Here is a 55,853-nt window from a genome sequence, read left to right on the forward strand (position 1 = left end):
TCGTTACCGCCCCCAGCACACACGCTTCGACATCTGGGCGCAGGTCATGGTGCGCGAGGGCAAGGTCGTCGTACACGCCCCTAATCACCCCAAGCGATTGAAGCCCTTGCCCGTCGAAGAAACCCAGTTACGCCTTGGCGTCATCTCGCCTCCCGTGTACCACAGGCGCATCGTGGTCGATCCATCGCCTGAACTACGCTTTGGCTTGCCTGCGGACATGCCGATCGAGCAAGTCAGGCAAATTACCGACCACTGCCCTCCCGTGCGCCTGGGCGGGCTGGCGCGGACCATCCCCGACCGCCGTATCCTGCGCGGCGCATTGATCGACTGGCGCGGTGAGCAGTGGTTGATCGTCGAGGCCGATCTGGGGATTTTTTATGGCGCCCCCCATCAGCCCTGGGCGTGGCAGACAAGGCTGCTGGATGCCCCGGCACTGCCAGCTTCGCTGCCACATCCGCCCAGAGGGCTGCGTCGCAAGTTCGAGAGAATCACCGACCACGAGGCCATCGAGCGGTACCTGGAAATCAGCGAAACCTACCGCATCGTCGCCGAGCGCCCCAACCTGCAGCGCGATGTCGATAACGTGGTCAGATTGCTGCGCGACTGGATCGAACAAGGGCGAACATGGCAGCTCCGCCACCCCTCGCGATTCCTGCAGTTCATCGAAGCCATGGAGTCGCGCCTGCTCCCGGAATACGCGCGCAACATCCTCACGCAGAGCACAGCCCAGGACGCTTTGGCGGGCCCCGCCAGTCGCGGCATCACAGCATTGAACCGGGAGATAATCCCGATCTGGAGGCAATTCCACGGCACCAGCGCCGCAGACCGCCAACACATCCTTGGCGTATTGGACGATCTGCTACCTGCGCGCGGCGCCACTACCCCCTACACACCGGCAGCAGGGGCGCAGTCGCTCGACGACAACGCAATGGCCGCCTTGCGTCAGCACCTCTACCCAGTCAACCTGGCCTTTGCCAGCGTCACGCTGAAGGACCATAGCCGCGTGGTGTTCTTCGCCCTGTCAGGCAGCCCTGGCCGACGCGCATTGCATATCATCCCGACGCCCCGCCTCACACCGGCAGTGGACTACGTCGATGCACGTCAGGTTAACCAGTTTTTCCCGCCAGACCCGCGGTTTACCGAGCTGCCAACCCTGCGGCGCGCAGATTTCCTGTGGACGCGCGTCCATAAGCGACATCTGGATGCCGAACGACACATCGCCAGTGCGCTGAACCGCAGACTGCTTCACCGCCACACCGAGGTCGAGCGTATCGATGTCTTCACAATGCTCGACGCCTGTCGCTCCTGTGGCGGCTTCGTCCTGCCGCGCTTGCGGCTGGATTACCCGAAAGCCGAGTTCAGTGTAACCTGGATGCTCGATTACACCAACTGACTACAGCCTGACAGCTTCGCCCGCAAACACCCTTGCTGTGGTTAAGATGGCGGCGCACACCGCCATCCTTACCACAGCAACGGATCCCCAATGCCACCACGCAGTCCCACGTCCCTTGCCGTCACTGGGCAAGTCGTCTCCATCGTCCTGTTCACCTTCATCGGCTACCTGAACATCGGCATCCCCTTGGCCGTGTTGCCCGGCTATGTGCACAACGATCTGGGTTTCAGTGCCGTGGTCGCCGGCCTGGTGATCAGCGTGCAGTACCTCGCGACGCTGCTCAGCCGCCCTGGCGCCAGCCGCATCATCGACAACCACGGCAGCAAGAAGGCGGTCATGTATGGACTGGCTGGCTGCGGGCTCAGCGGGGTATTCATGCTGGCCTGCGCCTTCCTCACTCACCTGCCCTGGCTGAGCCTGGCTTGCCTGCTGGTCGGTCGCCTGGTGCTGGGCAGCGCCGAAAGCCTGGTAGGCTCGGGTGCGATCGGCTGGGGCATTGGCCGAGTGGGTGCCGCAAACACGGCCAAGGTCATCTCCTGGAACGGCATCGCCAGCTATGGTGCGCTGGCCATCGGCGCCCCACTGGGCGTGCTGATGGTTAAAGGCCTCGGGCTGTGGAGCATGGGTGTGAGCATCATCCTGCTGTGCATACTTGGTTTGCTACTGGCCTGGCCCAAGCAAGCCGCCCCCATCGTCAGCGGTGTACGCCTGCCGTTCCTGCGGGTGCTGGGCAAGGTATTCCCCCATGGCTCGGGGCTTGCCCTGGGCTCGATCGGCTTTGGCACCATCGCCACCTTCATCACCCTTTACTACGCAAGCCGTGGCTGGGCCAATGCGGCGCTGACCCTGAGCCTGTTCGGCGCCAGTTTCATCAGCGCACGGCTGCTCTTTGGCAACCTGATCAATCGCATCGGTGGCTTCAGGGTGGCGATCGCCTGCCTGTCGGTGGAAACGCTCGGGCTGTTGATGCTGTGGCTGGCACCCAACGCCGAACTGGCCTTGGCGGGGGCTGCATTGAGCGGGTTTGGTTTCTCGCTGGTGTTTCCGGCATTGGGCGTGGAGGCGGTGAACCAGGTGTCGGCAGCTAACCGCGGGGCAGCGGTGGGGGCGTATTCGCTGTTCATCGACTTGTCACTGGGGGTGACCGGGCCATTGGTCGGTGCGGTGGCGGCGGGGTTCGGCTTCGCTTCGATGTTTCTGTTCGCGGCGGCTGCGGCAGCGTGTGGGTTGGTATTGAGCCTCTATTTGTACCGCCAGGGGCGCCGGGACAGGGACCGTACAACAGCAGCCTGAAAGCCGGTGCCGGCCTCTTCGCGGCCCACCCCGCCCCTGCAGGGTTGACGCGCCAGCCTGGCGTGCACGATCCCCCCGTAGGAGCGGGTTCACCCGCGAAGGGCTGCAAAGCAGCCCCAAAAGGCCTCAAACTTAGCGCTGAGCGTACTGCAACACCACCTCAAGCGGGTGACGCATCTTCCGCTCGGTCATGCGCTTGACCTGGCTACGGCACGAGTAACCGGTCGCCAGCGGCTCCCCTTCCTTGTCCAGCTTGGTCGCCCAGCTCTGCTCGAATATGGCCCGCGAGGTTTCCTGGTTGCGGGCTTCGTGCCCATAGGTACCGGACATACCGCAGCAACCCGTGGCCTCGGTCACCAGCTTCAGCCCCAGACGGGCGAACACCTGCTCCCACTGCCGGGTGCTGGCCGGCACGTTGGTCTTCTCGGTGCAGTGCGCCATCAGGCGGAAGCTGCCCGGTGCGGTAGGCGCCTGCTCGGGCAGTACATCCATCAACCATTCCTGCGGCAGCAGCACCTGCGGACAACCCTCCAGGCCTGGCACCTTCTGGTACTCCTGGCGATACACCAGCGTCATCGCCGGGTCCAGCCCCACCAGCGGCACACCGCAATCGGCCAGGGCCTTGAGCTGCGTGGCGTTGCGGATCGCTGCCTTGGCAAACGCGCCAAGGAAACCCTGTACGTGCAACGGCTTGCCGTTGGCGCTGTACGGCGCCAGGAATACCCGGTGACCCAGGCGGTGGGCAAGGTCGATGAAGGCCGACAGCAGCGGTGTTTCGAAGTAGCGGGTGAAGGCGTCCTGCACCAGCACGATGCTGCGCTCGCGCTGGGCCGGGGTCAGCTCGCGCAGGGCCGGCACCGTGGCCATGCCAACGCGGCAACGGGTCAGGGTAGCCTGGAAGTTGAAGCGGCTGATCAGCGGGCTGTCGACCATGCCCACCTTGTCGGCCAGCAGTTGGCTCACCCACTTCGAACCCATCACCGCGTTGTACAGCCCCGGTGCGTGCGCCAGGTAGGGGATGGTGAACTCGAGCGAGCCGATCAGGTAGTCACGCAGCGGGCGCTGGTAGCGACCGTGGTACAGCTCGAGGAAGCGCGAGCGGAAGTCCGGCACATTGACCTTGATCGGGCACTGCCCGGCGCACGACTTGCACGCCAGGCAGCCGGCCATGGCGTCATACACTTCATGGGAGAAGTCCTCCTGGCCCTGGTTGCGCGCGCGGTTGTTGCGCAGACGCGCCGGCAGGCCCTTGAGCCACGACACCTTGTTGCGCGCCGCAGCCAGCACATCGATATTCGCCTCGCCCTGCAGGCGCAGCCACTCGCGCATCAGCGAGGCGCGGCCCTTGGGCGAATGCTGGCGTTCGCGGGTAGCCTTCCACGACGGGCACATGGCGTCGTTGGGGTCATAGTTGTAACAGGCGCCATTGCCGTTGCAGTGCACGGCGCTGGGGAAGTCCTGCCATACGCGCTCGTCAATGGTACGGTCAAGGTCGCCGCGCAGGGTCACGCCATCGACCGGGGTAAGGCCCTCGGCGCTGCCCAGTGGCGTGCAGATCTTGCCCGGGTTGAGCTGGTTGTGCGGGTCAAAGGCGCCCTTCAGGCGCTGCAACGCCGGGTACAGCTCGCCGAAGTACTCAGGCACGTATTCCGAGCGCAGGCCCTTGCCGTGCTCACCCCACAGCAGGCCGCCATAACGCTTGGTCAGCGCGGCAACGGCGTCGGAAATCGGCTTCACCAGCGCAGCCTGCGCCGGGTCCTTCATGTCCAGTGCCGGGCGCACATGCAGCACGCCGGCATCGACGTGGCCAAACATGCCGTAGGCCAGGCCGTAGCCGTCGAGCAGTGCGCGGAAGTCGGCGATGTAGTCGGCCAACTGCTCTGGCGGTACTGCGGTGTCCTCCACGAACGGCTGCGGGCGCACTTCGCCTTCGACGTTGCCCAGCAGGCCCACCGAACGCTTGCGCATGGTATAGACGCGGCTGACTGCCTCGGCGCCTTCGGCCAAGGTGTGGCCCAGGCGCTCGACGCTGGTGTCGCTTTGCAGGTGCTGGATGAATGCCTGCACCTTGGCGTTGACCTCGGCCGGTTCGTCGCCGCAGAACTCCACCAGGTTGATGCCCAGCGTGGGACGCTCGGGGTCCGCCGGGAAGTACTCGGCCACGCTGTGCCAGACGATGTCTTTCATCGCCAGCATCAGCACCTTGGAGTCGACGGTCTCGATCGACAGCGGCTTGTGCGCCATCAGCGCGTTGGCATCACGCAGCGCATCCATGAAGCTGGTGTAGCGTACGTTGACCAGCACCGCATATTTGGGAATCGGCAGCACGTTGAGCTTGGCTTCGACCACGTAGCCCAGCGAGCCCTCGGCGCCGCACAGCACGCTGTTGAGGTTGAAGCGACCCTGCTCGTCGCGCAGGTGCGCCAGGTCGTAGCCGGTCAGGCAACGGTTGAGCTTGGGAAAGGTGGTTTCAATCAGTTCGGCCTGGGTTTCCTGAATTTCCCGGGCCATGCGGTACACCTCGCCGACCCGGCCCGGCGCGGCGCAGGCCTGCTCCAGCGCAGCATCGTCGATCGGCAGGCTGTGCAGGCGTTCGCCACCGAGCAGCACACTGTGCAGCTCCAGCACGTGGTCGCGGGTTTTGCCGTAGGTGCAACTGCCCTGGCCACTGGCATCCGTGTTGATCATGCCGCCGACCGTGGCGCGGTTGGAGGTGGACAGCTCAGGGGCGAAGAACAGCCCGTGCGGCTTGAGCGCAGCATTGAGCTGGTCCTTGACCGTGCCGGCCTGTACCCGCACCCAGCGCTCTTGCACGTTGATTTCAAGAATGTTGTTCATGTGCCGCGACAGGTCGACGACGATACCGTCGGTCAGCGACTGGCCGTTGGTGCCGGTGCCACCACCGCGGGGGGTCAGCTTGACCTGCTGGAAGCGCGGTTCACCCATTAGCGTGGCGACCCGCGCCACATCGTCGGCATCCAGCGGGAACACCGCCGCCTGCGGCAAGCGCTGGTAGATCGAGTTGTCGGTGGCCAGTACCGTGCGGGTTGCGTAGTCGGCACTGATCTGGCCGCGGAAGCCGCTGTTGCGCAGGGCTTCGAGGAATTCGGGGTAATTGGCGCTCGGTGCAACGGTGGACAGCTGGGCGATCATCGAAGGATGGCCTCTTGATATTGGCTAAATCACGGGATCCTTGTCGCCCCGGCATGGGTTGAAGCATGCAGGGATGACGTATAGGCCAATGTTCCTGTAGTTTCGCGTCAGGGGCAAACGGATAATCCTGCCGCTATCAATGACTTTTATGAATGAATTACCGCCACCTGACCCCATCCATGTCACTGCTGCTGGCTTTCGAGGCCGCCGCCCGGCATGAAAGCTACACCCGCGCCGCCGCCGAACTGTCGCTGACCCAAAGCGCGGTCAGCCGCCAGGTGCAAGCCCTGGAGCAGCAGTTGGGCCTGACCCTGTTCCGCCGCGAAGGGCGCCAGGTGCAGCTGACCGATGTCGGCCGCCTGTACCAGCGCGAGCTGAGCGAGGCACTGGGGCGCATCCGCAGCGCCACCTTGCAGGCACTGGCCTATCAGTCGGGGGTAGGCACCTTGCGCCTGGCTACCCTGCCAACCTTCGGCTCGAAATGGCTGTTGCCGAGGCTGCATGCGTTCTACAGCGCTCACCCAGGCATGCTGGTGCACATTCATTCACGCATTGAAACCATCAACTTCGACACCAGCGAAATCGATGCCGCCATCGGCGTGGCCAGCCACGACTTGCCGGGGCTTGTCTGCCATCGCCTGCATGCCGAGGAGCTGGTGGTGATCTTGCCGCCGGAGGCCGGCGTCGGCAGCCAAGGCTGGAGCCCGGCGCGGATCAGTGAAGAGGTGCTGCTGAATGTGGCCAACAACCCGCATGCGTGGGGCGAGTGGTTTTCCCATCATGGCTTGCCGCATCGGGCGATGCGGCTGGGACCGAGTTTCGAGCTGACCTCGCACCTGATCCAGGCGGTACGTGCCGGGATCGGGATCGGGCTGGTGCCGCGCATATTGGTGGAGGAGGAACTGGCCAAGGGCGAGCTGTACAGCCCGGGAGTGGCGTTTGCCAGCCAGCGTAGTTATTACCTGATCTACCCGCCGAGGAATGAGGCGCTGCCGTCGCTGCGGGCATTCAGGGGGTGGTTGCTGGAGCAGATCTGATTGTTGGCGGGATCACCTGACCTGAGGGCAACGCTGTACCTGTAGGAGCGGGTTCACCCGCGAAGAGGCCCGCACAGGCAACAAAAAACCCGAAGCCAGCCACCTGACTCCGGGTTTTCGCATACCGCTTATGGCGCCTTACTTGGCCACAGTCTCAACAGCACCGCCCGCATTCACCTGGCGACGCGACTTGACCATGTACACCGCCAACATCGCAAGCAGCCACACCGGGATCGCATACACCGACACCTGGATGCCCGGGATCATCAGCATGATGCCCAGAATCAGCACCACGAAAGCCAGCACCACATAGTTGCCGTACGGGTACCACAGCGCCTTGAACAGCGGCTTCTGGCCGGTACGGTCGAGGTGCTGACGGAACTTCAGGTGCGAGTAGCTGATCATCGCCCAGTTGATCACCAGGGTGGCCACGACCAGCGACATCAGCAGCTCCAGCGCGTTTTGCGGCATCAGGTAGTTCAGCAGCACGGCGACGAAGGTCACGGCAGCCGACACCAGGATCGAACGCACTGGCACGCCCCGCTTGTCGACCTTGGCCAGCGACGCCGGGGCATCGCCCTGCTCGGCCATACCCAACAGCATGCGGGCGTTGCAGTAGGTGCCACTGTTGTACACCGACAGCGCCGCAGTCAGCACCACGAAGTTCAGCAGATTGGCAGCCACGTCACTGCCCAGCAGCGAGAACACTTGCACGAACGGGCTGCTGCCGTAGCTGCCTCCCGAGGCGTCGATGCTGGCGACCAGGTTGTCCCACGGGGTCAGCGACAGCAGCACCACCAGGGCACCGACATAGAAGATCAGGATGCGGTAGATGACCTGGTTGATCGCTTTGGGGATCACGGTCTTTGGCTTGTCGGCCTCGGCGGCGGTGAAACCGAGCATTTCCAGGCCACCAAAGGAAAACATGATGAAAGCCAAGGCCATTACCAGCCCGCTGACGCCGTTGGGGAAGAAACCGCCATGTGACCACAGGTTGGCCACGGTGGCTTCAGGGCCGCCGCTGCCGCTGGTCAGCAGGTAGGCACCCAGGCCGATCATGCTGACGATGGCGACCACTTTGATGATGGCGAACCAGAATTCGGCTTCACCGAAGAACTTCACGTTCATCAGGTTGATGGCGTTGATCAGCACGAAGAAGGCTGCCGCCGTGACCCAGGTGGGGATCTCCGGCCACCAGTAGTGAACATACTTGCCGACCGCCGAAAGCTCCGACATACCCACCAGGATATACAGCACCCAGCAGTTCCAGCCCGACAGGAAGCCGGCGAAACCGCCCCAGTAGGTGTGGGCGAAATGACTGAACGAGCCGGCCACCGGCTCTTCGACGATCATTTCACCCAGCTGGCGCATGATCATGAAGGCGATGAAGCCGCAGATGGCGTAGCCAAGAATCATCGACGGGCCGGCGGATTTCATCACGCCAGCCGAGCCGAGGAACAGGCCGGTACCAATCGCACCGCCGAGGGCGATCAACTGGATATGGCGGTTCTTCAGGCCCCGCTTTAGCTCGCCTGAATGCATGTTTTGTCCACTCATGAACGAAGTCACCTGCATTGTTTTTATCTGTGACGGAATCGGACCCACCGCGCTCGTGGCGCAGCGGAATGGGCAAGGTGGTTACCTTGGGTTTCTTGACCTCAGGTGCCGCCGGAGCAGGTCAACCAGGCGTGATCAAGAGTGCGCGGTACGCAAGAGGGTCACAGGTAAAACGCGGCGCACTGTATACCCCTGCAAACGCGCAGGCGTCAACGCGTTGCATCGTTTCCTCGGGAAAAAACGCAGCGTTCCTGTGGTTCAGGCCTTCAAAGGCGAAGTGATCGGCGTACATGGCGCCTCCATTTGTTGTTTTGTCAGCCCGGCTCTTTGGACGGGCTCCTGCACAAGGCAATGGCGGCTATAACACCGTGGGGACGGGGGTTTGGGCAAGGGTGGCTGGCGCCATGGCGACGGCTTTGGGACAGGGGCGCCGGCAAGGTTTGTTTACACGATCGGGCTTGATCTGAAATGCGGACTGAAAACGGCCACATTCGTACAGATTTCTTTACAAGGCGGTTCAAGAACTTGCCAGTCGTCCGAAAAATTCTTTTTGTTCAATATCTTGGGTTTGGTCCACATTCCCGCAGGCATAAAAAAACCAGCCCGAAGGCTGGTTCCTTGATGACCACACTGGCTTATCAGCCACGCGGCTTGCCGCGACCACGGCCTGCCGGCTTGTCGCCATCAGGTTTGCCCGGACGCTTGCGCATCTCGCTCGGGCGCTCAGCCACCGTGCTGCCACGGGTGGGTTTACGCGGCGCTTCTTCACGCGGCTGACGCGCAGGGCGTTCGCCAGTAGCGGCACCTTCGTGGGCCGGGCGCAGGTTGCGCACGCGCTCGCCACGGCCCAGCGGGCGGGTCGACTTGCGCTGCAGGCGCTCCATCTTGTCCTTGGCCTTGAGCTTCATGGCTGGCAGCGCGACCGGCTGCAAGCCCACTTCGGCGGCGAGGATGTCGATTTCGCCCTGGGTCATTTCGCGCCAGCGGCCCATCGGCAGGTCCGAATTGAGGAACACCGGGCCGAAACGCACACGCTTCAGGCGGCTGACCACCATGCCCTGGGATTCCCACAGGCGACGCACCTCACGGTTACGACCTTCCATCACCACGCAGTGGTACCAGTGGTTGAAGCCTTCGCCACCCGGTGCCTTCTGGATATCGGTGAACTTGGCCGGGCCGTCTTCCAGCATTACGCCGGCTTTCAGGCGCTCGATCATCTCGTCGTCGACTTCACCACGCACACGTACCGCGTACTCACGGTCCATCTCGTAGGACGGGTGCATCAGGCGGTTGGCCAGCTCACCGTCGGTGGTGAACAGCAGCAAGCCAGTGGTGTTGATGTCGAGGCGGCCGATGTTGATCCAGCGGCCTTCTTTTGGCCGTGGCAAACGGTCGAACACGGTCGGGCGCCCTTCCGGGTCGTCACGGGTGCAGATTTCGCCGTCGGGCTTGTTGTACATGATCACCCGGCGGGTGGCCTCGGCGGCCTCCTCGCGCTTGATCAGCTTGCCGTCCACGGCGATGGCGTCGTGCAGGTCTACGCGCTGGCCAAGGGTGGCCTCGACGCCGTTGACCTTGATGCGCCCCTGGCTGATCCAGGCCTCGACATCACGCCGCGAGCCCACGCCAATGCGCGCCAGCACTTTCTGCAGCTTTTCGCCGGATGGAGGGGTGATTTCGGTTTCTTTCAGGTCTTGCTCACTCATCTGGGCACCTCCCGGTGTAGGAATGAAAACAGGTTTCTGGCGACGAACGCGCCAAAAGGCCGCGCATCATACGCGGTTCATCAGGGGAACGCACTGGAGGGTAGAGGGTTTTGTGGGGCTGGGCATGATTTTCTGCCCAATGGGCTTTGTGCTGGCCGCTTCGCGGGCAGCACAGGCAGCAGATCAATCAGGGCTGCGCCTTGTTCTCTTCCTCCACCGAAGGCTCAGGCTCTTCTCCCCGCAAATCATCAAAATCGGTTTTCAAACCGTCTTCCATGGCATCCAGCTCCACCAACAGGCTACGGAAACTGGTCTCCTCTCTCGGTTCACCAACCTCCTCTTCCCCAAGGCTGGCATCCGCCAACGCCTGCAGGTGCGCAGGCACCGGCGCATCATCCGGGTCAAGTTGCGGCGCTGGTTCCATTTCGCGCAGCTCGGCCAAGGCCGGCAGGTCCTCAAGGCTCTTGAGGTTGAAATGATCGAGAAACGCCTTGGTGGTGGCGAACATCGCCGGCCGCCCGGGCACTTCGCGGTAGCCGACCACGCGAATCCACTCGCGCTCCATCATGGTCTTGATGATATTGCTGTTCACCGCAACGCCGCGCACGTCCTCGATTTCACCACGGGTGATCGGCTGGCGGTAGGCAATCAGGGCCAGTGTCTCAAGCAGCGCTCGCGAATAGCGCTGCGGGCGCTCTTCCCACAGGCGCCCGACCCACGGGGCATAATCCTCGCGAATCTGCAGGCGATAGCCGCTGCCCACCTCCTTGAGCTCGAAGGCACGCCCATTGCACGACTTGCCCAGCACCTCCAGGGCCTGCCTGAACACCTTGGGCTCGGGGCGCTCGGCCTCCTCGAACAGCTCGTACAGGCGCTCAAGGGATTGCGGCTTGCCCGAAGCGAGCAAGAAGGCTTCGATCAGCGACGCCAGGTCGCGGGGTTCATTCAGGTTCATTGGGTTCTTCAGCTGGCGCCGGGCGAAGCCGCACGTGAATGGCGGCGAAAGGTTCATTCTGCACAAGTTCGATCAGCGATTCCTTCACCAGTTCGAGAACGGCCATGAAGGTCACCACCACGCCCAGCTTGCCCTCCTCGGCAGCAAACAACGCGATGAACGGCACAAAGGCACCGCCCTTGAGACGCTCCAGCACCTGGCTCATGCGCTCGCGGGTGGACAAGGTCTCACGGGTGATCTGATGGCTTTCGAACAGGTCGTTGCGGCGCATCACCTCGGCCATGGACATCAGCAGCTCTTCCAGGCTGACCTGAGGCAACAGCTTGCGCACCTTGGCCTGCGGCGCTTCCAGGCGCGGCACCACCACCTCGCGCCCGACCCGTGGCAATTCGTCGATGCCCTCGGCGGCGGCCTTGAAGCGCTCGTACTCCTGCAGGCGGCGGATCAGCTCGGCGCGAGGGTCACCCTCCTCCTCCTCGACGTCGGCGGCACGCGGCAGCAGCATGCGTGACTTGATCTCGGCAAGCATGGCAGCCATCACCAGGTATTCGGCAGCCAGTTCAAGGCGCACGCTTTTCATCAGCTCCACATAGCCCATGTACTGCCGGGTGATCTCGGCCACAGGAATGTCGAGGATGTCGATATTCTGCTTGCGGATCAGGTACAGCAACAGGTCCAGCGGGCCTTCGAACGCTTCGAGGATGACTTCAAGGGCGTCCGGCGGGATGTACAGGTCCAGCGGCAGCTCGGTCAGGGCTTCGCCATAGACCAGCGCCAACTGCAGTTGCCTAGGCGCCTCGACCCGTTCGGCCGGCGCCTCAGGCGCTTCCAGCTGGCTCACGCGTTGACCAGGAACGGCGTGGGGTCGCCACAACCTTCGCGGATCAGTTCCGGCTCGTCGCCGGACAGGTCGATGATGGTCGACGCCTTGAGGTCGCCGAACCCGCCATCGATCACCAGATCGACATGGTGCTCCAGCCGTTCACGGATCTCGTAAGGGTCGGTCATCGGCTCGCTGTCGCCCGGCAGGATCAGGCTGACGCTCATCAGTGGCTCGCCCAACTCGGCCAGCAAGGCCAGGGTGATGGCGTGATCCGGTACACGCAGCCCGATGGTGCGACGCTTATCGTGCAACAGCAGACGCGGCACTTCACGCGTGCCGTTGAGGATGAAGGTGTAAGGCCCCGGCACATGCGCCTTCAGCAAGCGGAAGGTGCCGGTGTCGACCTTGGCGTACAACCCCAATTGCGACATGTCGCAGCACATCAGGGTGAAGTTGTGCGTCTTGTCCAGCCCGCGCAGGCGCCGCACCCGCTCGATTGCCGACTTGTCGCCTATCTGGCAACCCAGCGCATAGGCCGAATCCGTCGGATACACCACCACGCCCCCCTTGCGGATGATCTCGACGGCCTGTTTTATCAGGCGCGCTTGTGGGTTCTCCGGATGAATCTGGAAAAATTGGCTCACGTAATCGTCCTGTTCATAGCGCCAAAGGCTGTTCATGGCTGAATCGACGCCACAAAGGTGGCAGATCCTCGGGCAAAGGCCGATAGGCACCGATCTCGCCCCAGGTGCCGGGGCCGTGGAAGTCACTGCCAGCGCTTGCCAGCAGGCCGAACTCACGGGCAAGAATGGACATGGTGCCCACTTGCTCGGCAGGCATCATCCCGTTGACCACTTCAAGCGCCTGCCCTCCTGCCTGAATATAGTCGGCAATCAGCCGCCTGCGCTTGCTGCGGGTCAGGTCGTAGTGCATGGGATGCGCCAGGCTCACCCAGGCGTTGGACTGCCTCAGCGTGGCAACGGTTTCGTCGAGCGTCGGCCAATGCTGCTTGACGTCGCCCAGCTTGCCGGCGCCCAGCCACTTGCGAAACGCTTCACCACGGTCCTTGACGTGCCCGGCCCGCACCAGATACTCGGCAAAATGCGGCCGCGCCGGGGCATTGCCGCTGTCACCCAGCTCGTGCTGCACGGCGCGCGCGCCTTCAAGCGTACCGGGCATGCCCTTGGCCGCCAGCCGTTTGTCGATTTCTTCGGCACGCAGCCAGCGGCCGTGGTGCAACGCTTGAATCGCCGCCAGCAATGGCGGTGCGTCGAGTGGGAAGTCATAACCCAGCACATGGATGGTCGCGCCGCCCCACGTGCAGGACAGCTCCACCCCGCTGACCCAGCGCATACCCAGGTCAACGCAGGCCTGGCGCGCTTCGGGCAGGCCTTCGAGGGTGTCATGGTCGGTCAGCGCCAGCGCTTGCACCCCGTGTTCATGGGCCCGGGCAACCAGTACCGAAGGCGACAGGGCGCCGTCGGAGGCCGTGCTGTGACAGTGCAGATCAACATTCATGGAGGAGCGCTTTCGCTGGAATCGATGTTTGTTATTATGCCGTCACATCCCGATTCTGGCTGCCATTGTGAAACAATTCATCGATTTCATCCCGCTGCTGCTGTTTTTCATCGTCTACAAGCTCGACCCGCGCCCCATGGAAGTCGCCGGCCATCACTTCGAATTTGGCGGCATCTACAGCGCCACGGCCATGCTGATCATCAGCTCGCTGGTCGTGTACGGCGCACTGTTCCTGCGCCAGCGCAAGCTGGAAAAGGGCCAGTGGCTGACACTGATCGCCTGCCTGGTGTTCGGTGGCCTGACCCTGACCTTTCACAGCGAAACCTTCCTCAAGTGGAAGGCTCCTGTCGTGAACTGGCTGTTCGCCCTGGGTTTTGCCGGCAGCCACTTCATCGGCGATCGGGTGCTGATCAAGCGCATCATGGGCCACGCCCTGACCCTGCCTGATGCCATCTGGACGCGCCTGAACCTGGCCTGGATCGCTTTCTTCCTGTTCTGCGGCGCGGCCAACCTGTTCGTCGCCTTCACCTTCCAGGACTTCTGGGTGGACTTCAAGGTGTTCGGCAGCCTGGGCATGACCGTGATCTTCCTAGTGGCGCAAGGCGTGTACCTGTCGCGCCACCTGCACGATGACCCTTCTACCTCCAAACCCAAGGATTGACATGCTTTACGCCATTATCGCCAGCGACGTCGCAAACTCCCTGGAAAAGCGCCTGGCTGCCCGCCCGGCGCACATCGAACGCCTGCAGCAGCTCAAGGCCGAAGGCCGCGTGGTGTTGGCCGGCCCGCACCCGGCCATCGACAGCAACGACCCGGGCGAAGCGGGTTTCAGCGGTAGCCTGATCGTTGCCGAATTCGAGTCGCTGGCAGCCGCGCAGGCCTGGGCCGATGCCGACCCGTACATCGCAGCCGGCGTGTACGACAAGGTTGTGGTCAAGCCGTTCAAGCAAGTACTGCCTTGACCTGAGACGGCACGGCCTTCTTCGCTACACAAACCTTCGGATCTGTGCCATCGCCCGTAGGAGCGGGTTCACCCGCGAAGAGGCCGGGCCTGCCGGCCAATCTCCACCCGCCGTTCACCGTTGCCGCCGCTACCGTATTCGCGGGTAAACCCGCTCCTACACAGATTTGGTGGTGGACAGACGTCGGTGGTCGGGCACAGCCCGCTGTAGGAGCGGGTTTACCCGCGAAGAGGGCCACGCGGTACCAGCAGTTATACTCAGGCCATCAGTCTGCGGTATCTTTGCCACTGGCGGACCGAATCACCGCCGTCAATGGTTGAATTGAGTGAGTCATGAGCGAGCTGTTACTGATTGATGATGACCAGGAACTGTGCGAGCTGCTCGGCAGCTGGCTGACCCAGGAAGGGTTTTCCGTGCGTGCCTGCCACGATGGGCAGAGCGCACGCCTGGCCCTGGCTGAGCATGCCCCTGCTGCCGTGGTACTGGATGTGATGTTGCCCGACGGCAGTGGCCTGGAGCTTCTCAAGCAGCTGCGCAGCGAGCATGCCGAGCTGCCGGTGCTGATGCTTTCAGCCCGCGGCGAGCCGCTGGACCGGATTCTCGGCCTGGAACTGGGCGCCGACGACTACCTGGCCAAACCCTGCGACCCGCGTGAGCTCACCGCCCGACTGCGCGCAGTACTGCGCCGCAGCCACCCCACCGCCACAACCAGCCAGATGGAGCTGGGTGACCTGGTCTACAGCCCTGCGCGGGGCGTGGCCAGCATCGATGGCCGGGAAATGACCCTGACCCTGTCCGAAAGCCGTATTCTTGAAGCGCTGCTGCGTCAGCCCGGCGAACCGCTGGACAAACAGGAACTGGCGCAGATCGGCCTGGGCCGCAAGCTGACCCTGTACGACCGCAGCCTGGACATGCATGTCAGCAACCTGCGCAAGAAGATCGGCCCCCACGCCGATGGCCGGCCACGCATTGTGGCGTTGCGTAGCCGTGGCTACTACTACTGCCTGTAAAAACGCCGGGGCCGCTGCGCGCCCCATTGGCGGCACAAGGCGGGGCCTGCACGGGCCAATCATCTTTACTTTGCCTTTACCATCCCCTGACTGCGCTTGACGGTGATCTCCCTAGACTGTGCTCATCCGGTAATCACCGGCCTATGAAAGGAGAGACACCATGCGCAAGACCCTTATCGCCCTGATGTTCGCTGCCGCTTTGCCGACCGTAGCCTTGGCCATGCCTGACGGCGGCCCGCGCCACGACGGCCCGCATCATCGCGGTGATGCGCCTTTCCACCAACTGGACCTGAGTCGCGATCAGCGCCAGCAGATCGGCAAGCTGATGGGCGAGCAAATGCAGCAGCGCCGCGACATTACCCAACGCTACCTGTCCAAGCTGCCGGCCGCCGACCAGAAAGCCATGAAGGATGAACTGCAAGCCAACCGCGACAAGACCGACAGCGCAGTGCGCAAGTTGCTCACGGCTGACCAGCAGAAGAAGTTCGATGAACTGCAAAAAGAACGCGCCGCCAAGAAAGCCGAGTGGCAGGAGTTCCAGGCCTGGAAAGCTGAAAAAGGCGCCAAGGCCCAGTAAGCTGTCCGCCCCGTGCCCGGCCCGCATCACTGCGGGCCGGGCTTTTCCCGTTTAGGAGGTGCACTTGCGTTCACTGTTCTGGCGCATCCTGGCCAGTTTCTGGCTGGCCATCACCCTGGTCGCAGGCCTGTCGATCCTGCTGGGGCACATGCTCAACCAGGACGCCTGGATCCTCAGCCGCCACCCGGGCCTGAACACCCTGGCCAGCAAGTGGACCAAGCACTATGAGCAGGAAGGCCTGGAGGCGGCCCAGCACTTTCTGGAACGACGCAAGGACCGCTACAAGATCGACGTGCAGGTGCTCGACGATAGCGGTGAGGCCGTGGTGCCCGGTACCTTCCCTCGCCGTGCGGCAGCCTTCGAAGCGCGCCAGCACAATGACCAGCGGCGCTTGCCATGGCGCCGGCTGACCGAGGAATACACCAGCCCCGACACCGGCGAAACCTACTTGCTGATCTACCGCATCCCCCACCCGGCGCTGGATGCCTGGCACCGTGAAAGCCTGCTGTGGCCACTCAGCGCCCTGGGCATTGCCTTGGTCGTGCTGACCCTGTTCAGCCTGCTGGTGACGCTGTCCATCACCCGCCCGTTAAGCCGTCTGCGCAGCGCCGTACACGATCTGGGCCAGACCACCTATCAGCAGAACAGCCTGGCACGGCTGGCAGCGCGGCGCGACGAGTTTGGCGTGCTGGCCAAGGACTTCAATAAGATGGGCGCGCGCCTGCAAAGCACCATTGGCAGCCAGCGCCAGCTGCTACGCGATGTGTCCCACGAACTGCGCTCGCCGCTGGCCAGGCTGCGTATCGCCCTGGCCCTGGCCGAGCGCGCCGAGCCTGAGCAGCGGCAAGCGCTGTGGCCACGCCTGACCCGCGAGTGCGACCGCCTGGAAGACCTGATCAGCGAAATCCTCGCCCTGGCCCGAGTGGATGCCGAACAGGCTCATGCCGAACCCGTCGACATCAATGCCTTGCTCGGCAGCGTACGCAAGGACGCCCTGCTGAGCGCGCCGGAGCAGGACGTGCGCCTGGAGGCGCAGCCGGGGTTGAGCTTGCAGGGTTGGCCAACGCTGATCGAGCGTGCCGTGGACAACCTGCTGCGCAATGCCCTGCGCTTCAACCCGGCGGGCCAGCCGGTCGAGGTCAGCGCCGCACGCGAGCAGGACCGCATCGTAATCAGCGTGCGTGACCATGGGCCTGGGGCGGCAGCGGAGCACCTGGCGCAACTGGGTGAGCCGTTCTTCCGCGCGCCGGGGCAAGAAGCACCGGGGCATGGCCTGGGCCTGGCGATTGCGCGCAAGGCCGCGGAGCGCCATGGCGGTAGCCTGGTGCTGGAGAATCATCCACAGGGTGGGTTTGTGGCCAGGCTGGAGTTGCCCCTGGCTGAAGCGACAGGCAGTTAATGGGGTGTAAAGGCACCTGGCCTCTTCGCGGGTAAACCCGCTCCTACAGGGGATGTGGATGCCGTTGTAGGGGCGGCTTCACCCGCGAAGAGGCCGGAAGCTTTGATACCTGAATCAGCCCAAGGCCAGGTTACTCACCCCAGCCACTGACGAAATCAGCCGTTTCCAGTACCGGCGCTGTCCGCGGCTCGGTCAGCGGCGTGCCGACGTACAGGTAGCCGATCAGCTCCTCGTTCTCGGCCAACCCCAACCCCTTGTGCACATGGGCATCGAAGGCCATGTCACCGGTACGCCACACCGCGCCGATCCCCTGCGCGTGCGCAGCAATCAGAATACCGTGCGCCGCACAGCCCGCCGCCAGGCGCTGCTCGGACTTGGGCACCTTGAAGTGGTCCTGCAACCTGGCCACCACCACGATCAGCAACGGCGCCCGCAGCGGCATCGCACGGGCCTTGTCCAGTGCAGCCTGGCTGGCATCGCCCTTGTGCTGCACGGCTTCGGCGAACAGCTCACCCAACTTCTCGCGGCCCTGGCCTTCGATGGTAAGAAAACGCCACGGCCGCAGCTGGCCGTGGTCCGGGGCGCGCAGGGCAGCCTGGAACAGCGCCTCGCGCTGGGCGGCATTGGGCGCCGGGTCGGTCAGGCGTGGCACGGAAACACGGTTGAGCAATGCGTCGAGAGCCTCCATCGGCTACCCTCCTGGCAGTTGAATGTGTGGCCATTCTAGCGTTTACATCACCAGACCCATAGGTAGAATGGCGCCCTTCCGTTTCGAGTCTGAGCAGATCACATGGCGTTGCCGACCTTAAGGATCATTGGTTTCATCATCGGCATCTTCCTGATTACCCTGGCCGTCGGCATGGCCGTGCCCATGGCGACCCTGGTGATCTTCGAGCGCACCGGTGACATGCCGTCGTTTCTCTGGTCGAGCCTGATCACCTTCATCGCCGGCCTGGCCCTGGTGGTGCAGGGGCGTCCGGAGCATGTCCACCTGCGCCCGCGCGACATGTACCTGCTGACCGTCAGCAGCTGGCTGGTGGTGTGCGTGTTCGCCGCGCTACCGTTCCTGCTGACCCAGCACATCAGCTACACCGACGCCTTCTTCGAAAGCATGTCAGGCATCACTGCCACTGGCGCTACCGTACTCAGCGGGCTCGATAACATGTCACCGGGCATCCTCATGTGGCGCTCGATGCTGCACTGGCTTGGCGGTATCGGCTTCATCGCCATGGCGGTGGCGATCCTGCCGCTGCTGCGCATCGGTGGCATGCGCCTGTTCCAGACCGAATCGTCCGACCGCTCGGAAAAGGTCATGCCGCGTTCGCACATGGTCGCCAAGTCGATCGTGGCGGTCTACGTCGGTTTCTCCATCCTTGGTGCGTTGGCCTTCTGGTGGGCGGGCATGAGCCCGTTCGATGCGATCAACCACGCCATGTCGGCTATCTCTACAGGTGGGTTCTCCACCTCCGACCAGTCATTGGCAAAATGGGATATCCCGGCCGTGCACTGGGTGGCGGTGGTGGTGATGATCATGGGCAGCCTGCCGTTCACCCTTTACGTAGCCACCCTGCGCGGCAACCGCAAGGCGCTGATTCGTGACCAGCAGGTACAAGGCTTGCTGGGCATGCTGGTGGTCACCTGGCTGGTACTGGGCACCTGGTACTGGTACAGCACCAACCTGCACTGGCTCGACGCCCTGCGCCACGTGGCGCTGAATGTGACCTCTGTGGTCACCACCACCGGTTTCGCCCTGGGGGACTACAGCCTGTGGGGCAACTTCTCGCTGATGCTGTTCTTCTACCTGGGCTTCGTTGGCGGCTGCTCTGGCTCGACCGCCGGCGGTATCAAGATTTTCCGCTTCCAGGTGGCCTACATCCTGCTGAAGGCCAGCCTCAACCAGCTGATTCACCCGCGCGCGGTGATCAAGCAAAAATACAACGGTCATCGCCTCGATGAAGACATCGTGCGTTCGATCCTGACGTTCTCGTTCTTCTTCGCCATCACCATTTGTGTCTTGGCGCTGCTGCTGTCGCTGCTGGGCGTGGACTGGATGACTGCGCTGACCGGTGCCGCCGGCACGGTTTCGGGTGTAGGCCCAGGCCTGGGTGAAGTGATCGGCCCGTCGGGCAACTACGCCACGCTGCCTGACGCGGCCAAATGGATTCTGGCGGCCGGCATGCTGCTGGGTCGCCTGGAAATCATCACGGTGTTGGTGTTGTGCATGCCGGCGTTCTGGCGTCACTGAGCATTTCGCCTTCCGCGCCGAGGCGGGCGCGGTACTCGCTGGGCGTGGCATCGAACCAGCGGCGGAACGCCCGATAAAAGTTGCTGGGGTCGGCAAAGCCCAGCAGGTAGGCGGTTTCCAGCAAGGTCATGCCCGGCTGGGCCAGGTATTGTTCGGCCAGTTCGCGGCGGGTGTCGTCAAGCAAGGTCTGGAAGCTGGTGCCTTCCTCCTGCAGCCGCCGTTGCAAGGTGCGCTGCGACAGGTGCAGGGCCTGGGCCAGGGTTTCGCGCTTGGGCTCACCCTGCGGCAGGATGCGGCACAACACCTGGCGTACGCGGTGGCTAACCCGGCTTTCGGAGAAGCGTGCCAGGTACTCGCCGGCAAACCGGTCGTGCAGCACCGCCATGGCCTCGTTCGCGGTCGGCAGCGGCGCCTCCATGTCGGCCCGCTCGAACACCAGCGCATCATGTGGGGCGCCGAACACCAGCGGCGAATGGAACGCCACCTTGTAAGGCTCGACATTCTTCGGCTGCGGCCCCTGCACCAGCACCCGCCGCGGCTGGACTGGCCGGCCACTGAGCCATTTGCACAGCGCCAACGCACAGGCCAGCGACGCTTCGGCGCTGTGCCGGGTTGGCGGCAGGTGGTCACCGTGCACGGTCAGAATCAGCGAATAACCCTCGGGGCCGAGGACGAAACTAAGGTCGGAGCTTTCAGCGATGATGCGCTGGTAGCGCACCAGGCGCTCGAAGCCCTCGGCCAGGGTGCGGCTGGACATCAACGCATAGCCCACCACATGGAAAGACGCCGGGCGGACCACCCGCGCCATGTTCAGGCCGATGGCCTCATTGCCCGACAGCTCCACCGCCAGCTGCCAGAGGCGGGTCATGGAGTCTTGCGGAAAACGTGCATCGGGGTCGTCGAGGGCGGCAAAGTCCAACCCCAACTGCTTGAACATGGCTCTGCAATCCAGCCCTTCCAGTTCAAGTGCCTTCACGATCCCTGATGCCCAACTGGCTGACGTTGTTCTTTCGCTCATGACAGGCTTCTTTTTTTACCAACCGCTCCTGCGGTGAACCCCAAGGATACTCATTTGGCGCCTATTGTCACTGGTAGGCCCCGTCAGTCACTCTAGACTCGAATCAGGCTCCACGCCGTGTATCTTGTCCAGAAGTATTAATCCCGGAGCACTGCCATGAACAGCACAGCGCAGTTTCGCAGTTTTGCCGAGTTCTATCCGTACTATCTGGGGGAGCACAGCAACCCCACCTGCCGCCGCCTGCACTTCGTCGGCACCAGCCTGGTGATAGCGCTGCTGGCCTACACCATTGGCAGTGGCAAATGGTTGCTGCTGCTGGCCGTGCCGGTGTTCGGCTATGGCTTTGCCTGGGTCGGGCACTTCTTTTTCGAGAAGAATCGGCCAGCGACCTTTACCTATCCGCTGTACAGCCTGGCCGGGGATTTCGTGATGTTCCGGGATATCCTGCTGGGCAAGCTCAGGCTGTAAGCGTCCGAGGCCGCTTGGCAGCACTCGGTCCCTAAGCCGGCTCGCGCAACGCCGCCACGGCCTGCGCTTCGGCCAGCCGATACAGTTCTACGCTGCCATCCCAATGCTCGATCAGAGCCGTGCACGACTCCACCCAGTCCCCGCAATTGAGGTAGTCCACCTCACCCACCTTGCGGATCTCGGCATGATGGATATGCCCGCACACCACTCCATGAAACCCACGACGGGTGCATTCATGTGCAATGGCATTCTCGAAGTCGCTGATGAAGTTCACCGCGCCTTTCACCTTGTGCTTGAGGTACGCCGACAGCGACCAGTAACCATAGCCATAGCGCGCTCGCCAGTGGTTGAGCCAGCGGTTGAGCACCAAGGTGAATTCGTAGGCGCGATCACCCAGAAACGCCAGCCAGCGGTGGTAACGGGTAATCACATCGAACTGATCGCCATGGACCACCAGCAGCCGGCGGCCATCGGCTGTCAGGTGCTCGGCCTCGTCTACCAGCTGAATGTTGCCCAGAATCAACTTCGAGTAGCGGCGCAGGAATTCGTCATGGTTGCCGGTGACGTAGATCACCTCGGTACCGCGCTTGCTCATGGTCAGCAGCCGGCGGATCACGTTGGTGTGAGCTTGCGGCCAATAGATCCCGCCGCGCAGTTTCCAGCCATCGATGATATCGCCCACCAGGTAGACGCGGTCAGCCTGGTAGCCCTTGAGGAATTGCGACAGGTGTTCGGCCTGGCAGTCGCGGGTACCCAGGTGCACGTCGGAGATCCACAGGGTACGCACGCGTTGCTTGCGCGAGGGGCGGGACAGTTCGGCATGGCTCATGGGCAGGCTCCGGCGCAGTTTGCTGGAGACTGGCAGGCGCACATGACAGCGCCATGGCAAAACAGTGACGAGTGATGGCGTGCAGGGATTGAGGCACAATGGGCGCCTGCCCTGCGAGGAAGCCCCCATGACCGCCGGCCCGATCCTCTCGCTGCGCCATTACCGCGACAGCCTGATCGCCCACAGCCACGAACACCCGCAACTGGTGTTCGGCCTGCGTGGCCGCCTGGAGTTCGAGGTCCAGGGGCATGGCGCCGGCATCGATCGCCAGGGGCTGATCGTGGTCCCGGCGGGTGCTCATCACACGTGCGCCAGCGATGCCGGCAGTGATTGCCTGGTGCTTGATGTGCCAGGGGAGCCATGGCTGCGCGAGCACCTGGGCGAGCATGCCGATGCCAGCCGCCGCCTGCTCGACCGCCCCGCCGCCGTGAGCCTGGATGAGCGCCAGCAGCAACTGGTGGACTGGCTGGCGAGCAGCCCCGTGCACGACCCGCTGATTGCCCGACAAGGCGCGGCACTGCTGTTGGCCAGCCTCAACGCCACGGCGGCAGCCAGCGTACACGCCAGCCAGCGCCTGCCCTACAGCGCCTTCGATGGGCATATCGAGCAGCATGCAGCTTACCCGCTGCAGGTAGCTGACCTGGCGCGCATCGCCGGGCTGTCCAGTGCCCGGCTGCATGCGCGCTTTACCGCGGAGTGCGGGATGACTCCGATGGACTACATTCGCCAGCGGCGTTTGCTCAAGGCGCGGCGGCTAATCGTGCAGACCGTGCTGCCGATGGGCGAAATTGCGGCGCAGGTGGGGTATAGCTCGCAAAGTGCCTTTTCAGCGGCGATGCTACGGGCGTTCGGGTGTACACCTTTGGCTTTGCGGCGAGAGTCTGGCGATAACTGACAGCAGTCTTGCGACAGAACGTGTTCGCCTGAGGCTTTAGACTTTGCCTTTACCGGCCCTTTCGCGGGTAAACCCGCTCCTACAGGATGCCCCCGCCTGAAGGTTGTGCAAAACCTGTAGGAGCGGGTTTACCCGCGAAAGGGCCGGCACTGCCTGTAGAGATCTTCATCAAGGACCCATCATGAACCACCGCACCGCCCTCGGCGCACTGCACATTGGCGCGCTGTTCTTCGGCCTTACCGGCGTCTTCGGCAAACTGGCCGCCAGCGCCAGCCCAGCGATCATTGTCTTCGGTCGCGCCGCCTTCGCCGTACTCGCCCTGGCCCTGTTCGCCAGCCTGGCCGGCCCGGGCTGGCAACGCGTGAGCCGCCAGGATACGCGCCGCCTGCTGCTCGGTGGTGTGCTGTTGGCCGGCCACTGGGTCAGCTTCTTCATCGCCGTCAAAGTGGGCGGCGTAGCCATCGCCACCCTCGGCTTCGCCAGCTTCCCGGCCTTTACGGTGATCCTCGAAAGCCTGCTGTTCCGCGAGCGTATCCACCGTAACGAAGCCGTCTTGGTCGTGCTGGTCAGCATTGGCCTGATACTGGTCACACCGGCATTCGACCTGGCCAGCGAAGCCACCGGCGGCCTGCTCTGGGCACTGCTCTCGGGCCTGCTGTTCTCGCTGCTGTCACTGACCAACCGGGCCGGCTCCGGACGTTTGCCTGCAGTGCAGGCCGCACTGTGGCAAAACCTGGTGGTGGGCCTGTGCCTGCTACCGTTCGCGGCGCCCGGCCTGGCCGACGTTGCGACCCTGGACTGGCTGTGGATCGCCCTGCTCGGCATTTTCTGCACGGGGGTGGCGCACAGCCTGTTCGTCGCCAGCCTGGCAGTGATCAAGGCGCGCACCGCTGCGGTCGTGTTCGGCATGGAGCCGGTCTACGGCATTGCCGTGGCCTGGGCAGTGTTCGCCGAAACCCCGACCGTGCGCATGCTGCTGGGCGGCGCGCTGATCATCTTCGCCATCGTGCTGTCCAGCCGTCTGGCTGCCGAGCAACCGCCCAGGCAGCGACCACTGACCGAGGGCGCCTGATCAGCGGTCGTTGTGACCAAGATCACGCTGCGGGTCGACCTGGTCGCGCACCCGCTGCTTCAGTACCTTCGCTTCGGGGAAACCGCCGTCGGCCTTGCGCTCCCAGATCTGCACGCCATTGCAGGTGATGCGGAAGATACCCCCGGTACCCGGCTCCAGCGCTACCCGGCCAAGGTCGTCGGCAAAGGTGCTGAGCAGTTCCTGAGCCAGCCAGGCCGCACGCAGCAGCCACTGGCACTGAGTGCAATAGGTGATGACGATTTCCGGCTTGTTGTCAGCCATGGTGAAACATCTCCAGGTAAGGGGCCGCTTATACTAGCGGTCTTTAGCCCACGGTTTGAGAGTCACGATGCGCCGTCTGCTGTTCTGTTTTCTGCTCGCACTCACCTCGCTTACGGCAATCGCTGCGGAACCCGCCAGGCCCAAGGTCGGCCTGGTGTTGTCTGGCGGTGCGGCCCGTGGCCTGGCCCACATCGGCGTACTCAAGGCGCTGGAGGAACAGGGTGTGCGCATCGACGCCATCGCCGGCACCAGCATGGGCGCGGTGGTCGGCGGCCTGTACGCCTCGGGCTACAGTGTCGAAGAGCTGGAAAAACTCGCGACCACCCTTGACTGGCAACAGGCACTCTCCGACGCCCCGCCGCGCAAGGATGTGCCGTTCCGGCGCAAGCAGGATGACCGGGACTTCCTGGTCAAGCAGAAGCTCAGCTTTCGCGACGACGGCAGCCTGGGCCTGCCGCTGGGTGTGATTCAGGGCCAGAACTTGTCACTGCTACTGGAAAGCAAACTGGCGCATACCGCCGACACCCGCGACTTCGACAAGCTGCCCATCCCCTTCCGCGCCGTGGCCACCGACATCGCCAGTGGCGAAAAAGTCGTGTTCCGCCGGGGTCACCTGCCCCAGGTAATCCGCGCCAGCATGTCGATCCCCGCCGTGTTCGCCCCAGTCGAACTGGACGGCCGCCTGCTGGTGGACGGCGGCATGGTCGACAACATTCCGGTGGATGTGGCCCGCGAAATGGGCGTGGACCTGGCCATCGTGGTCGACATCGGCACCCCGCTGCGCGATCGCAAGCAATTACTGACGGTGGTCGACGTGCTGAATCAGTCGATCACTTTGATGACCCGGCGCAACTCCGAAGAACAACTGGCCAGTCTGCACCGCGACGACATCCTCATCCAGCCATCGCTGACCGCCTTCGGCGTGACTGACTTCGGCCGTGCCCGCGACATGATCGACGCCGGTTACCGCGCCACTCGCCTGCTTGACCCGCGCCTGGCCGCCCTGCGCCAGCTCGAGGGCGACGCCAGCCTGGCCGTGGCCCGCTCGCCGCGCCAGCGCACGCCGGTAATCACCGCAATCCGGATCGAAAACGACTCCAAGGTCAGCGATGATGTGATCCGCTCGTACATCCGCCAGCCGATCGACGCACCGCTGGAACTGGGCCGCCTGCAGACCGACATGGGTACGCTGTATGGCCTGGACTACTTCGACAGGGTGCAGTACCGCGTGGTGCACAAGGGCAACGACAATACCCTGGTGATCAACGCCCGGGGCCGACGCGGCGGCACCGACTACCTGCGCCTGGGCCTGAACCTGTCCGATGACCTGCGCGGCGACAGCGCTTTCAACCTGGGCGCCAGCTACCGGGTCAACGGCATCAACAGCCTTGGCGCCGAATGGCTGACCCGCGGCCAGATCGGTGACCAGCAAGCGCTGTACAGTGAGTTCTACCAACCCCTGGATGTGGGCTCACGCTACTTCATTGCGCCGTACCTGGACCTGGGCTCGCAGAACATCGAAGCCACCCTGGACAACGACCCGGTCGCCGAGTATCGCCTGGAGCGCTATGGCTTTGGCCTGAACGTAGGCCGGCAGATCGGCAACAGCGGTGAAGTGCGCCTGGGCGTGGGCAAGGCCTGGGGCGAGGCCGAGGTGCGCATCGGCGACCAGGACCTGCCCAAAGTCAGTTTCAACGAAGGTTTCTACGAGCTGAAGTACTCGTTCGACACCCTCGATAACGTGTACTTCCCGCACCATGGCGAGGACATCGGCCTGACTTTGCGCAAATACGACAAGTCGCTGGACTCCGACCAGGATTACCGGCAGTGGCTGTTCACCCTGGACAAGGCCATCAGCAGCGGGCCGAACACGTTCGTACTGGGTGGGCGCTACGGGCGCACGCTGGACGACACCGAAGTGGTGACGTCAAGCTTTGTGATGGGCGGGGCGCGAGAGTTGTCAGGCTTCCGCCAGGACTCGGTATCGGGGCAGAACCTGAGCCTGCTGCGCATGGTCTATTACCGCCGGCTGACGCCACGGGCCTATGTGCCGCTGGACTTCCCGCTGTACATCGGCGGCTCGCTGGAGCGAGGGCGGGCGTGGAACAACGACAACGAATTCGACAGTGGGTACATCAATGCGGCGAGCATCTTCCTGGGGCTGGAGACGCCTCTAGGGCCGCTGAACTTCAGCTATGGCGCCAACAGTGCGCATGAGCAGGCGGTGTACCTGAACCTTGGGCACACCTTCTGAGGCTTGCACTGCACCTGCAACAATGGGGGGAGCTCAGGACTTTTCGAGATTGGCCAGGATCTTGGCATGCACGCGCATGCAGACCTGCAAGTCCGCCTCGTCCACGCCGGTAAACAGCTCTACCCGCAGCTGGTTGGCGATGGTCTCGATCTGATCGATCAACGGCTTGGCCGGCGGGCACAGCACAATCTTCTTCGCCCGCCGATCCTCCAGCACCGCCTGCCGGCGTACCAGCCCCTGCGCTTCCAGGCTGTCGAGCAGACGCGCCAGGGTCGGGCCCTCGACACCTACGCTCTGGGCCAGCTCACGCTGGGTCGGGGCGTCTTCGAAGCGCGCCAGGTGCAGCAACACCAGCCAGCGCGCCTGGGACAGGTTGAGCCCGGCCAGGCGGCGGTCCAGCTCGGCACGCCAACCTCGGGACATCTGGGCCAGTTGCATGCCAAAGCGGTGTTGGTTGTCGTTCAGGGGCATAAGGAACTCATTGAGTAGATCTAATTATTAGGCAGCTAACCATGCCCTGCCCTACGAGGCAAGGCTCGGCCATGGTTACGCGTTCGATAATCGTCAAAAAGCATGACAAAGGTCAGCAGATGGCGCTTCTGCCGTCGATCCTGCATGCGTTTACAATTCGAATTCCGCCGCCAGTGCTGCGCGCACGCAATAGAGTACGCCCTCCGGCACCCGCGCCCCGAACTGCGGGGCAATGGCCGACACCGGTGGCAGCTCACCCTCGCCATCAAGAAAGGCGTCCTGCACCTCCATCATCAGGTCTTCCGGCAAGTCGATGGCCTGGTCCAGACTCAGCTCCTGGCGGCCCAGCGCCTCGGCCAGCAGGCTATACACATTCTTCTCGCTGCAGTTGAGCTGGCCAGCGATCTGCGCCGGGGTCATGCCGGCACGGGCCAGGCTGACCAGTTCGTGGCGCAGGTCGAGCACCACTTTCGGTGCCTCGTCGGTGCCACCGCTGCTGTTCAGCACTTCGAGGAACGCCTGGCCGTAGCGCTCCAGCTTGCGCGCCCCCACACCGCTGACCTGGGCCATGTCGCTGAGGCTGACCGGCTGGCTGCGCAGCATCTCCAGCAGTGTCGAGTCGGGGAAGATGACGTAGGGTGGCACACTGTGTTCTTCGGCCAACTTGCGGCGCAGGGTACGCAGCGCCTCCCACAGATCGCGCTCTTCGGCACGCACCAGCTGGCTGGCCGGGCTGCCGCCGCTGGACGACGAGGTTTTGGCTGTGGTCTGCGGTTTGAGATCTCGGCGCAGTTGCAAGGTCACCTCGCCGCGCAGCAGCGGCCGGCAGCTGTCGGACAGGCGCAGACCGCCGTAGCCTTCCAGGTCGATATCGACCAGGCCGCGCGCCACCAGCTGACGGAACAGTGAACGCCACTCGACCTCGGCCAAGCCTTTGCCAACGCCGAATACCGACAGCTTCTCGTGGCCAAAATTGCGCACCTTTTCGGTGTCCTTGCCCAACAGCACATCGACCAGGTGGCCAACACCATAGCGCTGGCCGGTGCGGAACACCGCCGACAGCGCCTGGCGGGCCGGCTCGGTGGCGTCCCAGGTCTGGATGTTGTCGACACAGTTGTCGCAGTGCCCGCACGGTTGTTCGAGGGTTTCGTCGAAGTAGGCCAGCAGCGACTGGCGGCGGCAGCGCGTTTCTTCGCACAGCGCCAACATGGCGTCCAGCTTGTGCTGCTCGATGCGCTTGTGGCGCTCGTCGCCTTCGGAGTTCTGCAGCATCTGCTTGAGCATCACCATGTCCTGCAGCCCGTAGGCCATCCAGGCATCGGAGGGCAGGCCGTCACGGCCGGCCCGGCCGGTTTCCTGGTAGTAGGCCTCAAGCGATTTGGGCAGGTCGAGGTGAGCAACGAAGCGCACGTTGGGCTTGTCGATACCCATGCCGAAAGCAATGGTAGCGACCATGATCAGCCCTTCCTCGTTGAGAAAGCGGTGCTGGTTGGCCGCACGTGTCTCGGCGGCCAGGCCGGCGTGATACGGCAGCGCAGGGAACCCCTGACTGCAGAGGAAGGCGGCGGTTTCGTCGACCTTCTTGCGCGACAGGCAGTAGACGATGCCAGCGTTGCCACGACGCTCGCCGAGAAAGGCCATCAACTGCTTGCGCGGTGCCTCCTTGGGCACGATGCGGTAGAAGATGTTGGGCCGGTCGAAACTCGACAGGAAGCGCTCGGCGCCCTGCAGGTGCAGGCGCTGAACGATCTCCTCGCGGGTTCGCATGTCGGCCGTAGCGGTAAGCGCAATGCGCGGCACATGCGGAAACAGTTCGGCCAGCTGACCCAGCTGCAGGTACTCGGGGCGGAAATCGTGACCCCATTGCGAAACGCAGTGGGCCTCGTCAATGGCGAACAGCGAGATGTCCAGATCGCGCAGGAAGTCGAGCATGCGCGGCTGCACCAGGCGTTCCGGCGCCAGGTACAGCATCTTGACTTCACCACGGCGCAGGCGCCCGGCCAGTTCACGCTGCTGCTCCGCCGTCAGGGTAGAGTTCAGGGCGGCCGCAGACACACCCAGCTCGTCAAGGGTGGCGACCTGGTCGTCCATCAGCGCGATCAGTGGCGATACCACCACTGTCAAGCCCGGGCGCAGCAGCCCCGGCACCTGGAAACACAGCGATTTGCCGCCACCGGTGGGCATCAGTACCAAGGCATCGCCGCCATTGGCCACGCATTCGATGATCGCTGCCTGGCGCCCACGGAAACTGTCGTAGCCGAAGATGTCCTTGAGAACGCGCTGAGCCTGTTCGAGCATGTGCAACTCCAAATCGCCGTACCATCCTGGATAAAGGCTGGACGAAAAACCCGCCCCGCACACGCCAAATGCGTAAGCGGTTTTTGCCAGGCAGCCGTTAAAACCTGCCCCTGGATGAAAAATCGCGGAGTATACCGCAGCACCGCGCTGCACATGCACCGCGGCGATAGACGTTCCCTTTGCCCCGCTGCCGCTGCAAGGTGCTAGAATTCGTTATCGTTTATTCCCCAAGGTAGCCCTGTAATGTCCTTCGCCGAGCAACTGACCCGCCTGCAAGCCTTCCTCGACGCCGACGAGCTGCACGAAGAAGCGCTGGACTATGTCGCCGCACACGGCTACCTCACCGCTCTTTCGATCAACGCCGAGGACGTGCCCGAGCGCGAGTGGATCGACGCCCTGTTCGCCGAGGAGCCGCACTACGCCAGCGAAGCCCAGCGCACCGAGATCGAGGCCACCCTGGTGGCGCTCAAGGCGCACATTGCCCGCCAGCTGGCAAGCGACGAAGAATTCGACCTGCCCTGCGACCTCGACCTGACCGATGAGCCGGACGATTCCGACCTGCGCGGCTGGTGCATCGGTTTCATGGAAGGCGTGTTCCTGCGGGAAGAGGCGTGGTTCGAAAACGCCGAGGAAGAAGTCAGCGAGATGCTGCTGCCGATCATGGTGGGTTCGGGCTTGTTCGACGAGCAACCAGAGTTCGCCGATATCGCCAGCAACGCCAACCTGCAGGATGACATGATCGTGCAGATCCCCGAGGCATTGAGCGCACTGTTCCTGCTGCTGCACGCCCCTGACGAAAAACCGGCGCTGCTCAAGCCACGCCACCACTGAGCAAGCTGTGCGCTACCTGCTGCTGGCCACTGGCTGGCTCAGCGTCGCGCTGGGGGTGCTGGGGATATTCCTGCCGGTATTGCCCACCACCCCATTCCTGCTTTTGGCGGCGGCCTGCTTTGCCCGCAGCTCGCCGCGCTTCCATCACTGGCTGGTCCATCATCCCAAGCTGGGGCCATGGATCCGTGACTACCTCAGTGGTCAAGGCATCCCCCTCAAGGGCAAGGTCTACGCCATCGGCCTGATGTGGGCCAGCATTGGCCTGTCGTGCTATCTGGTGCCGCTATTCTGGGCGCGCACCTTCATGTTGACCAGTGCCGTATTGGTCACCTTGTACATTCTCAGCCTGAAAACCCTGCACAAGCCAAGGTGACAATATTTTGTCGCCAAATATCGCTTTCGCCTAATCGACACCCTCTTTATCCGAATTAGTTCTGGAACTGCGTATAGCCCTTGTATCCATTGGTTTTCAAGGCATTCTTCGCGTTCATTCCGTGCGCTTGAATGCACACTTATTAGACAATAAAGATCTTATATGGCAATTTGATATGAATAAATCTTCTTATCTATCGCGTTGAATGTACTTAGCTGTGTTGTTAAAAACCTGCAACACTATACGCGATAAGTTTATCGTCATTTTTTTGGCGAACAGCAGGATCAATTCCAGGATCAGGGAGATGTACCATGCGCGTTTTGAACCCCATCACCAGTGCTTTACTGTTGGCCCTGGCGAGTGCCAACGTACAGGCGATGTCGATTACCGAGGCTGTCCAAAGCGCCGTGGACTACCACCCACAAGTCAGCTCCAACCGTAACAGCAAGCTGTCGGCCGATGAAGACGTGAAGTTCGCGCGTGGTGGCTACTACCCTTCCGTGGACCTGGTTGCCGGTTACGGCCGCCAGCGCTCGGACAACGCCACTACCCGCGCCGAGGGAAACCACAACAAGGAAACCCTCAACTACACCCAGTCCGAACTGCGCCTGCGGCAGATGATCTTCGACGGCTTCAACACCTCGAATGAAGTAGGCCGCACCGAGGCGGTCTCTACCTCCCGCGCCTATTACACCCAGGCCGTTGCCCAGGATGTCGCCCTGCGTGCAGTCGAGGTCTACCTGGAAGTGCTCAAACGCCGTGAACTGGTGACCCTGGCCAAGAACAACCTGCAAGCTCACCTGCGCGTCAACGACCAGATTGGCCTGCGCAACGAGCGCGGCGTCGGCAGCACCGCCGACCTCGACCAGTCCCGCGCACGTCGCGCCCTGGCGGAAAACAACCTGGACACCGCCGAAGTCGACCTGGCCGATGCCGAGGCCAACTTCTTCAGCGTGATCGGCCGTGCCCCGGACGAGCTGGAAAGCCCGCAAAGCATCAAGGGCGAGGTGCCTGGCACCCTCGACGAAGCCCGCGATGGCATGCGTCAGAACAACCCGTACATCAAGTCTGCCCAGGCTGACGTCAACGCCGCCGAGAAGCAGTACGAAGTGGGCAAGTCGACCTTCTACCCACGCTTCGACGCCATTCTGGCAACCGGTGCCAACAACAACACCGGTGGCGAGAAAGGCCACAACAACAACGACTGGCAAGCTGGCGTGGAGATGAACTACAACCTGTTCCGCGGTGGCAGCGACAAGGCTCGCCTGCAGTCCGACGCGCACAAGATCAACCAGGCACTGGACATTCGCAACAACGCCCTGCGTGAGTTGACCGAAAACCTGAGCCTGGCGTGGAACGCCATGAACAACGCCAGCAAGCAGCTGCCAACCGCGCGTGAATACGCCGAGACCACCAAACGTGTGCGCGCGGCCTACCAGGACCAGTTCGGCCTGGGCCAGCGCACCCTGCTGGACGTCCTCGACAGTGAGAACGAGCTGTACAACGCAGACCGCCGCTACACCGAGGTGCGTTATACCGAAGAGTTCTCGCGCTACCGCGTACTGGCGACCATGGGTGAATTGCTGAGCAAACAGCATATTTCGTTGCCACCAGAGGCGCTGGCGACCACCGAAGTCCGCACCGAGGCGCGTCTGCCTGAGATGCGTTGAGCGGGCTTTAGGTAGCGGGGCTGCTTTGTGCTGCGAATGGGCTGCAAAGCAGCCCCCAACCCTCATTCGCGGCCATGATTACGCTGAAAAGTCTCTACGCCCATGGCCCTGATCTGCCCCTCGATCAACGCCTCGAACGGCGCCAGCAGTGCATCGAAGCAGGCCGGTTGCTCCAGCGTGTTCAATGCCCCGACCACCGCCTCGATCGTCGACAATGCACCCGCCTCCGGCGCTTTGCGCAACCGATAGCGTGAAGCGGCCAACTGCCCCAGCGTCACCCGAGGCAGCCCCCCCAGCAACGGGTTCAGGTACAGCAGCTTGCGCGCCTTGCGCCAGGTACCGTCGGGTACGATCAGCAGCAAAGGTTTGTCGCCCGCCTCGCCATAAGCTGTGAGCACCTGGGCGTCATCACCCGGGAACAGCAGCACCGGGTGGTATCCGGGGGTGGCGAGCAGGTCATGCAGGTCATCGAACACCTCTCCAATCCGCAACTCGGCATTGTTCAGGCCAAGGGCAGCCAGGCGCGCCGTGTTCAGGGCATGGGCAGTTTCACTGGGGTGCTGCAGCAGGATCACACGGGTGCGGCTGTCGAGCGCGGGGATCAGTGGGCATAGGCAATGGTCGAGCGGGCGCTGGCAGCGCTCGCAGCGGGGTCTGGGCATGGCGGTCTCCTTGGCGGGGACAGTTTGCCACATAACCGGGGCCCGCTTTGCGGGCCCCGCGATTTCAACGGTTGAACCTTTCCGCCAGGCTATGCAGGTACTCCGCCATGCGCTCGAGGTCCTGGCTGATTTCCGCGCCTTGCCTGGCTTGCCCGGCACTCTGGTCGCACAGTTGGGCAATCCTCACGATCTGCTGGTTGATGTCTTCAGCCACATGGCTCTGTTGCTCCGATGCCGTGGCCATCTGCTGGCTCATGCCGGTGATGCGGCTGACCGCCACGGCAATCCCGCTCAGCGCCGCCTGCACCGCCTCGACACTGTGCACACTGTCCCGGGAAATCTGCTCGCCCCGGCTGGCAGTGCTCACCGCTCGCTCCGCCCCGGCCCTCAACGAGGCAATGATATGGTGGATCTCTTCGGTCGACGCGCGGGTACGCTGCGCCAATGACCGCACCTCATCAGCCACCACGGCGAACCCCCGCCCTTGCTCACCGGCGCGCGCCGCTTCAATGGCGGCGTTAAGCGCCAGCAGGTTGGTCTGCTCGGCAATCGAAGTGATCACGTCGACCACGCTGCCAATCGACTGGGTCTGCTCGGCCAAGGCGTTGACCGCCTGACCAATGTCATTGACCGCGTCGCTCATGCTGCCCATGGCTTGCAGGCTCTTCAGGGCCAGCTCGCTGCCCTGCTGCGCCAGTTGGTCGGCATCACCTGCCGCGTGTGCCGTGCTCTGCACGTTGTGGGTGACCTGCTGGATGGTTGCCGCCATCTGCGCGATCGCCGTGGCGGACTGGTCGGTCTCGCTGCGCTGCCGGTCGAGCATCTGCGCCTGGGCATCGGACAGGTCGGAAGACTGCGCCGCCCGCGACTTTACCCCGACACCGGCATCCACCAGCCGGGTCAGGGCCGTTTGCAGGCGGGCCTCTTCGCTGATGATGGCCAGGTCGAGCTGGCCCTGCAGGCCTGGGTTGTCGCTGTAGGTCAGCGCCACCAACGGACTGGTAAAGGCCTTGGGATGCTCAGCCAAGGTGCGGCGAATGGCCTGGTTCTGCCGGTGCTCGACCCAGTACCAAGCCAGCAGCAGACTTGCCATCAGCACCGCGAGCGCCGCATAGGGGGGCAGCCAAAGGTAACCCGCCGCCGACAGCAGGCCTGCGCCGATCAGTGGCCAGCCATGGCCCAGGCCGTGCCCCAGGCGAGCAGCCCACGGCACTGGGCCGCGACCATCACGCAAACGCGCATACAGTGCCTCGGCACGGCGGATCTGCTCACGCGTGGGCACCGAGCGCACCGACTCGTAGCCACTGATCCGGCCTTGTTCGTATATCGCCGTGACATAGGCGCTTACCCAATAGTAATCGCCGTTCTTCGCCCGGTTCTTGACGATGCCCATCCAGGGTTTGCCCTGCTTGATGGTCTCCCACATGTGGCCAAACACCGCAGGCGGCATGTCCGGGTGGCGCACCAGGTTGTGCGGTTGGCCGACCAGCTCGTCATAGGTAAAGCCGCTGATTGCCACGAAGGCGTCGTTGCAGTAGGTGATGCGGCTGCCGAGGTCAGTCGTGGAAATAAGGCGTTGATCGCCGGGGAAGGTTCTTTCGTGCTCAGTGACGGGCAAATTCATGCGCATCTTGGGCGATCCTTGCAGGATGAAATAAGGGGAAATCATCAGCGCAAGTTGATATGTAGCAGAGCGCTATCAGGTTAGCGGCCAGCGTTTAGCGGAATTTAACCCGCTCCCGACGGAATGCATGAATGCGTCGCATCTCAGCCCACGTTGAGCTGGCTTTTCAGCAGGTCACGGAAGGTCTGGATCAGCGGTTCGCGGCTGCGCCCGCGGCGAATGATCAGCGAGAACGGGGCCTGGTAACCAAAGGTCGACGGCGACAGTACACGCAAGTCACCTTTGTCGACCCAGGCCTGGGCGTAGTGTTCAGGCAAGTAGCCGATATAAGCCCCGGAAAGGATCAGGATCAGCTGCGCCTCCATGCTTTCAACCGTCGCCGCACTGTGCTTGAAGCCATGCCGGGCCAGTTCGGCCTGGCTCCAATAACCACGGCCGACCATGCGCTGCTGGGTCACCACCTGCTCGGGAATGCGCCGCTCGGCATACAACGGGTGGCGGCTGCTGCAGTACAGCCAGTGCTGTTCGCGGTACAACGGCTGGTAGAGCAAGCCGCTCATCCGCGAAGAAAACGCACCGATGGCCAAGTCCAGGCGGTTGTCCTGCACACCCAGTTGCAGCTCGTAGGGGCTGGACACCGACAGGTGCAGGTGCACCGCCGGGTGCTCCTGGCTGTAGGCACCGATGGCTTCGGCCAGCGGCAAGGCGCGGTCACCGACCGTGGAGTCGATCACGCCAAGGTTGAGGGTGCCACGCAGTTCGCCCTTGAGGGCGGCGGCATACTGCTCGAAACCGTCCAGCTCGGCCAGCAGGCGCAGGGTTTCCTGATGGAACAGCTCGCCCTTGCTGGTCAGGCTGAAGCCACCCCGACCCCGGTGGCACAGCACGATACCCAAGGCGCCCTCCAGCTGGCTCATGTAGGTACTGATGGCCGAGGTCGACAGGTTCAGCTCGCGCTGGGCGTTGGCAAAGCCCTGGTGGCGCACCACGCTGATGAAGATGCGCAGCAGTTTCAGGTCGGGCAAGGTCGAGGCCATGGTGCAACGGTTCCACAAGGGTATGTGCGCGCAGTTTAACTGCTCTACCCGCCTTTAGTTCAGAAAATCCTGAACTAAGTATTTGTCGGTAGCGATTCTTCCCGGGTACTCCCTTGAGCAGACTTGGCCGAAATGTCCCTGCCCGCCGGCAAACCACACGTGAATGGCGCGCGGCGGCACAGGTTCGAACAAACACAACAATCGACCGACTGATGAGGCCCATCGTGGACAAGACTCTCCACCAACCACTGGGCGGCAACGAAATGCCGCGTTTCGGCGGCATCGCCACCATGCTCCGCCTCCCCCACCTGCAAAGCGCCGAAGGCCTGGATGCCGCCTTCATTGGCGTACCGCTGGATATCGGTACCTCGCTACGCTCCGGCACCCGCTTCGGCCCGCGGCAGATCCGCGCCGAATCGGTGATGATCCGCCCGTACAACATGGCGACCGGTGCCGCCCCGTTCGACTCGCTGTCGGTCGCCGATATCGGTGATGTGGCAATCAACACCTTCAATCTGCTGGACGCCGTGCGCATCATCGAAGAAGCGTATGACGAGATCGTCGAGCACAACGTCATCCCCATGACCCTGGGGGGCGATCACACCATCACCCTGCCGATCCTGCGTGCGCTGCACAAGAAACACGGCAAGATCGGCCTGGTACACATTGATGCCCACGCCGACGTCAACGACCACATGTTCGGCGAGAAGATCGCCCACGGCACCACCTTCCGCCGCGCCGTGGAAGAAGGCCTGCTCGACTGCGACCGCGTGGTGCAGATCGGCCTGCGCGCCCAGGGCTACACCGCCGACGACTTCAACTGGAGCCGTCGCCAGGGCTTCCGCGTGGTCCAGGCCGAAGAGTGCTGGCACAAGTCACTGGAGCCACTGATGGCTGAAGTGCGGGAAAAAGTCGGCGGTGGCCCGGTTTACCTGTCTTTCGACATCGATGGCATCGACCCGGCCTGGGCGCCCGGTACCGGCACCCCGGAAATCGGCGGCTTGACCACTATCCAGGCGATGGAGATCATTCGCGGCTGCCACGGCCTGGACCTGATCGGCTGTGACCTTGTCGAAGTCTCCCCGCCTTACGACACCACCGGCAACACCTCGCTGCTCGGTGCCAACCTGCTGTTCGAGATGCTCTGCGTGCTACCTGGCGTGGTGCGTCGCTAATACCGCTCTACCCCGGCAGGAGCCATGAGGGAGGGCCACTGAGGCCCGCCAACACAAGAAAAGACCGCCGGGCGCCGTGCAAACGCCCGCGCGGTCGATCTCGCCATAATAAAGATAATCGGGAGACCCCCAATGGCCTTGGACATCATTGTTGTAATGATCTACACAGCGGGCATGCTCGGGCTTGGCTGGTATGGCATGCGCCGCGCGAAAACCCATGAAGACTACCTGGTAGCCGGGCGCAACCTCGGCCCGGTGCTGTACATGGGCACCATGGCCACCACCGTACTCGGTGGCGCTTCCACCGTCGGCACCGTGCGCCTGGGCTACGTCCACGGCATTTCCGGCTTCTGGCTGTGCGCAGCCCTGGGCCTGGGCATCATCGCCATCAACCTGTTCCTCGCCAAACCGCTGCTGCGCCTGCGCATCTTCACCGTGACCCAGGTACTGGAACAGCGCTACAACCCGACCGCACGCCAGGCCAGCGCCGTCATCATGCTGGCTTACGCGCTGATGATCGGGGTCACCTCGACCCTGGCCATGGCCACCGTCCTGCAGGTGCTGCTGGACCTGCCGTTCTGGGCTTCGCTGATGCTCGGCGGCGGCGTGGTAGTGCTGTACTCGACCATCGGCGGCATGTGGTCGCTGACCCTGACCGATATCGTCCAGTTCGTGATCAAGACCGTCGGCCTGATGTTCATCCTGCTGCCAGTGTGCCTGTACAAGGCCGGTGGTTGGGACACCCTGGTGGCCAAACTGCCAGCGGCCAGCTTCCAGCTGACTACCATTGGCTGGGACACCATCATCACTTACTTCCTGATCTACTTCTTCGGCATCCTCATCGGCCAGGACATCTGGCAGCGAGTGTTCACCGCCCGTGACGAAAAGGTCTGTCAGCGAGCCGGCACCACCGCCGGTGTGTATTGCGTGCTGTATGGCCTGGCCTGCGCTGCGATCGGCATGGCTGCGCATGTGCTGATGCCCGACCTGGCGAACCCGAACAACGCCTTTGCCGAGATGATCAAGACCACCCTGCCCGATGGCATCCGTGGCCTGCTGATGGCCGCGGCCCTGGCGGCCATGATGTCCACCGCCAGCGCCGGTCTGCTGGCTGCCTCGACCACCGTGACCGAAGACCTGCTGCCCAAGCTGCGTGGCGGCAAGCAGTCGAGCCTGGGTACCAGCCGCCTGTTCACCCTGCTCACCGGCCTGGTGGTGCTGGGCATCGCGCTGATGGTGAATGATGTGATCAACGCCCTGACCCTGGCTTACAACCTGCTGGTCGGCGGCATGCTGATCCCGCTGATCGGGGCGATCTTCTGGAAGCGTGCAACCACCGCAGGCGCGATTGCCAGCATGTCGCTGGGCTTTGCCACCGCCCTGCTGTTCATGTTCCTGGACGGGCTGGAGGCCAATACGCCGATCTACTATAGCCTGGCAGTAGGGCTGGTGAGCTTTGTGGGCGTGAGCCTGGTGTCGCGCAAGTCGGTGGCGGCGGTGAAGCTGGCCTGACTGCTGTACCGGCCCTTTCGTTTGTAGCGGGCTTGCACGCGCGAAAGGGCCAGTACACGCAATAGACAATCAGCAGACACAAAAAGGCCGCTGCACCCACTCGGGTGAAGCGGCCTTTGTCGTTAATCAGCGCCGACGCGGTTGACGTTTGCGCTGCTCTTCATCAGTCGGGATCGGCACCGGCTGCAAGGGTGGTGGAATCAGCCCCAAGGCGACGGCCAGGTCGTGGAGCCAGTTTGACAGTGGTTTATTCATAATGCCCCCTTGACGGGTCAGCCTCACGGCAAATCAATCCTGCAATGTTTCATACAGATCATAGCCCTATGTCCTGTATTACGCATGCCTCTGTTCCTACAGATAAGGGCGATTTTGACTCGGATCAAGCCGTGGCGGCGCATTCCGACGACTGGTTAATCGTTTCGCTTTGTTGCAGGTCGATCCATGCCTGCAGATTGGCCCCACGCATACCCTGGCGCCACATCAGCCAGGTGACCGTCTGATCGAAAGGTGCCTGCAGCGGGTGCACCCTCACCCGGTCACGTCCAGGCAGGCTGTCGAGCATCGACTGGGCCATCATCGCCACACCCGCACCCGCGATCACACAGGCCAGCATGCTCTGGTACGACTCGATCTCCATCACCCGCCCCATCGGCGTATGGGCATGGGCATACCAGGCCTCCAGGCGCATGCGGTACGAGCAGCCCTGGCGGAAGGTGAACACCGCCTTGCCCGCCACGTCCTTGGCGGTGAGGACCGTCGGGTGCTCGGGGCTGGTGATCAGTATCAGTTGCTCATCGCACAGCGGCACGCCATCCAGCCCGGCAAGGCTCGGTGGCCCGTCCACAAGAGCAGCATCCAGGGTGTGGTTCAACAGCCCTTCAAGCAACTCGCCGCTGGGTGCAGCACGCACTTGCAGGTTCACCTGCGGGTAAGCCTGGTGATAGCGCGCCAGCAACGCCGGCAAGTGGGTCGCCGCCGTGCTGTACATGGTCCCCAGCACGAAGTCCCCAGCCGGCTGACCGCCACGCACGGCGCCCAGCGCTTCATCGCGCAAGGCGGACATACGGTTGGCATAGTCCAGCAGCACCTTGCCTGCTGGCGACAGTTGCAGGCGCTGACGTTCGCGCAGGAACAGTTCGACGCCCAGCTGCTCCTCGAGTTGGCGCAGGCGCGTGGAAAGGTTTGATGGCACCCGGTGCAGGCGCTCTGCGGCACGGGTAACCGAGCCTTCCTCGGCCACGGCCTGGAAGATACGCAGTTGGCTGAACTCCACAGCATTCTCCAAAACAGAACAACTTGATCATCATTATTCAATTTTATTGAAAATAAAAGCACCCTAACCTGCCAGCCATCATTTATATCCGCGCAGGAGACCTGTCATGTCGCCACTCATTCAACTGCTCGCCAGCGCCGTGGCGCTGATGATGGCCATGGGCATCGGTCGTTTCGCCCTCACCCCGCAACTGCCACAACTGATTGCCGAAGGCCAGTTCGACCTGACAGTCGCCGGGCTGGTCGCGGCGGCCAATTACCTGGGCTATTTCGTGGGTGCGGTGGACGCCATGTTCGCCCGCTCGCCAGGCCAGGTACGGCTGCGCCTGCACGGGGGGTTGTGGCTGTGTGTGCTGCTGACCCTGGCCTCCTGGGCTGCCAACGGCTTTTGGGGCCACCTGCTGCTGCGCTTCGGCACAGGCGTGGCCAGCGCCTGGGTGCTGGTGATGATCACCAGCCTCAGCCAGCAAGTAGCCACTGCCCACAACCGCCAGCGCCTGGGAGCGCTGGTTTTCGCCGGACCCGGCCTGGGTATTGCCGTGACCGGGCTACTGGCACTGGCCGCGCATGTGCAGGGGTTGGGCTCGGCTGCACTGTGGCTGATCTATGCCGTGGCTGCCTTGGTGATGCTGCTGGCCGTGCGGCCGTGGTTGCCACGGGCACTGCAAGCGGCACCGGCTCAGCCGCCAGTGCGACAAGGCCCGACGCGCAGTGTCGGCACTGGCCGCCTGGGGTTGGTGTATGGCCTGTATGGCATGGGCTACATCCTGCCGGCCACCTTTCTGTCACAGATGGCCAATCAGCAGTTTCGCGGGCAGTGGCTGGCTGACCTGTTCTGGCCGGCGTTTGGCCTGGCGGCGGCGCTGGGTGTTTTGCTGGTGAGCGTGCGCCGTGGTGGCCGCACCTCGACCTGGTTGACCACCACCCTGTGGTTGCAAGGGCTGGGTGTGCTGGCCTGCCTGATGGGTGGGGGTGTCGGGCTGGCGCTGGGTGTTGCGCTGTGTGGCGGGCCGTTCCTGGCCTGCATGCAACTGGTCATGCAACGCTCGCGCGAGTTGGCGCCACAGGCCACACAGCGCAATGCCGGGCTGCTGACCGCGTGCTTTGCCTTGGGGCAGTTGAGTGGGCCGCTGCTGGCGGCGCTCAGCAGCCATTACAGTGGCGGGCTGCAACCGGCATTGATGCTGGCGGCGGGCGGGTTGGCGGTGGCGGGCGTGCTGGTCCAGTTGCCGGGTAACGCACAGCAGGGAAGCGCCTGTCAGGCCAAGGCTGCATCCTGAGTCGATGTAGCCTGTTCCGGCCGCCCGCGAAGGGGCCGGTACAGGCTATCCATCACCCTACCAACCGCCGCAATTGTTGTTTCACCCAAGGCTCGGCACTTACCAGGATCACACCCAGCAATACCATCAACGCGCCCACCACGAAATTCGCACTGAGCGGCTCATCCAGCAGCAAAACGCCAAAGGTCACCCCAAACAACGGGGTAATGAAGGAAAACACCGCGAGGTTCGACGCCAGGTATTTGCGCAGCAACCAGAACCAGGTGAGGTAGCTGATGAACGACACCACAATCCCCTGGAACAATACACTGCCCATCGCCAGCGGCGTCAGCGACACCGCGCCGATCTGCCCGCTGAGCAGGGCGATCAGCAACAGCCCGGCAAAACCGACCGCCAGCTGATAGAACAGGGTCAAGGTCGCCGGCGCCTCCGATAGCCGTGAACAACGCACCACCACCGTGGTCGCGCCCCAGGCCAGCCCGGCGATCACGCCAAAGGCATCACCCAGCAAGGTGCGGCCGTCCATGTGCTCGAACGACGTGCCACCGGCAAAGGCCATGGCAATGCCGCCGAAGGCCAGCAGAATGCCCAGCCACTGCAGCAGCCGCAAGCGTTCACTGGGTAGACGAAAATGCAGGCCCAAGGCGGTAAATACCGGCGCGGTATAGAGGAACACCGACATGTGCGCCGCCGAGGTCAGTTTCAGCCCTTCGGCAATGAACAGAAACTCCACCCCGAACAGCCCGCCCGCCACCAGCCCTGCGCGCCAGGTGCTACCCACCTGCTCCCAGCCACCCCGCCAGCACAGCATCAGGCCTACCAGCACAGCGGCAATGCCATTGCGCAGTGCTGCCTGCATCACCGGCGCGATGTCGACGGCAGCGGTCTTGATCAATACCTGCTGGCAGCCCCAGATCAGGCAAAGGCCCAGCATTACCTGGAAGGCAAAGGCGTCAGGGTTCTTGCGGACCGCGCTCATAAGCGGGCCTCTGGGGTAATCGTAGGCATGGGCAAGGCTCGGCAGCGTTCAGAAGCTACCGATTATCGGGTTTTGAACGCTGCACTTGCCAGCCTTAAAACGACCTCAAGCAATCTGTGCCTTCGCAGATACCTGTTCGAACGTCGTTTCGTCCAGCGCATCCTCCTGCTCATCCAGCACCTGGCGCGGGTGCTCGAAGCCGGGGATGCTGCTGTCGATCAGGCTCATCAAGCGCGAGCCGCGTTCGGTCAGGACGAAGTTTTCGCCATTGCCGCCGTCCTCTTCAGGCCGGCATTCAATGAATCCGCGCTCAAATAGCAGCTTTTCATACTCGCATGCACGGGTTTTCAGGTGATCCACGTCACCCACTGGCTCACCCTTGGCGGCCAGTGCAGCAGCATGCTGCTCGGCATAAGGGCGGGGCGTGAAGCTGTGACCGGCGCCGTTCTGCACTTCGTGCAGCAAGCGTTCGATCAGGTCCCAGTCGTAGGCGATGCTCATGGCTACGGGCTCCTGCTGTGGACGAAAGGGGTACACAGATTGGGACCTGCCAGGGTTGCCAAGCGTTCAGAAGCGCTTAGCGCTGGCGTTGTTGCGCTTGCATGTACTGGCGCAGCAACTGATTGATGCGGGTCTGGTAGCCGCTGCCCTGCTCCTTGAACCAGGCGAGGACATCTGAGTCCAGTCGAATGGTCACCGTCTGCTTGGCGGGAACGCGCAGCTCGGCCTGGCGGAAAAAGTCCTGGTCCAGTTCAGGGATATCTGATGTGTCGATATCCTTGTCGTCCTGTCGGGCCAGGCGGCTCCAGTCAGTTCTCGATGATTTGGTCATAGTACCTGGCCTCCCGTTTGGTGGCTTTTCTTGCAGAAATGATGCGTATCACCTCACCCCGCCTCTCCGTGTACACGACGACACCTATCAGCGCCTTTAGCCATCCCAGGCTGACCCAACGTTCTTCAGCACATTCCACATCCTCATCACGCCGGATCAGCATGGGATGGTTGAACATGTCAGGAACGTCGGCAAAGTCGATGCCGTGCTTGCGGATATTGCTCTGGTTTTTCCCTTCGTCCCATTCAAAGAACATGGGACGACCTGTATTTACAGCTGTACATACAATACCCCCTCTTTTCCTTCGAGACTAGAGCGATGTAGCGTGCTGCTCAACGGCGCTGGAGGGATACGGGAGCGTTTCAGAAACGGACTACCACCACCAAAGAAATCTTCCATCGGTCGCAAGCCCTGAACTTCCCTGCCCCCACAGCCCTCCACCGGGCATCACCACCGCCGGAGGTTGGAAGGATGAAACCGCTACTGCCCATAGCCTGTGCCGCTGCCCTGCTTTGCGCCCTGCCCGCTTGGGCCTGCACACCTGAAGAAGCAACACAGAAACGTGAGGAGCTGGCCGGGCTGGTTACTCAGTTGACCGAGCAGAACCCGCAAAAGGCCAAGGAGATCAATGATGAGCTTCAGGGGATGGATCTGGGGACGGCGAGCAAGGACTTGCCCGACAAGTGTCAGCTGATCGACCAGCGGATCAAGGAGTTGAAGCAGGCAGAGAAAAAGGCGGAGTGAACGTTCATCGCCTGCGCAAGCCCTTCGCAGATGCGAACTTGCGTCGCTTCTGCAAAGGGCCCTGCGTGAGTCTTATTCAGCAGCAGGCTTGCGCTTCTTCAGCGGTGCCAGGCCATCTGCACTGGCCAGAGGCGCGTTGGCCTTCGGCTTGGCAGTAGGCTTGCGCTTGGCGGCAGCTTTCTTGTCGCCGGTCTTCTTCTCGACCTTTTTCTTCTTGCTACCGGCCGCCTTGCCCGAGGCCTTGACCTTCTTCGGCCCGTTGTAGGTGCCCTTCACTTCCTTGATGACCCGGCGCTCGAACTGCTGCTTGAGGTAGCGCTCGATGCTCGACATCAGGTTCCAGTCGTTGTGGGTGATCAGCGAGATCGCCAGGCCTTCGCCACCGGCACGGCCGGTGCGGCCCACACGGTGGACGTACTCGTCACCGCTGCGTGGCATGTCGAAGTTGATCACCAGGTCCAGGCCGTCGATATCCAGGCCACGGGCTGCCACGTCGGTCGCCACCAGCACTTTGGAGCTGCCCTGCTTGAAGCGCTCGATGGCCAGCTTGCGGTCCTTCTGGTCCTTTTCGCCATGCAGCACGAAGGCCTTCACGTCCTTGGCCACCAGGTGACCGTAGATGCGGTCGGCCATGGCGCGGGTGTTGGTGAAGATGATCGCCTTGTCGAAGGTTTCGTTGGCCAGCAACCACTGCGCGATCTGCTCTTTATGCTGGTCGTGGTCGGCGGTGATGATCTGCTGGCGGGTGCCTTCAGCCAGTTGCGAGACACTGTTGAGCATCAGGTGTTCAGGGTCTTTCAGGACCTTGCCGATGATGTCGCGCAGGGCCGCGCCACCGGTGGTAGCCGAGAACAGCAAGGTCTGCTCGCGGTTTTCGCACTCTTTGCACAGGCGCTCCATGTCTTCGGCAAAGCCCATGTCGAGCATGCGGTCGGCTTCGTCCAGGATCAGGACCTGCACGTGGGACAGGTCGAGGTTGCCGGCATTGAGCTGCTCGAGCAGGCGACCTGGGGTGCCGATCAGCACGTCGGGCACCTTGCGCAGCATGGCAGCCTGTTCCTTGAAGTCTTCGCCGCCAGTCACCAGGCCCGACTTGATGTAGGTGAACTGCGAGAACAGCTGCACCTGCTTGAGGGTTTGCTGGGCCAGTTCACGGGTCGGCAGCAGGATCAACGCGCGAATCTCGACACGCGGACCGCTGAGGTCGACCAGACGGTTGAGCAGTGGCAGTACGAAGGCCGCCGTCTTGCCGCTGCCGGTCTGCGCAGTCACACGCAGATCCCGCCCTTGCAGGGCCAGGGGGATGGCCGCGGCCTGCACCGGGGTTGGCTCGACAAATTTAAGCTCGGCCACGGCTTTAAGCAGGCGTTCATGCAGGGCGAATTGGGAGAACACGGAGGTAACCTCAGACAAGTGCGGGAAATTCAGTTGCATAGGGTAACGTTTTCTGCAGCCTTAGCCGAATTTCTTTTGGCAACTTTGTCGCTATCCGCGCTCTAATACGGCTTCGTTTCGCAACAAGACTGTATGCAAGCCCATGGATATCCAACGAATCTGGCGTGACTCCCTCGACCTGTGGGGCACCCTCGACCAACATCCCATGCTGCACGCTGCCATCGGTCTGGCAGTACTGCTGCTCATCTCCCTGGTAGTCGGCCGCCTGGCGCGCTTCCTGATACTGCACGGCGCGCGCCTGCTGGCCCGCCAGCCTGCGCTGAAGTGGCTGGACGACCTGCGCCACAACAAGGTGTTCCACCGCCTGGCGCAAACAACCCCGTCCCTGGTGCTGCAATTCGGCCTGAAGCTGGTGCCTGAGCTGTCCGACACCGCCCAGCACTTCCTCGGCAATGTCGCCCTGGCCTTTACCCTGCTGTTCATGACCATGGCGCTGTCATGCCTGCTGGATGCCCTGCTCGACATCTATGCCCGTACCGAACATGCCCGCACCCGCTCGATCAAGGGCTACGTGCAACTGGCCAAGATGATGCTGTGGATCTTCGCCTCGATCGTCATCGTCGCTACCCTGATCGACCGCTCGCCGCTGTTGCTGCTGTCCGGCCTGGGTGCGATGTCGGCGGTGCTGCTGTTGGTGTACAAGGACACCCTGCTGTCGTTCGTCGCCAGCGTGCAGTTGACCAGCAACGACATGCTGCATGTGGGTGACTGGATCGAAATGCCGCAGGTAGGCGCCGATGGCGACGTGGTGGACATCACCTTGCACACGGTGAAAGTGCAGAACTTCGACAAGACCATCGTCTCCATCCCCACCTGGCGCCTGATGAGCGAGTCATTCCGCAATTACCGCGGCATGCAGCAGTCCGGTGGCCGGCGCATCAAGCGCAGCCTGTTCATCGACGCCGCCGGCGTGCGCTTCCTCACCCGCGAAGAAGAACAGCGCTTGAGCCAGGTGCAGCTACTGAGTGACTACCTGGCGGGCAAGCGCCAGGAACTGCAAAACTGGAACGAGGCGCTGGGGCCGGTGGCGGACCTGTCAGCCAACCGCCGCAAGCTGACCAACATCGGCACCTTCCGCGCGTTTGCCCTGGCCTATCTGAAGAACCATCCCAACGTGCACCCGAACATGACCTGCATGGTGCGGCAGATGCAGACCACCGCCGAAGGCGTACCGCTGGAGATCTACTGCTTCACCACCACCACGGTGTGGGCGGATTACGAACGCATCCAGGGGGATATCTTCGACTACCTGCTGGCGGTGTTGCCGGAGTTTGGCTTGAGCTTGTACCAGCAGCCCAGTGGTAATGACATGCGGGTGGGTTTGGCGGGGCGTTCAGCCCAAGAGCCATTGCCTCGTCGCCTGGAAGAAATGAGCGAGGCTTGAGATTGCCGGGGCTGCCGTGCAGCCCCCGGATCAAAGGGCGCGTCAGGCCTTGCCGGCCAGCGGTGCCTGTGCGCGCCCACCCAGGCGGCTCAGCCACACCGACGCCAGGATGATCCCCCCGCCGATTAACAGCCGCCCCAGCGGCTCGTGCTGGTTCCAGATCAACAGGTTCAGCAGCAGCCCCACCGGCACATGCAGGTTGTTCATCACCGCCAGCGTACCGCCAGAAACCAGGCATGCACCTTTGTTCCACCAGTACAGCCCCAGCGCCGTCGGACACAGCCCCAGGAACAACAGCACCAGCCATTGCACGTCAGTGCTCGGCAAGTGCTGGGTATTGCCGAACAGCAGGAAGGCCGGCAGCACCACCAGCAAGGCACCGAGGTAGAAGTAACCGAAGCGGGCGTAGTGTGGCAGGTCGCTGGGGTGGCGAGCGACCAGGTGACGGTACAGCACCTGGCCGGCAGCGTAGGTGAAGTTGGCCAGTTGCAGCAGCAGGAAGCCGATGAAAAACTCGCCGCTGATGCTGTCGAAGCGGATCACGGCAGCACCGGCCACGGCGACCAGCGCGGCCACTAGCGCCCAAGCGTTGAAGCGCCGGTTCAGGGCATCTTCGATCAAGGTCACGTGTAGCGGCGTGAGGATCGTGAACAGCAGCACCTCCGGTACGGTGAGCACGCGGAAGCTCAGGTACAGGCAGACATAGGTGATGCCGTACTGCAGCGCGCCAATCAGCAGCATGGAACGCATGAAGCGTGGCTCGACCTGGCGCCAGCGGGTCAGCGGCAGGAACACCAGGCCGGCCAGCAGCACCCTGGCGAGCACTGCGAAATAGCTGTCGACGTGCCCGGCCAGGTACTCGCCGATCAAGCTGAAGGAAAACGCCTGGATCAGCGCGACGATTATCAGATAGCCCATGGTTGCCTCTCGTGAATCAAGGCGGCGACCTTAGCGGGTTGCGGCGAAGAAGTTCAACCATGAGGAATGTAGGGGCTGTACCGGCCTCTTCGCGGGCACGCCCGCTCCCACGGGGACCTGCATATCTTCCGGCGAGCGAATAGGCCGGCACTGACCACCAAAAAACCCCAGGCATAAAAAAGCCCGGCCATACAAGCCGGGCAGGTACACCCAAAGGAGCAAAAACAGGTGTCAGGGTTGGGAATTCGTGAAGCCTCAGGCCACCGCCGCCAGCTTGGCCTTGGCCTGGTTGACGCCCTTCTCGTGGAACTCGCCACTCATGTTCAGGCCTTCGGCATGGATGAAGTCGACATCGTGGATGCCGATGAAAGCCATGACCTGGCGCAGGTACGGTTCCTGATGGTCACTGCTGGCACCCGCATGGATGCCGCCGCGGGCAGTCAGGACGATGGCGCGCTTGCCGGTCAGCAGGCCTTGCGGGCCGGTCGGGGTGTATTTGAAGGTGATGCCGGCACGCAGCACATGGTCCAGCCAGGCTTTCAGGGTGCTGGGGATGGTGAAGTTGTACATGGGCGCAGCCATCACCAGCACGTCGGCAGCCAGCAATTCATCCGTCAGCTCGTTAGAACGGGCCAGGGCCTCCAGTTCGGCGGCGCTGCGCTGTTCTTCGGGTTTCATCCAGCCGCCTAGCAGGTTCGCGTCCAGGTGGGGTACCGGGCTTACTGCCAGGTCGCGCACAGTGATCTGATCGGCCGGGTGGGCAGCCTGCCATTGCTGGATGAAATCCTTGGTCAGCTGACGGGAAACGGAATCCTGCTGGCGGGCGCTGCTTTCGATGATCAGTACACGGGACATGGGGTGCCTCCATCGGCAAAAAAGGGTGCGATTCGATGGAGGTGAGATTAAGGCTTGACCTATCGATAAAAAAGCGTAAAAAGTGGGTCCAATCTATCGATTAATCAGTTTATTCCGCACTGCAGTTCAAGGCGATCCGCAGTTTGATGATTTGCCGATTGAATTTGGCAGTGACATCGACGCTTTTACCTGCCGGTACGTTCACACGGCGTACCCGCGGTGCCTCCGGGCCATTGCGGAAGGTCACCTTGCATGCAGCCGGGACCTGCCCATAGTTGTTGAGGGTGATGGCGCCAATGTCATAGGCCGTGTCATAGGCGGTGTAGTCGAGCTTGACCCCGGTCAGCTCCTTCTCCACATCGATGGGATAAGCCATGGCCCCGAGGGGCAGGCACATCAGTATTGCCGCACAACATTTCTTCATGGGCCGCTCTCCTTGAAAGAGCGCAGCTTAGGACAACAGGAGCGAAAGATGAAAGCGCCGCGCGTAACCCTTGACCAGTGGCGAACCCTGCAAGCAGTGGTCGATCACGGCGGGTTTGCCCAGGCCGCCGAGGCCTTGCACCGCTCGCAGTCATCGGTCAGCTACACCGTGGCCCGCATGCAGGAGCAACTGGGCGTCCCGCTGTTGCGCATCGATGGCCGCAAGGCGGTGTTGACCGAGGCCGGCAATGTGCTGCTGCGCCGCTCGCGCCACCTGGTCAAGCAGGCCAGCCAGCTCGAAGACCTGGCCCACCACATGGAACAGGGCTGGGAAGCCGAGGTGCGCCTGGTGGTCGATGCCGCCTACCCCAGCGCGCGTCTGGTACGCGCGCTGGCTGCGTTCATGCCACAAAGCCGCGGCTGCCGGGTACGCCTGCGTGAAGAAGTGCTGTCTGGCGTGGAGGAAGTGATGCACGAAGGCATCGCCGACCTGGCCATCAGCAGCTACAGCATCGGCGGCTACCTGGGCGCCGAATTGAGCGCAGTGGAGTTCATCGCCGTCGCCCACCCCGAGCACAGCCTGCACCGCCTGGGACGCGAACTGACCTTCCAGGACCTGGAAAGCCAGCTGCAGGTGGTGATCCGCGACTCTGGCCGCGCCCAACCGCGCGACGTCGGCTGGCTGGGCGCCGAGCAGCGCTGGACCGTCGGCAGCCTGGGCACCGCCGCCACCTTCGTCAGCAGCGGCCTGGGTTTTGCCTGGCTGCCCCGTCACATGATCGAGCGCGAACTGCGCGAAGGCGTGCTCAAGCCACTGCCGCTGGATCAGGGTGGCAGCCGCCACCCACTGTTCTACCTTTACTCGAGCAAAGAGAAGACCCTGGGCCCGGCCACGCAGATTCTCATCGACCTGCTGCGCAATTTCGACACCGCGCCACTGGACGTGCCCTTCGCAGCCCCCCCACAAGCCTGAGAGGACCGCGCCCATGGCCTATTTCGAACACGAAGGATGCACGCTGCATTACGAGGAATATGGCCAGGGCGAACCCCTGGTGTTGCTGCACGGCCTGGGCTCCAGCTGCCAGGATTGGGAGTTGCAGGTGCCGCTGTTCAGCCGCCACTACCGGGTGATACTCATGGACATCCGCGGCCACGGTCGCTCCGACAAACCCGCTGACGGTTACCAGATCGCCACCTTCAGTGCCGACCTGCTGGCCCTGCTCGAACACTTGCACACAGGCCCGGTGCACTTCGTCGGCTTGTCCATGGGCGGCATGGTCGGCTTCCAGTTTGCCGTCGACCACCCTCAATGGTTGCGCAGCCTGTGCATCGTCAACAGCGCCCCTGAGGTCAAGCGTCGCACCCGCAGTGACTGGCTATGGTGGTTCAAGCGCTGGAGCCTGGCGCGTGTCCTCAGTGTCGAAACCGTCGGCAAGGGGCTGGCCGAGCGGCTGTTCCCCAAACCACAACAAGCAGACCTGCGGCAGAAGATGGCCCAGCGCTGGGCGCGCAATGACAAACGCGCCTACCTGAAAAGCTTCGACGCCATCGTCGACTGGGGTGTGCAGGAACGCATCGGGCAGATTCACTGTCCTACCCTGGTGATCGCCGCCGACCACGATTACACGCCGATACAACTGAAACAGCGCTATGTCGCCCTCATACCCAACGCCAGGCTGGTCGTCGTCGACGATTCCCGGCACGCTACACCCCTCGATCAACCCGAGGTCTTCAACCAGACCCTGCTGCAGTTCCTCGCAGCCGCTTCCACCTCTCAAGGATCTTTGAGCCCATGCTGAAAAAACTCCTGCTCACCGCCTGCTCGGTCGCCTTTGCCACCAGTGTCATGGCGTCCGACAAGACCCCGCACGTCCTGCTGGACACCAGCTTCGGCCAGGTCGAAATCGAGCTGAACGCCGAGAAGGCACCGCTCAGTACCAAGAACTTCCTGGAGTACGTCGACAGCGGCTTCTACAACAACACCATCTTCCACCGCGTGATCCCGGGGTTCATGGTCCAGGGCGGTGGGTTCACTGACCAGATGGTGCAAAAAGATACCAAGGCCCCGATCAAGAACGAGGCCAGCAACGGCCTGCAGAACACCCGCGGCACCCTGTCGATGGCACGCACGTCCAACCCGAACTCGGCCACCAGCCAGTTCTTCATCAACGTCGCCGACAACGACTTCCTCAACCCAGGTCGCGACGCCGGTTATGCCGTGTTCGGCAAAGTGACCAAAGGCATGGAAGTGGTCGATCAGATCGTCAACTCGCCGACCACCACCAAAAAAGGCATGCGCGACGTACCGGCCGATCCGGTCTATATCAAGTCCGCCAAACGTATCGACTGACCGCAGGCTTCACAAGGATGTGAAACCACCTGAAGGTCGGACGAACAGGAGTGTTGTCGCCCATGCTGTACCGCCGTTTCGAAAGACTGATCGATATTTTCCGCGAGGCACCGAGCGAAGCCCCCCCGAGCACGGTGTGGCCGTTCTACCTGTATTACCTGCGCCAGGTGTGGCCCAGCTTCGTGGCCCTGCTGGTGGTCGGCCTGGTCGCCTCGCTGATCGAGGTGGCAATGTTCAGCTACCTCAGCCGCATCATCGACCTGGCCCAGGGTACGCCCAATGCCAACTTCTTCAGCGAGCACAGCGGCGAGCTGATCTGGATGCTGGTGGTGATTCTGCTGCTGCGGCCATTGTTCTTCGGCCTGCACGACCTGCTGGTGCACCAGACCATCAACCCCGGCATGACCAGCCTGATCCGCTGGCAAAACCATACCTATGTGCTTAAGCAGAGCCTGAACTTCTTTCAGAGCGACTTCGCCGGGCGTATTGCCCAGCGCATCATGCAGACCGGCAACTCGCTGCGCGATTCCGCCGTGCAGGCGGTGGACGCGCTATGGCATGTGCTGATCTACGCCATCACCTCGCTGGTGCTGTTCGCCGAGGCCGACTGGCGCCTGATGCTGCCGCTGCTGGCGTGGATCATCAGCTACATTGCCGCGCTGTTCTACTTCGTGCCACGGGTCAAGGAGCGCTCGGTGGTGTCTTCGGACGCACGTTCCAAGCTGATGGGGCGTATCGTCGACGGCTACACCAACATCGCAACGCTGAAGCTGTTTGCCCATACCGACTACGAACAGCAGTACGCGCGTGAGGCAATCCGCGAGCAGACCGAGAAAACCCAGCTGGCCTCCCGGGTGATCACCAGCATGGACGTGGTCATCACCACCCTCAATGGCCTGCTGGTGGTCGCCACCACCGGCCTTGCCCTGTGGCTGTGGAGCCAATCGCTGATCACCGTGGGTGCCATCGCCCTGGCCACTGGCCTGGTGATCCGCATCGTCAACATGTCGGGCTGGATCATGTGGGTGGTCAACGGCATCTTCGAGAACATCGGCATGGTGCAGGACGGCCTGCAGACCATCGCCCAGCCGGTCACCGTCACCGACCTGCCCAATGCGCCGGCCCTGAAGGTCAGCCGCGGCGCGGTGCGTTTCGATGACGTCGACTTCCATTACGGCAAGGCCACCAATGTCATAGAAGGGCTCAACCTGGACATCCGCCCGGGCGAGAAAATCGGTTTGATCGGCCCGTCCGGGGCAGGCAAGTCGACCCTGGTCAACCTGCTGTTGCGCCTGTACGACGTAAAGGGTGGGCGCATCCTCATCGACGGCCAGGACATTGCCAAGGTGAGCCAGGCCAGCCTGCGTGCACAGATCGGCATGATCACCCAGGATACCTCGCTGCTGCACCGTTCGATCCGCGAAAACCTGCTGTACGGCCGCCCCGGTGCCAGCGATGCAGAACTGCACGAAGCTGTGCGCCGCGCGCGGGCTGACGAGTTCATCCCACAGCTTTCGGATGCCCAGGGCCGCACCGGTTTCGATGCCCATGTGGGCGAACGCGGGGTCAAGCTGTCGGGTGGCCAGCGTCAGCGTATCGCCATTGCACGGGTGCTGCTGAAGAACGCACCGATCCTGATCATGGACGAGGCCACCTCGGCGCTGGATTCGGAAGTGGAAGCGGCGATCCAGGAAAGCCTGGAGACGCTGATGCAGGGCAAGACGGTAATCGCCATTGCCCACCGGCTTTCCACCATTGCCCGTATGGACCGGCTGGTGGTGCTGGACAAGGGGCGAATTGTCGAGAGTGGCAGCCACAGTGAGTTGCTGGAGCAGCAAGGGCTGTATGCCCGGTTGTGGCACCACCAGACCGGAGGTTTTGTCGGGGTCGATTGACACCTGCGCGGCCCTTTCGCGGGTAAATCCGCTCCTACACAGGTTCGCTATCGTTGTAGGAGCGGGTTTACCCGCGAAAAGGCCGGCACAGGCAACACAGATCTCTCAGTCCCGGCGGTAGGGCAACATCCCCCGCGCCTCCTCGGCATACCCCCTGACCCCTTCCCGTTCCTGCAGCAGAAAATCCTCCACCGCCCGCCGCAACCCCGGGTGCAGCAGGTAATGCCACGACCGCGTCAACACCGGCTCGAACCCGCGTATCAATTTGTGCTCGCCCTGCGCCCCGGCATCGAAACGCTGGTAACCCTCGGCAATGGCAAAGTCCATGCCCTGGTAGAAACACGTCTCGAAATGCAGCCGGTCGAACTCATCCAGGCAGCCCCAGTAGCGGCCAAACAGGCTGTCGCCCCCCACCAGGCTCAAGGCCATGGCCACATCTCGACCACCCTGGCGGGCCATCACCACGCGCACCGCCTCGGGCATGCGCTCGGCCAGCAGACTGAAAAATTCGCGCGTCAGGTAGGGGGCACGACGGCGCACCGCATAGGTGTTGGCATAGCACAGAAAGACGAAATCCCACTGTGCCTCGTCCAGTTCATCACCGCGGTACCAGCGGAAGTCGATACCCTGCCCCGCCACCTGCTCGCGCTCCTTGCGCATCTGCTTGCGCTTGCGCGAGCTGAGGCTGTCGAGAAAGTCCTGGAAGTCGCGATACCCCCGGTTTTGCCAGTGAAACTGGCAACCCAGGCGTTCCATCCACCCAGGCAGGCCCGCCAACTGCGCGTCCAGCGCCGGGTCGGTGAAGTTGATGTGCGCTCCGGAAAGCCCACCCTTGCCCAGATACTCCGGCAGGGCCTGCAGCATCAACAAACCGTCAGCCGGATCGGCCGCCAGCAGCCGTGGGCCGCTGACCGGACTGAACGGCACAGCGCCAAGCAGTTTTGGGTAGTAGGCGATACCGGCCCGCTCACACGCATCGGCCCAACCATGATCGAACACATACTCGCCAAAGGAGTGCCACTTGCGGTACGCGGGCAACAGCGCCCGTACCTGTCCGTCACGCTCCAGCACCAGGTGCTCGGCGGCCCAGCCAGTGTTGCGCGCCACGCTGCCGCTGTCCTCCATTGCACTGAGAAAAGCATGGCGCAGGAAGGGTTGGCCGGCTGGCACAAGGGCATCCCAGGTGGCCGTCGGCAGATCACGCAGGTGGGCAAGGCTGTACAGGCTGGTCACGTTTTTGGCTCGCTGTCTGAAGACCGTCAGTATCCCCAAGGAAGGCCCGTCGCTCAAATGACGAACGCCGGGTGGGTCCTTTAATACTCAATTACTTAACAACAGTGCCACTAATCAGACATTAATCTGTCATTGGCCCCCGCAATACTTGCGCCTGTTTTCCGGAACCCTAGAACCTGTCTATTCAGGCCCTTTCCGAAGACATGCCAACGCAGGGGCAGGCGCTTGAGCCTCCCCCATTTTTTTCAGTAGGGAGAACCTTATGCGTCTTGTTTCCACACTTACCGGAGTAAGCCTCACCGGCATGATGCTGGCCCTGAGTGCCCCGGCCAGTGCTGCTGTCGACGCCAAGCTGCTCGAAATGCTCCGCGCCAATGGCTCGATCAACCAGGCGCAGTACAACGAACTGCAGGGCGACCTGGCAAAAGAAACCAAGGAAAAGGCCGACCAGAAAGCTCAGTCCGAACGTATGAGCTCCTTTGAACAAAAAGTGGCATGGGCCGCCAAGACCCAGATCAAGGGTGACGTGCGCCTGCGTTACGAAGACGTCAACGTCGACGATCCGAACAGCAGCAGCGGCAACCAGGACCGCCAGCGAGTACGTGCCCGTGTCGGCTTCTACAGCGAGATCAACCCGCAGGTTGACGCTGGGGTTCGTATCGCCACTGGCAGCAGCGCTGACCGACGTTCGACCAACCAGAGCTTCGACAACTACTTCGACAAGAAGTCGCTGTGGGTCGACCTGGCCTACCTCGACTGGCACCCGACTGCAGTCCCTAACCTGCACCTGATTGGCGGCAAGATGCAACAGCCTTGGGTGAGCATGGGCGACATCATCTGGGATAGCGACATCAACCCGGAAGGTGTGGCGGCCACCTACAAGGCTGATCTGGGCGGGGCCGAAGTGTTTGCCAGCGCCGGTCAGTACACCTTGAAGGACAACGTCGATGGTGACGGCGTCCAGTACAAGCACGACGCACAGGTCTACCACGGCCAGTTGGGCGCCAAGTTCGCGCCGGCCGACGTGCTCAAGCTCACCGTGGGTGCCAGCATCTATGGTTACGACAACGACAAGGAAGCAGCCATCCTGCAGTCGTTCGGCAACACCACCAACGAGTTCAATCTGGTGGAAGGCTTTGGCCAGATCGACTTCACTGGCTTGGCCATTCCGTTGTCGGCCTATGGCCAGTACGTGAAGAACACCGACAGCACCGACGGCGAAGATCAGGCCTGGCTGGCTGGCCTGAAAACCAAAATGGGTGCCTGGAGCCTGGACTACAACTACCGCGATGTGCAGCGTAACGCGGTGGTCAGCCTGTTCACCGATTCGGACTTCGGCAACGGCTACACCGGTTCGCGCGGTCATAAGTTCAAGGTCGGTTACGAAATCGACAAGAACTTCTCCCTGGGTGCTGCCTACCTGATGGCCAAGACCGACCTGTCGCAGCTGCCGAACAGCAATGCTGACGTCGACACCCTGCAGGTAGACCTGGAAGCCAAGTTCTAAGCGACACCCTGCTCTGCTTCACCTGACGCGGGAAACGCCGACCCCATCCGGCGTTTCCCGCTTCTTTTTGCCTGTGTGAAATGCGCCGGCCCCTTCGCGGGCTTGCCCGCTCCCACGGAATCACCACAGACCTTGAGAACTGTGCTGTACCTGTGGGAGCGGGCAAGCCCGCGAAGAGGCCGTAACAGGCGCCTGATGAATCAGCGCTTGCGCAGAATCACGCTACCAATCGAATAACCCGCACCAAACGAGCTCAACACACCCAACGAGCCTTTGGCCAGGTCATCCTGGTACAGGTGGAAGGCAATCACCGACCCCGCCGAACTGGTATTGGCGTAACGGTCCAGAATCACTGGTGCTTCTTCCTCGGCCACTTCACGCCCCACCAGTTTCTTGACGATCAACTGGTTCATGCTGAGGTTGGCCTGGTGCAGCCAGAAGCGCTTCACGTCGCCCGGTTGCAGCCCATTCTCCTGCAGGTGTTCACCGATCAGCTCGGCCACCTTCGGGCACACCTCGCGGAACACCTTGCGGCCTTCCTGGATGAACAGCTTGTCCGCAGCGCCTTCACCCTCTTCCGCCGCACGGTTGAGGAAGCCGAAGTTGTTGCGGATGTTGTTGGAGAAC

Annotated in this window: 54 protein-coding genes (2 of these 54 running past the window's edge); 26 read left to right on the plus strand and 28 right to left on the minus strand. The window is 62.8% G+C overall.

Annotated features, from left to right (window positions below; all coding sequences use genetic code 11):
- On the plus strand, positions 1-1,393 hold the 3' end of the coding sequence (locus ACF8Q6_RS02035) for a deaminase domain-containing protein (RefSeq protein WP_392491282.1). The gene continues 2,807 nt to the left of window position 1, outside the view; 1,393 of the gene's 4,200 nt are visible here — the last part of the coding sequence; its start codon lies off the left edge, out of view; it ends in the stop codon at positions 1,391-1,393.
- Positions 1,394-1,483: 90 nt separating this feature from the next.
- Positions 1,484-2,686: an MFS transporter gene (locus tag ACF8Q6_RS02040; protein WP_392491283.1), complete on the plus strand. Its 1,203-nt coding sequence runs from the start codon at positions 1,484-1,486 to the stop codon at positions 2,684-2,686.
- Positions 2,687-2,818: 132 nt separating this feature from the next.
- Here ACF8Q6_RS02040 and ACF8Q6_RS02045 read toward each other — a convergent pair whose 3' ends face one another.
- Entirely contained in the window at positions 2,819-5,839 is a 3,021-nt protein-coding gene (locus ACF8Q6_RS02045) for an FAD-binding and (Fe-S)-binding domain-containing protein (protein ID WP_392489437.1), read from the minus strand.
- A gap of 152 nt (positions 5,840-5,991) precedes the next feature.
- Here ACF8Q6_RS02045 and ACF8Q6_RS02050 point away from each other — a divergent pair, with 152 nt between their 5' ends.
- Positions 5,992-6,876, plus strand: a complete 885-nt coding sequence (locus ACF8Q6_RS02050; protein WP_003254537.1) for a LysR substrate-binding domain-containing protein — start codon at positions 5,992-5,994, stop codon at positions 6,874-6,876.
- Positions 6,877-7,014: 138 nt separating this feature from the next.
- On the opposite strand, the gene ACF8Q6_RS02055 is transcribed toward ACF8Q6_RS02050, so the two are convergent.
- From ACF8Q6_RS02055 to ACF8Q6_RS02080, 6 genes are all read right to left on the minus strand, one after another.
- On the minus strand, positions 7,015-8,433 hold the full coding sequence (locus ACF8Q6_RS02055; RefSeq protein WP_003254538.1) for an amino acid permease: 1,419 nt from the start codon (positions 8,431-8,433) through the stop codon (positions 7,015-7,017).
- 638 nt (positions 8,434-9,071) lie between these two features.
- Positions 9,072-10,139 (minus strand): 23S rRNA pseudouridine(2605) synthase RluB, encoded by a 1,068-nt coding sequence (gene rluB, locus ACF8Q6_RS02060; protein WP_003254539.1) that lies wholly within the window; start codon positions 10,137-10,139, stop codon positions 9,072-9,074.
- Between the two features lie 187 nt (positions 10,140-10,326).
- Positions 10,327-11,094 (minus strand): SMC-Scp complex subunit ScpB, encoded by a 768-nt coding sequence (gene scpB, locus ACF8Q6_RS02065; RefSeq protein WP_392489438.1) that lies wholly within the window; start codon positions 11,092-11,094, stop codon positions 10,327-10,329.
- Entirely contained in the window at positions 11,081-11,821 is a 741-nt protein-coding gene (locus tag ACF8Q6_RS02070; protein ID WP_392489440.1) for a segregation and condensation protein A, read from the minus strand. Before ACF8Q6_RS02070 ends, scpB begins: the two co-directional genes overlap by 14 nt.
- Before the next feature lie 110 nt (positions 11,822-11,931).
- Positions 11,932-12,561: an L-threonylcarbamoyladenylate synthase gene (locus ACF8Q6_RS02075; RefSeq protein ID WP_014590089.1), complete on the minus strand. Its 630-nt coding sequence runs from the start codon at positions 12,559-12,561 to the stop codon at positions 11,932-11,934.
- A 13-nt stretch (positions 12,562-12,574) separates the two neighbouring features.
- Entirely contained in the window at positions 12,575-13,435 is an 861-nt protein-coding gene (locus ACF8Q6_RS02080; RefSeq protein ID WP_392489439.1) for a PHP domain-containing protein, read from the minus strand.
- A gap of 67 nt (positions 13,436-13,502) precedes the next feature.
- Between ACF8Q6_RS02080 and ACF8Q6_RS02085 the strand changes: the two genes are divergently transcribed.
- The 5 genes from ACF8Q6_RS02085 (at position 13,503) to ACF8Q6_RS02105 (ending at position 17,383) form a co-directional block, all read left to right on the plus strand.
- On the plus strand, positions 13,503-14,096 hold the full coding sequence (locus tag ACF8Q6_RS02085) for a septation protein A (RefSeq protein WP_010955188.1): 594 nt from the start codon (positions 13,503-13,505) through the stop codon (positions 14,094-14,096).
- Position 14,097: 1 nt separating this feature from the next.
- Complete coding sequence (locus tag ACF8Q6_RS02090; protein ID WP_012273585.1) at positions 14,098-14,397, plus strand: YciI family protein; 300 nt, start codon at positions 14,098-14,100, stop codon at positions 14,395-14,397.
- A gap of 332 nt (positions 14,398-14,729) precedes the next feature.
- Positions 14,730-15,407, plus strand: coding sequence for a response regulator transcription factor (locus ACF8Q6_RS02095; protein ID WP_003254551.1), 678 nt, complete (start codon positions 14,730-14,732; stop codon positions 15,405-15,407).
- 160 nt (positions 15,408-15,567) lie between these two features.
- Positions 15,568-15,984, plus strand: a complete 417-nt coding sequence (locus tag ACF8Q6_RS02100; protein WP_392493762.1) for a Spy/CpxP family protein refolding chaperone — start codon at positions 15,568-15,570, stop codon at positions 15,982-15,984.
- Between the two features lie 58 nt (positions 15,985-16,042).
- Positions 16,043-17,383, plus strand: a complete 1,341-nt coding sequence (locus ACF8Q6_RS02105) for a HAMP domain-containing sensor histidine kinase (RefSeq protein ID WP_239607175.1) — start codon at positions 16,043-16,045, stop codon at positions 17,381-17,383.
- A gap of 130 nt (positions 17,384-17,513) precedes the next feature.
- Here the strand turns inward: ACF8Q6_RS02105 and ACF8Q6_RS02110 are convergent, their stop codons facing one another.
- A complete protein-coding gene (locus tag ACF8Q6_RS02110) occupies positions 17,514-18,071 on the minus strand; it encodes an NAD(P)H nitroreductase (protein ID WP_003254557.1) in 558 nt (185 codons plus the stop codon).
- A gap of 102 nt (positions 18,072-18,173) precedes the next feature.
- Between ACF8Q6_RS02110 and ACF8Q6_RS02115 the strand changes: the two genes are divergently transcribed.
- The gene (locus ACF8Q6_RS02115; RefSeq protein ID WP_004576878.1) at positions 18,174-19,628 is read left to right on the plus strand and encodes a TrkH family potassium uptake protein; all 1,455 of its coding nucleotides are present in this window, start codon (positions 18,174-18,176) and stop codon (positions 19,626-19,628) included.
- Here ACF8Q6_RS02115 and ACF8Q6_RS02120 read toward each other — a convergent pair.
- Positions 19,585-20,646, minus strand: coding sequence for an AraC family transcriptional regulator (locus ACF8Q6_RS02120; protein WP_161775200.1), 1,062 nt, complete (start codon positions 20,644-20,646; stop codon positions 19,585-19,587). The genes ACF8Q6_RS02115 and ACF8Q6_RS02120 overlap by 44 nt on opposite strands.
- 156 nt (positions 20,647-20,802) lie before the next feature.
- Here ACF8Q6_RS02120 and ACF8Q6_RS02125 point away from each other — a divergent pair, with 156 nt between their 5' ends.
- Positions 20,803-21,114, plus strand: a complete 312-nt coding sequence (locus ACF8Q6_RS02125) for a DUF962 domain-containing protein (protein ID WP_003254563.1) — start codon at positions 20,803-20,805, stop codon at positions 21,112-21,114.
- Positions 21,115-21,145: 31 nt separating this feature from the next.
- On the opposite strand, the gene ACF8Q6_RS02130 is transcribed toward ACF8Q6_RS02125, so the two are convergent.
- Positions 21,146-21,943 (minus strand): UDP-2,3-diacylglucosamine diphosphatase, encoded by a 798-nt coding sequence (locus tag ACF8Q6_RS02130; RefSeq protein WP_003254566.1) that lies wholly within the window; start codon positions 21,941-21,943, stop codon positions 21,146-21,148.
- Between the two features lie 127 nt (positions 21,944-22,070).
- On the opposite strand from ACF8Q6_RS02130, the gene ACF8Q6_RS02135 reads away from it, so the two are divergent.
- Both ACF8Q6_RS02135 and ACF8Q6_RS02140 read left to right on the plus strand, forming a co-directional pair.
- Positions 22,071-22,838, plus strand: a complete 768-nt coding sequence (locus ACF8Q6_RS02135; RefSeq protein ID WP_392493761.1) for an AraC family transcriptional regulator — start codon at positions 22,071-22,073, stop codon at positions 22,836-22,838.
- A 181-nt stretch (positions 22,839-23,019) separates the two neighbouring features.
- A complete protein-coding gene (locus ACF8Q6_RS02140) occupies positions 23,020-23,910 on the plus strand; it encodes a DMT family transporter (protein WP_003254570.1) in 891 nt (296 codons plus the stop codon).
- Here the strand turns inward: ACF8Q6_RS02140 and ACF8Q6_RS02145 are convergent, their stop codons facing one another.
- The gene (locus ACF8Q6_RS02145) at positions 23,911-24,192 is read right to left on the minus strand and encodes a SelT/SelW/SelH family protein (protein ID WP_121783045.1); all 282 of its coding nucleotides are present in this window, start codon (positions 24,190-24,192) and stop codon (positions 23,911-23,913) included.
- 67 nt (positions 24,193-24,259) lie between these two features.
- Here ACF8Q6_RS02145 and ACF8Q6_RS02150 point away from each other — a divergent pair, with 67 nt between their 5' ends.
- Positions 24,260-26,446 (plus strand): patatin-like phospholipase family protein, encoded by a 2,187-nt coding sequence (locus tag ACF8Q6_RS02150; protein WP_392494119.1) that lies wholly within the window; start codon positions 24,260-24,262, stop codon positions 26,444-26,446.
- 33 nt (positions 26,447-26,479) lie between these two features.
- Here the strand turns inward: ACF8Q6_RS02150 and ACF8Q6_RS02155 are convergent, their stop codons facing one another.
- Together ACF8Q6_RS02155 and recQ are read right to left on the minus strand one after the other, a co-directional pair.
- Positions 26,480-26,917 (minus strand): MarR family transcriptional regulator, encoded by a 438-nt coding sequence (locus ACF8Q6_RS02155; RefSeq protein WP_003254575.1) that lies wholly within the window; start codon positions 26,915-26,917, stop codon positions 26,480-26,482.
- 150 nt (positions 26,918-27,067) lie between these two features.
- The gene (gene recQ / locus ACF8Q6_RS02160) at positions 27,068-29,215 is read right to left on the minus strand and encodes a DNA helicase RecQ (RefSeq protein WP_003254576.1); all 2,148 of its coding nucleotides are present in this window, start codon (positions 29,213-29,215) and stop codon (positions 27,068-27,070) included.
- 243 nt (positions 29,216-29,458) lie between these two features.
- Here recQ and ACF8Q6_RS02165 point away from each other — a divergent pair, with 243 nt between their 5' ends.
- The 3 genes from ACF8Q6_RS02165 to ACF8Q6_RS02175 all read left to right on the plus strand — a co-directional run bounded on the left by ACF8Q6_RS02165 (position 29,459) and on the right by ACF8Q6_RS02175 (position 32,089).
- A complete protein-coding gene (locus ACF8Q6_RS02165; protein ID WP_010955200.1) occupies positions 29,459-30,046 on the plus strand; it encodes a YecA family protein in 588 nt (195 codons plus the stop codon).
- Positions 30,047-30,053: 7 nt separating this feature from the next.
- Positions 30,054-30,419 carry a YbaN family protein gene (locus ACF8Q6_RS02170; RefSeq protein WP_392494118.1) on the plus strand — a complete coding sequence of 122 codons (366 nt, stop codon included), beginning with the start codon at positions 30,054-30,056 and terminating at the stop codon, positions 30,417-30,419.
- A gap of 311 nt (positions 30,420-30,730) precedes the next feature.
- Entirely contained in the window at positions 30,731-32,089 is a 1,359-nt protein-coding gene (locus ACF8Q6_RS02175; protein WP_012051559.1) for a TolC family outer membrane protein, read from the plus strand.
- Positions 32,090-32,151: 62 nt separating this feature from the next.
- On the opposite strand, the gene ACF8Q6_RS02180 is transcribed toward ACF8Q6_RS02175, so the two are convergent.
- The 3 genes from ACF8Q6_RS02180 to ACF8Q6_RS02190 form a co-directional block, all read right to left on the minus strand.
- Complete coding sequence (locus ACF8Q6_RS02180; protein ID WP_392494117.1) at positions 32,152-32,751, minus strand: tRNA-uridine aminocarboxypropyltransferase; 600 nt, start codon at positions 32,749-32,751, stop codon at positions 32,152-32,154.
- A 64-nt stretch (positions 32,752-32,815) separates the two neighbouring features.
- A complete protein-coding gene (locus ACF8Q6_RS02185) occupies positions 32,816-34,381 on the minus strand; it encodes a PAS domain-containing methyl-accepting chemotaxis protein (RefSeq protein WP_004576874.1) in 1,566 nt (521 codons plus the stop codon).
- 137 nt (positions 34,382-34,518) lie between these two features.
- A complete protein-coding gene (locus tag ACF8Q6_RS02190; RefSeq protein WP_003254585.1) occupies positions 34,519-35,412 on the minus strand; it encodes a LysR family transcriptional regulator in 894 nt (297 codons plus the stop codon).
- A gap of 224 nt (positions 35,413-35,636) precedes the next feature.
- On the opposite strand from ACF8Q6_RS02190, the gene speB reads away from it, so the two are divergent.
- A complete protein-coding gene (speB, locus tag ACF8Q6_RS02195) occupies positions 35,637-36,587 on the plus strand; it encodes an agmatinase (protein ID WP_003254586.1) in 951 nt (316 codons plus the stop codon).
- A gap of 132 nt (positions 36,588-36,719) precedes the next feature.
- The gene (locus ACF8Q6_RS02200) at positions 36,720-38,099 is read left to right on the plus strand and encodes a sodium:solute symporter (RefSeq protein WP_012051556.1); all 1,380 of its coding nucleotides are present in this window, start codon (positions 36,720-36,722) and stop codon (positions 38,097-38,099) included.
- A 126-nt stretch (positions 38,100-38,225) separates the two neighbouring features.
- Here the strand turns inward: ACF8Q6_RS02200 and ACF8Q6_RS02205 are convergent, their stop codons facing one another.
- A complete protein-coding gene (locus ACF8Q6_RS02205; RefSeq protein WP_009683677.1) occupies positions 38,226-38,354 on the minus strand; it encodes a PA1414 family protein in 129 nt (42 codons plus the stop codon).
- Between the two features lie 124 nt (positions 38,355-38,478).
- The gene (locus ACF8Q6_RS02210; RefSeq protein WP_392494116.1) at positions 38,479-39,372 is read right to left on the minus strand and encodes a LysR substrate-binding domain-containing protein; all 894 of its coding nucleotides are present in this window, start codon (positions 39,370-39,372) and stop codon (positions 38,479-38,481) included.
- A 106-nt stretch (positions 39,373-39,478) separates the two neighbouring features.
- Between ACF8Q6_RS02210 and ACF8Q6_RS02215 the strand changes: the two genes are divergently transcribed.
- Positions 39,479-40,651, plus strand: a complete 1,173-nt coding sequence (locus ACF8Q6_RS02215) for an MFS transporter (protein ID WP_392494115.1) — start codon at positions 39,479-39,481, stop codon at positions 40,649-40,651.
- Between the two features lie 52 nt (positions 40,652-40,703).
- On the opposite strand, the gene ACF8Q6_RS02220 is transcribed toward ACF8Q6_RS02215, so the two are convergent.
- The 4 genes from ACF8Q6_RS02220 to ACF8Q6_RS02235 form a co-directional block, all read right to left on the minus strand.
- Positions 40,704-41,630, minus strand: coding sequence for a DMT family transporter (locus ACF8Q6_RS02220; protein ID WP_076402677.1), 927 nt, complete (start codon positions 41,628-41,630; stop codon positions 40,704-40,706).
- 105 nt (positions 41,631-41,735) lie between these two features.
- Complete coding sequence (locus ACF8Q6_RS02225; protein WP_003254595.1) at positions 41,736-42,131, minus strand: hypothetical protein; 396 nt, start codon at positions 42,129-42,131, stop codon at positions 41,736-41,738.
- 76 nt (positions 42,132-42,207) lie between these two features.
- Positions 42,208-42,462 (minus strand): BrnA antitoxin family protein, encoded by a 255-nt coding sequence (locus tag ACF8Q6_RS02230; protein WP_004576871.1) that lies wholly within the window; start codon positions 42,460-42,462, stop codon positions 42,208-42,210.
- Positions 42,440-42,718, minus strand: a complete 279-nt coding sequence (locus ACF8Q6_RS02235) for a BrnT family toxin (RefSeq protein WP_010955211.1) — start codon at positions 42,716-42,718, stop codon at positions 42,440-42,442. The genes ACF8Q6_RS02230 and ACF8Q6_RS02235 overlap by 23 nt, the downstream gene beginning before the upstream one ends.
- A 215-nt stretch (positions 42,719-42,933) precedes the next feature.
- Between ACF8Q6_RS02235 and ACF8Q6_RS02240 the strand changes: the two genes are divergently transcribed.
- Positions 42,934-43,206, plus strand: a complete 273-nt coding sequence (locus ACF8Q6_RS02240) for a hypothetical protein (RefSeq protein ID WP_003254599.1) — start codon at positions 42,934-42,936, stop codon at positions 43,204-43,206.
- 72 nt (positions 43,207-43,278) lie between these two features.
- On the opposite strand, the gene ACF8Q6_RS02245 is transcribed toward ACF8Q6_RS02240, so the two are convergent.
- Positions 43,279-44,640, minus strand: coding sequence for a DEAD/DEAH box helicase (locus tag ACF8Q6_RS02245; RefSeq protein WP_012051553.1), 1,362 nt, complete (start codon positions 44,638-44,640; stop codon positions 43,279-43,281).
- 103 nt (positions 44,641-44,743) lie between these two features.
- Here ACF8Q6_RS02245 and ACF8Q6_RS02250 point away from each other — a divergent pair, with 103 nt between their 5' ends.
- On the plus strand, positions 44,744-46,045 hold the full coding sequence (locus ACF8Q6_RS02250) for a mechanosensitive ion channel family protein (RefSeq protein ID WP_392494114.1): 1,302 nt from the start codon (positions 44,744-44,746) through the stop codon (positions 46,043-46,045).
- Between the two features lie 42 nt (positions 46,046-46,087).
- Here ACF8Q6_RS02250 and ACF8Q6_RS02255 read toward each other — a convergent pair whose 3' ends face one another.
- The 3 genes from ACF8Q6_RS02255 to ACF8Q6_RS02265 all read right to left on the minus strand — a co-directional run bounded on the left by ACF8Q6_RS02255 (position 46,088) and on the right by ACF8Q6_RS02265 (position 48,242).
- A complete protein-coding gene (locus ACF8Q6_RS02255; RefSeq protein WP_064614958.1) occupies positions 46,088-46,963 on the minus strand; it encodes a carboxylate/amino acid/amine transporter in 876 nt (291 codons plus the stop codon).
- 255 nt (positions 46,964-47,218) lie between these two features.
- Complete coding sequence (locus tag ACF8Q6_RS02260) at positions 47,219-47,818, minus strand: FMN-dependent NADH-azoreductase (protein WP_003254608.1); 600 nt, start codon at positions 47,816-47,818, stop codon at positions 47,219-47,221.
- Positions 47,819-47,927: 109 nt separating this feature from the next.
- Positions 47,928-48,242: a hypothetical protein gene (locus tag ACF8Q6_RS02265; RefSeq protein WP_012051530.1), complete on the minus strand. Its 315-nt coding sequence runs from the start codon at positions 48,240-48,242 to the stop codon at positions 47,928-47,930.
- Positions 48,243-48,290: 48 nt separating this feature from the next.
- Here ACF8Q6_RS02265 and ACF8Q6_RS02270 point away from each other — a divergent pair, with 48 nt between their 5' ends.
- From ACF8Q6_RS02270 to ACF8Q6_RS02285, 4 genes are all read left to right on the plus strand, one after another.
- Entirely contained in the window at positions 48,291-49,214 is a 924-nt protein-coding gene (locus ACF8Q6_RS02270; protein WP_003254610.1) for a LysR family transcriptional regulator, read from the plus strand.
- Between the two features lie 13 nt (positions 49,215-49,227).
- Positions 49,228-50,040, plus strand: coding sequence for an alpha/beta fold hydrolase (locus tag ACF8Q6_RS02275; protein ID WP_121783036.1), 813 nt, complete (start codon positions 49,228-49,230; stop codon positions 50,038-50,040).
- A complete protein-coding gene (locus tag ACF8Q6_RS02280) occupies positions 50,034-50,591 on the plus strand; it encodes a peptidylprolyl isomerase (RefSeq protein ID WP_392494113.1) in 558 nt (185 codons plus the stop codon). The genes ACF8Q6_RS02275 and ACF8Q6_RS02280 overlap by 7 nt, the downstream gene beginning before the upstream one ends.
- A gap of 62 nt (positions 50,592-50,653) precedes the next feature.
- Positions 50,654-52,486, plus strand: a complete 1,833-nt coding sequence (locus tag ACF8Q6_RS02285) for an ABC transporter ATP-binding protein (RefSeq protein ID WP_392494112.1) — start codon at positions 50,654-50,656, stop codon at positions 52,484-52,486.
- A 105-nt stretch (positions 52,487-52,591) separates the two neighbouring features.
- Here the strand turns inward: ACF8Q6_RS02285 and ACF8Q6_RS02290 are convergent, their stop codons facing one another.
- Positions 52,592-53,719 carry a GNAT family N-acetyltransferase gene (locus tag ACF8Q6_RS02290; protein ID WP_392494111.1) on the minus strand — a complete coding sequence of 376 codons (1,128 nt, stop codon included), beginning with the start codon at positions 53,717-53,719 and terminating at the stop codon, positions 52,592-52,594.
- 262 nt (positions 53,720-53,981) lie between these two features.
- On the opposite strand from ACF8Q6_RS02290, the gene ACF8Q6_RS02295 reads away from it, so the two are divergent.
- A complete protein-coding gene (locus ACF8Q6_RS02295; RefSeq protein WP_003254615.1) occupies positions 53,982-55,226 on the plus strand; it encodes a putative porin in 1,245 nt (414 codons plus the stop codon).
- Positions 55,227-55,426: 200 nt separating this feature from the next.
- On the opposite strand, the gene ACF8Q6_RS02300 is transcribed toward ACF8Q6_RS02295, so the two are convergent.
- Positions 55,427-55,853: the 3' end of a beta-ketoacyl-ACP synthase III gene (locus ACF8Q6_RS02300; protein WP_392492748.1), read on the minus strand. It continues 695 nt past the right edge of the window; 427 of the gene's 1,122 nt are visible here — the last part of the coding sequence; its start codon lies off the right edge, out of view — the gene reads right to left on this strand; its stop codon occupies positions 55,427-55,429.

The sequence above is a fragment of the Pseudomonas sp. GLN_2 genome, from assembly GCF_043106005.1.
GTDB lineage: Bacteria > Pseudomonadota > Gammaproteobacteria > Pseudomonadales > Pseudomonadaceae > Aquipseudomonas > Aquipseudomonas alloputida.

Excerpts from the sequence above, each read along its gene's own strand:
- ACF8Q6_RS02190 (WP_003254585.1), bottom strand. The coding sequence starts at position 35,412 with ATGGCCTCGACCTTGCCCGACCTGAAACTGCTGCGCATCTTCATCAGC.
- ACF8Q6_RS02250 (WP_392494114.1), top strand. The coding sequence starts at position 44,744 with ATGGATATCCAACGAATCTGGCGTGACTCCCTCGACCTGTGGGGCACC.
- ACF8Q6_RS02045 (WP_392489437.1), bottom strand. The coding sequence starts at position 5,839 with ATGATCGCCCAGCTGTCCACCGTTGCACCGAGCGCCAATTACCCCGAA.
- ACF8Q6_RS02135 (WP_392493761.1), top strand. The coding sequence starts at position 22,071 with ATGACCGCCGGCCCGATCCTCTCGCTGCGCCATTACCGCGACAGCCTG.
- ACF8Q6_RS02100 (WP_392493762.1), top strand. The coding sequence starts at position 15,568 with ATGCGCAAGACCCTTATCGCCCTGATGTTCGCTGCCGCTTTGCCGACC.
- ACF8Q6_RS02115 (WP_004576878.1), top strand. The coding sequence starts at position 18,174 with ATGGCGTTGCCGACCTTAAGGATCATTGGTTTCATCATCGGCATCTTC.
- ACF8Q6_RS02260 (WP_003254608.1), bottom strand. The coding sequence starts at position 47,818 with ATGTCCCGTGTACTGATCATCGAAAGCAGCGCCCGCCAGCAGGATTCC.
- ACF8Q6_RS02215 (WP_392494115.1), top strand. The coding sequence starts at position 39,479 with ATGTCGCCACTCATTCAACTGCTCGCCAGCGCCGTGGCGCTGATGATG.
- ACF8Q6_RS02090 (WP_012273585.1), top strand. The coding sequence starts at position 14,098 with ATGCTTTACGCCATTATCGCCAGCGACGTCGCAAACTCCCTGGAAAAG.
- ACF8Q6_RS02225 (WP_003254595.1), bottom strand. The coding sequence starts at position 42,131 with ATGAGCATCGCCTACGACTGGGACCTGATCGAACGCTTGCTGCACGAA.
- ACF8Q6_RS02095 (WP_003254551.1), top strand. The coding sequence starts at position 14,730 with ATGAGCGAGCTGTTACTGATTGATGATGACCAGGAACTGTGCGAGCTG.
- ACF8Q6_RS02200 (WP_012051556.1), top strand. The coding sequence starts at position 36,720 with ATGGCCTTGGACATCATTGTTGTAATGATCTACACAGCGGGCATGCTC.
- ACF8Q6_RS02275 (WP_121783036.1), top strand. The coding sequence starts at position 49,228 with ATGGCCTATTTCGAACACGAAGGATGCACGCTGCATTACGAGGAATAT.
- ACF8Q6_RS02235 (WP_010955211.1), bottom strand. The coding sequence starts at position 42,718 with ATGTTCTTTGAATGGGACGAAGGGAAAAACCAGAGCAATATCCGCAAG.
- ACF8Q6_RS02245 (WP_012051553.1), bottom strand. The coding sequence starts at position 44,640 with ATGCAACTGAATTTCCCGCACTTGTCTGAGGTTACCTCCGTGTTCTCC.
- ACF8Q6_RS02285 (WP_392494112.1), top strand. The coding sequence starts at position 50,654 with ATGCTGTACCGCCGTTTCGAAAGACTGATCGATATTTTCCGCGAGGCA.
- ACF8Q6_RS02165 (WP_010955200.1), top strand. The coding sequence starts at position 29,459 with ATGTCCTTCGCCGAGCAACTGACCCGCCTGCAAGCCTTCCTCGACGCC.
- ACF8Q6_RS02270 (WP_003254610.1), top strand. The coding sequence starts at position 48,291 with ATGAAAGCGCCGCGCGTAACCCTTGACCAGTGGCGAACCCTGCAAGCA.
- ACF8Q6_RS02175 (WP_012051559.1), top strand. The coding sequence starts at position 30,731 with ATGCGCGTTTTGAACCCCATCACCAGTGCTTTACTGTTGGCCCTGGCG.
- ACF8Q6_RS02280 (WP_392494113.1), top strand. The coding sequence starts at position 50,034 with ATGCTGAAAAAACTCCTGCTCACCGCCTGCTCGGTCGCCTTTGCCACC.
- ACF8Q6_RS02220 (WP_076402677.1), bottom strand. The coding sequence starts at position 41,630 with ATGAGCGCGGTCCGCAAGAACCCTGACGCCTTTGCCTTCCAGGTAATG.
- ACF8Q6_RS02240 (WP_003254599.1), top strand. The coding sequence starts at position 42,934 with ATGAAACCGCTACTGCCCATAGCCTGTGCCGCTGCCCTGCTTTGCGCC.
- ACF8Q6_RS02125 (WP_003254563.1), top strand. The coding sequence starts at position 20,803 with ATGAACAGCACAGCGCAGTTTCGCAGTTTTGCCGAGTTCTATCCGTAC.
- ACF8Q6_RS02150 (WP_392494119.1), top strand. The coding sequence starts at position 24,260 with ATGCGCCGTCTGCTGTTCTGTTTTCTGCTCGCACTCACCTCGCTTACG.
- ACF8Q6_RS02080 (WP_392489439.1), bottom strand. The coding sequence starts at position 13,435 with ATGAATGTTGATCTGCACTGTCACAGCACGGCCTCCGACGGCGCCCTG.
- ACF8Q6_RS02110 (WP_003254557.1), bottom strand. The coding sequence starts at position 18,071 with ATGGAGGCTCTCGACGCATTGCTCAACCGTGTTTCCGTGCCACGCCTG.
- ACF8Q6_RS02050 (WP_003254537.1), top strand. The coding sequence starts at position 5,992 with ATGAATTACCGCCACCTGACCCCATCCATGTCACTGCTGCTGGCTTTC.
- ACF8Q6_RS02145 (WP_121783045.1), bottom strand. The coding sequence starts at position 24,192 with ATGGCTGACAACAAGCCGGAAATCGTCATCACCTATTGCACTCAGTGC.
- ACF8Q6_RS02185 (WP_004576874.1), bottom strand. The coding sequence starts at position 34,381 with ATGCGCATGAATTTGCCCGTCACTGAGCACGAAAGAACCTTCCCCGGC.
- scpB (WP_392489438.1), bottom strand. The coding sequence starts at position 11,094 with ATGAACCTGAATGAACCCCGCGACCTGGCGTCGCTGATCGAAGCCTTC.
- ACF8Q6_RS02295 (WP_003254615.1), top strand. The coding sequence starts at position 53,982 with ATGCGTCTTGTTTCCACACTTACCGGAGTAAGCCTCACCGGCATGATG.
- ACF8Q6_RS02055 (WP_003254538.1), bottom strand. The coding sequence starts at position 8,433 with ATGAGTGGACAAAACATGCATTCAGGCGAGCTAAAGCGGGGCCTGAAG.
- ACF8Q6_RS02155 (WP_003254575.1), bottom strand. The coding sequence starts at position 26,917 with ATGCCCCTGAACGACAACCAACACCGCTTTGGCATGCAACTGGCCCAG.
- ACF8Q6_RS02265 (WP_012051530.1), bottom strand. The coding sequence starts at position 48,242 with ATGAAGAAATGTTGTGCGGCAATACTGATGTGCCTGCCCCTCGGGGCC.
- ACF8Q6_RS02230 (WP_004576871.1), bottom strand. The coding sequence starts at position 42,462 with ATGACCAAATCATCGAGAACTGACTGGAGCCGCCTGGCCCGACAGGAC.
- ACF8Q6_RS02180 (WP_392494117.1), bottom strand. The coding sequence starts at position 32,751 with ATGCCCAGACCCCGCTGCGAGCGCTGCCAGCGCCCGCTCGACCATTGC.
- rluB (WP_003254539.1), bottom strand. The coding sequence starts at position 10,139 with ATGAGTGAGCAAGACCTGAAAGAAACCGAAATCACCCCTCCATCCGGC.
- ACF8Q6_RS02140 (WP_003254570.1), top strand. The coding sequence starts at position 23,020 with ATGAACCACCGCACCGCCCTCGGCGCACTGCACATTGGCGCGCTGTTC.
- ACF8Q6_RS02255 (WP_064614958.1), bottom strand. The coding sequence starts at position 46,963 with ATGGGCTATCTGATAATCGTCGCGCTGATCCAGGCGTTTTCCTTCAGC.
- ACF8Q6_RS02120 (WP_161775200.1), bottom strand. The coding sequence starts at position 20,646 with ATGAGCGAAAGAACAACGTCAGCCAGTTGGGCATCAGGGATCGTGAAG.
- ACF8Q6_RS02205 (WP_009683677.1), bottom strand. The coding sequence starts at position 38,354 with ATGAATAAACCACTGTCAAACTGGCTCCACGACCTGGCCGTCGCCTTG.
- recQ (WP_003254576.1), bottom strand. The coding sequence starts at position 29,215 with ATGCTCGAACAGGCTCAGCGCGTTCTCAAGGACATCTTCGGCTACGAC.
- ACF8Q6_RS02040 (WP_392491283.1), top strand. The coding sequence starts at position 1,484 with ATGCCACCACGCAGTCCCACGTCCCTTGCCGTCACTGGGCAAGTCGTC.
- ACF8Q6_RS02130 (WP_003254566.1), bottom strand. The coding sequence starts at position 21,943 with ATGAGCCATGCCGAACTGTCCCGCCCCTCGCGCAAGCAACGCGTGCGT.